The following is a 57671-nucleotide window of genomic DNA, read 5'->3' as shown; positions in this document are numbered from 1 at the left end:
CTGGCGAGGAGCATTTAACAATCGACGAACTATCATTTGGCACAGAGATACATTTTTATCAAGGCTGCGACTACATTCGCTCCATTCGTTTTGAGCAGGAAACCGTCAACATGGATGTTATGTTGCTGGATGCTGTACTTGTCAAAAAATTGAGTTCTTGCTCTGGCCCGATGATTCCTGTAACGCATGCAGTTGGAAGTTTTGTCAGTAAATTCTCGAAATATCCCCAAACGCAAAAATGGCTCTGCATGGCTTTGCGGCGAGGCGAAATTTCACGTACAGCTTTAAATTTGCTCAGGAAAACCATTCAAAATAATCCTGGGAGGGATAATGATGATTGACAATGAAGTTTCCTTCACATCACTGTGCTACATTACTGTAGATTACGAAGGGCGTATATGGCTGAACCGTTTAGCAGATGTGGAAGATGATATTTTACATACACCATTCAAGTCAGAACGGACGGATAACTATTTTGAAAACAGAGATAGACTGTACCGCAACGATGGGCCTACTGCGCTTGGAACGGTCGGTATTTGGGAGTGGACAGCAATTCCTAATAGGGATAACCCAACAATTGACTATGTCCAGTCGCACTATGTCAAAGACTACTCGCCGGTACGTGTAGTAGTTCTTATGGCAAAGTCTTTAGACGAAGTGGTTGAACAACTTCAGAATGGAACTGCTCGTACACAAGCTTACTTTTGCGATACACTTTTTTGCTATGAACCTAAATGGGGGCAGTTCGCAGGCGTACTGTGTCGTGCAAATGAGTTCAACATTTCGGATCGATGTGCAAAACTTTCGGAAACTGTCTATTCCCTGCCAAGCTACACAATTTCCTCCGGGGATATCTATAATTGGGATGATCGTAACCTAAGATTTCTAAAAACACTTCAGGCGGGAGAGCCTTCTGGATACGTTTCAATAGGAAATACAAACGAGGTTATTCGCACGCTCATTCTTGAACGCACCACATGGCCTTTGTTTAAGGAGTGTATTGGTGCCACCAAGGCTGAATGGAAACATTGCAAACTTCTTCTTGAGAAGATTTGCGGTGAATCTTTGTACGACGCGATTGTTCAAAAACTAAATTGTACTCTGGACCAAGCAAAACAGGCAGTTGATGATTTTGTTAATCGAGCAGATGTACTGATTAAGGTCGGCGATATCGATGTTAATGTGTTGGCTGAAATTGCAAAGAATCACGATGAATTAAGAGAATTATGCGAAAAAGCCGTATCCGTGGAATGGCATAATTCTCATGCTGCTGAAATTGCCAAAGCTGAGGCAGAAGTTTCAGAAATGGAAGAAACAATATCCATTGCAAAAAAGCAGCACAGTAAAATACTTGCAGAAATTGCTACAAAACAAGGTGAACTGGATCAGTTACTTGCAGAGATAGCGCAATATGAATCGATTGGAAAAGAAACGCTGGTCGCAGTGCGCCAGAAAATTGCTGACGCGCAAAAAGATATGGCAGGATTCATTGCTGATATTTCTGTTTTTCTGCCTCAGTCAAATGCAACCTTGCCGTATGGGAATCCCCCTGCCTCATGGCAATACAGCGGTACCAGTGGCCAATATTCTGATGAGGATATTGAACTCGCAGAAAGCTGGCGCAATGAATATGATGCAATCTATCAGAATTTGTCATGTGCGTTGGGCATTGAACCAGACTTCTGCTCAATGCTCACTGCTTTTCTGTATGCAACCCATATCAACAATGTGCCAACTTTGATTGCAGGCCCTGGGGGACAGGATATTGCTGAGGTGCTGTCTATTTCGATGTACGCAAACGGAGCAGGACAATTGACTTTAGGAGATGAATGTGACCTTTCTATAGTGGAAAGAATCAGCGAGGCTGACGATTCTATTGTGTCGGTTCAAAATATGTTCGGAAAAGGGTGGACGGATGCATTACCGCAGAAGTTTACAAGACTCAAAAAGCAGATAATCTGGACCCATCCATATGTCGAGGATATGCTTATTGAGCCGAAAGGCCTTTATAATTACATGCTCCCCGTCCTGAGTGAATGTTTTATAGGAAGTTTACCTGCTCTCGAGACATGGCCAAGTAAACGCACTGAGAAGTTCCAACCATATGTTTCTGAGGAAAAACAGTCTCTCCGGATATCTGCATTTAAGCGTTTGGGCCTTAGCAAACTCCTATTGGGCCAGTTAACCCGTGTCCTGTCCGATGCAAAATGCATTTTGGAGAATCCCGCAAAAGATAAGGACTTGGAACTGCTCTTTGGTGTGCTTCCTCTCTGCGTACTTACCGGGAGATTGGATGTCTTAAAGGATGTTATTGAAGGCGAGAGCGGGATCTCCAGTTCGGTAAAAGCTGAAGTTGCAAGATATATTGAGGAAGAGTGAACGATATGATAAACGACCTAATTGTTTCAATTGGAAGACAATTAAATATTCCGCAGTCAGATGACAACGAATGGGTTTGTCGGGTCGTTTATAGTGTTGCTGGGCAAATGGCTCTCGCTTCGCTTTGGGATCACACCGAGGATGGAGGTTCAGTTTCTATTCAGCATTTCAAAAGCAGAATTGACCAGATTTTTGATGCTTATGAGGGCATTTATCCGAAGATTGGATTTCTCCTCCCGCATGACAAGACGGATTTGATTGAGGAAATATACTCTATCTATCTGCGAAATGGGTTCTTTTATCATTCCGCTTATCAAATATCCCCAGCCGCTCTTGCAACTGGAGGAAATGGGGATCTTGTTCTTCACAGAGGTATTTCACCTGACTTGAAGTTATTTATGAGCGGATTGGGTTTCTATTCCGTTCAAACTTCAACTTCCGACAGGACAATATCATCAATGTTTGGTCTACAGGAGCAGTCGTTTGAAAGCTATCTCGAAGAACTGTTGGCGCATTGCGAATGGAAACAAATAGAATGGCCAGATAACTCAGAGTTTCTGCGGCTTGATCCTCCATTTAAATGGGGGTATTGGCAACAGATTCCCGAAAAAAATGACCATATATCCCTTGCAAGATATGGTGAGCCAAATAAAATTTTTGTATTTTATCGATATAGTAATGGGGTATTTCTGAATACACCGATTCCAGAATGGAGAATGCGGGACTATTTTTCGAATGTTCCAAGCAACCACGGCGAATATAGAAGGATTGCAATATCACTTCTAAAAAAACATGGAACACTTCCAGAAATCAAAACGAAGGCAAAGGGAAGTCTGATAGAAATCAAACTTGGCTATCGTCTGCCACCTTCGGAAGAAAACTTCTTCAAACTCTATAGCTGGCCTGTGCGATATGATTTTACATCAAAAACGCCCCAAGTCTTTACAAGAATGATGGCAAGGCAAATCTATCCTATGTTCAAACATGAGTTGGAATCAATGGGTTACTGCTTTGTGGAGGAATGATTATGTCCAATGGTGCAAACGGAGTTCACTTGCAACTGCGTGAAGCTCTGGAAAACTATATAAAGTCGCAATATTTTGGGAAGTCGCCTATCTTGCTGTCCGCTGCACAAAATAAGCTGAATCAAGAAGGTGTTCTTTATCAAAAACCGTATGTTGAATCATCACCTGCTTACAAAAGTACGACAAACGGAATCCAGTCATCTCCCAAGTTACCTGATTGGCTGAAAGACTATTTTAAGGCGCTATCAGATGCCAATCTTGGCGTATACCCATCACCTTTTTGTCACCAAATTTCCGCTTTGGAAGCGGCATTTGAGGGTCAGGATCTGTTTGTGTCAACAGGTACAGGCTCTGGTAAGACGGAATGTTTTATGTGGCCCTTGATGGCAAAACTTGCTTCAGAAGCAAGAAATAGCCCGGATAGCTGGGCTATGCGTGGCGTCCGAACGATTATCATGTATCCTATGAACGCCCTGGTTTCTGACCAGATTAGTCGTTTGCGCCGTTTGATTGGTGATCCAGACCACCGATTTATAAATATATTCCGCACCGCATGTGGAAATAATTCCCGCCGCCCTCAATTCGGCATGTATACCGGAAGAACTCCTTATGCAGGTAAGGAGCCCCGACGTAGTGAGGACCGTTCACTTGCGGCAACATATTCCCGTATGGTCAATCCTGAAAACGATGAAGAAAAAGCTTTTTTAGAGAAACTCATTAAGGACGGAAAACTACCGGCCAAAGAAAATTTTGATGAATTCCTTGAAAAACTCTATAACGGAAAACATATTCCGAACGATGAGGATGCAGAACTGGTAACTCGTTTTGAAATGCAGCAATTCTGCCCCGATATTTTGATTACAAACTACTCCATGCTTGAATATATGCTTCTTCGGCCAAGAGAGCATAAAATATGGTCAGATACTCAGGCATGGCTAAATGCAGATCCGAATAATAAGCTTCTATTTGTCATTGATGAAGCGCATATGTATCGTGGTTCTGCAGGCGGCGAGGTATCATTGCTCATACGGCGTTTATTCCACCGTTTGGGCATTAATCGCAGTAGAGTTCAATTTATATTGACTACCGCAAGTATGCCCAACAATAACGAGAATGACCGGAAGGCCGTCAGGACATTTGCAAATGAATTGACTGCATCTGACGACATGCATCCGTTCTGTTATCTCACTGGTGAACAAGAGGAAATTGGAAGCGGAAGTGCGTTCACTATCCCTTTCAGCAAATTCAACGAATCGCTTCCCGATGAATTTGAGGGTGATAACCCGAAGAGGCTCATGGCACTCAATCGCTTTTGGACAGGCATCGCAAATAGTGCTGCACCATTTAGCTCCTCCGAAGACGCATATCAGTGGCTATATGACCACCTGATTGACTATGTGCCTTTCTGCGAAATGTTCAAACGTTGCCGTGGTACAGCGGCCTCTCTACAAGAACTGGCAGAATCCATTTTCCCAGACAATAATCTGGAAGACGCCCTTCAAGCTGTCAGTGTCATGCTTGCAATTGCACCCTTGGCACGAAGCGAAAGTGGCAGCGTGCTATTTCCGGCGAGAATGCACATGCTCTTCCGAGGAATCAAAGGTGTTTATGCTTGCACAAATCCCAAGTGTTCTCATTCCCGCACAGAAAATGGTTTAACATTGGGGGAAGTCTATTTTGCGGATGGCAATTTGACCTGTAAGGAATGTGGAAGCACAGTTTATGAGCTGTACAATGATCGCCGCTGCGGTAGTATTTTCTTCAGAGGCTTTGTCCTAAAACAGGATTTTGAAGCCAGAAAACGCACTTATCTTTGGCATCAACCTGGTATGATGAATGAAGATGAGGTCAAGGAAATACACCTCTTTATTCCGTCTGCCGACTATCGGCTGCCGGAAAGACAGGGACAGAATAAAATTTTGCCTTGTTATTTGGATGTGTATAGCGGTTTTATTGATTTTTTGGATGATTCCTTGGAAGGAAAGCCGGGCATCAGAAAACTGTATTATAGCAGTTTTACCGCAAAGGCTCGTCCTGATATTCTGACATTTGCCACTTGTCCCCATTGCCGTCATGAGTTGTCCAAAATGCAGCTTACCTCTTTCAGTACAAGAGGCAATCAGTCCTTCTTCAATTTGATCAAGGCACAGTTCCAGGCGCAGCCTGCGGTTCCCGGAAAAACAGGAGATCCGAATCGGCTGCCTAATGAAGGGCGAAAGGTCCTGCTGTTCTCGGATAGTCGGCAGCGGGCAGCGAAGCTGGCAAGAGATATGTCGGATGCTTCTGATATGACAGCCGCCAGACAGCTTGCTGCGCTTGCCATCGATCGAATGGAACAAGAAGTTGTGGAACAGTCCATGAATTATTTTTATGACTACTTTGCCATGGTAGCCGTGGAGCATCATGTTCAGATTTTCCATGACAGTGAAACCGAAAAGCAACGAGCAAGACTGATTGAGCACGGCACGCAAGCATTGAAGAATTACACTCGCGCAAAGAAACGGAACCAGCAATACACCCCTCGCTTCACCATTGATAATGCGCCGGCACAAATGAAAGAGCAACTCTTTCGTTTCTATTGCGGCGGATATAATACGCTGATTGACTCTGCACTCAGCTGGATAGAGCCTACAGATGCGGCAAAATGGGATGCGATTGACGCATTGGAGGAGGCAGGCAATGAAGTTACTGAGGAAGAATTTATGGAACTGTTCAATGCATGGATTCTTTCCACCTGTGATTCCTCTGTGGTCCTTGGCCATACGATCCCTGATGTAATCCGCGAAAAAGTACGCCCGAACTATGTAGGATATGGTATTGATAAGGATAAAAAGTTCTCTACCGATATACGAGGAATAATGGGATGGGGCGATAATGATCCTATCGCAGCAAAATGGAGTCGGATTTTGCGGGAAAAATTCATGGACGAAGGGCAGTCTTCTAATGGAAAGTATTATATCGATCTGTCCCGTGTAAAACCGCGTTTCGATTTAGAGCATACCTGGTTCCGGTGTGAGCGCTGTTCGGAGCTCACTCCGTATTTGCTGAGAGGAAAATGTCCAAGTTGCCAGTGTGAAAAAATCCATCCCATGACAGCGGAAGAAATTGATGCACTGGATTTCTGGCGCGCACCTATTGATGAAGCGCTCCGGGGTGAGACTATCCGTGTAATTGATACGGAAGAACATACCGCACAGCTGTCCCACAAAGATCAGCGGGATGAGCTTTGGTCCAAAACAGAACAGTATGAACTCCGTTTCCAAGATTTCCTACAAGATGGTGAGGCACCAGTTGATATTCTGAGCAGTACTACTACAATGGAAGTGGGTATCGATATTGGCTCACTGGTCGCTGTTGGACTACGAAATATTCCCCCTATGCGAGAGAATTATCAGCAGCGTGCCGGTCGTGCCGGTCGTCGTGGTTCAAGTCTGTCTACAATCGTTACGTTCTGTGAAGATGGACCGCATGATTCTCTATACTTCTCTAATCCTGTGCCAATGTTTAGAGGTGATCCCAGGAGACCTTGGATTGATATCGGCAGCGAGAAGATCGTCCAGCGTCATCTTGGTATGGTCGCACTTCAATCCTATCTGAGAACAAAAGCCAATAGTCTGGATGCAATTTCTGCTATTGAGTTTTTGGACGACCACCTACAGCCTTTTAGCGGTTTTCTGACGACCTTCAAAATCAGTGAAAATGACATTCTTGTTCCTGCAAATTCCCAAGGCGCATTGTACAGCTACAAAGGCGATCTCGAAAAATCTCTGTTTGCTTTGAAACAGAAACGAGACAATCATCCCGAACTGTTCGAAACAGATGATAACAGTGACTCCGGAAAGAAAACGCTACTGGATGCGCTCTATGAAGAAGGCATCATTCCAACCTATTCTTTCCCCAAAAATGTCGTTAGCACCTATATCTCCGATATGGGGGGGAAAGTAAAATACCAAGTTGAACGAGGTTTGGATGTTGCTATCGGTGAATATGCCCCCGGAAGAGCCATTGTTGTTGATAAAACGACCTACCAGATCGGTGGTCTATATTATCCTGGTGGAGAGCGGAGCGAGCGAACAGCTGCATCTCCCGCAAGATCCTTCATTAACGATGCAAGCTATCGAAAAACAATCCGTACATGTGGGCAGTGTGGATGGTTTGGCTTGGAAGAGGATAATCACGAAGCCTGTCCCTTCTGCGGTAATTCGGTTTTGACGAATATGCTGCCAATGTTACGCCCGTGGGGATTTGCGCCGAGAAATGCTACATCGATTGAAACGGCGCAGTTGAACGAAGAATATACGGCAACTCAGCAGCCCTTATACTCCACTTTGCCTGATGCTGACGATGTTATAGATGTTGATGACTGTGCTAATATTCGCATGGCAGTTCGGCCAAATCAGCGAATTATCATGCTCAATAAAGGTGTTGGTGGCAAGGGATTTACTATCTGTTGTGATTGCGGGGCGGCAATGCCTGGCGGTGACCCAGTTGTGCTAAAAGATATTCTTCGCCCCTATCGCTCCAAATTCAATAAAACACGCTGCAGGCATACAGATACCGATAATGTGAATCTTGGCTATGACTTCGTTACTGATATGCTTGTGTTAGAATTCGCCTTGGACAGGCAGTTGATTGATATAAATCCTCAACGGAACTCCTGGCTTAATCGGGCAGGTCAGTCTCTTGCGGAAGCGCTGCGTTTAGCTGCATGTCAAGAACTGGATATCGAATTTACTGAGCTTGTCACTGGCTATCGTGTTAGACACAATCAAAACGGTGACTTCGTCGATGTCTACTTATATGACAGTCTTTCGAGTGGTGCTGGTTATGCCGTCAGCATTGAGTCCTCCATTCAGAAACTGCTTACCAAGACGAGAGAGTTGCTTGCCGGTTGTTCTTGCGATAGTGCATGCCATAAATGCTTGAAGCATTATCGCAATCAGTATATCCATAGTGTTCTTGACCGCAAGGCTGCGCTTGATTTGTTGAACTGGGGTGAAACAGGCATTAGGGCATCTGCACTCCCCGATAAAAATCAACAGTATTTACTTCAATCGTTGGAGCAGATACTACAGATTTCCGGTGTCCATATCGATGTCAAGCATGATCCTGTTAGGGCAGAAGGCCGCTACAGCAAAAAGAAAGTAGTGGTTTACCCTGCCATGTGGACTAAGCCTGTAGAAGAAAACACTATCTTCGTAAGCGACGCGCATTTGAAATATGCGAAACCATATGCGCTAAAAACGATATTGGATAACCTATAAAAACAATAGCCGCAAGACATCATTTTGATGTCTTGCGGCTATTTTGTTTGTTCCGTACCGGTAGTGCCCCCCGGGGGTTCAATTCGTTTCCCTATGAGATGGAACCCTACCCTCCGGGCATTTTTTCAGAAGTCTCTTGATGTTCGCCCCTCCGCCGCAGCCGCAGTCCAGCACCTTGGCGTCCGGCGCAGCATTCAGAAATTGAAGCCCCCACCGGGCCACGGCGCTGTGCCCGACGTTCATCATGGCGACCATGATTTTCCCGCCAAGCCCCACAGGCTTTCTGGTGTTCTCAAAAAATGACATCTTATCACACCTCCGATTTCACACATTCTGCATAGGTCAGCGGGAAGGATGCCTTCAGAACAGCGCTTTTCCGCACCGCCCAGCCGTTTTGCCGTAGGAAGCGCAGGTATTCCTCGCTCGTCCACCTGCTGTGGAGAGGGAAACCTGCCAGCTTCATAAAAAATGCCCTGACCTTGCCGGTAAACGAGTTCCCTGCGTGGGTAAAGGTCGGCGCAATCAACACGCCGTCATCCTTCAGAACCCGCTTGATTTCTTGCAGGGCTTTCTCCGGCTGCGGCACGATATGCAGTGCGTTGGACACGATCACCACATCAAAGGACTCCTCCGCATACGGCAGGCGGAACATATCCTGCACCGAAAAGTGCAGCTTTGCCGAGCGATTATCTCGCTTTGCCTCGGCGATCATCTCTGCGGAGGCGTCCGTCGCCTCGATATGTGCCGCCGCGTTTACGATGTGTTTTGCGATCAATCCCGTGCCGGCAGCGAGCTCCAGCACCGTCTTGTGCCGCACGACTGGCCGGATCAGCTCATACATCTCGTCATACGCCGCCCCATCCTTTCGCATAAAGTGGTCGTACCGACCGGCATTTTTGTCCCAGAAATCCTTGTGTTCCTGCATCGCTATCATTCCTTTCAATGTTAGATTAACCTAACCGACGTGTGCATCCGGGCGGTTAGATGGCGCTAACCGTTGCGCCTTGGAAAAGCCGCATTTCTGCGGCCTTCCGCTTATTTAAATAACTCCCTGCAAGCGCCGTACACCAGCGTTTCCAGCACCTGTGGGTATAGCTCCCCGATCTGCTCCTTGTGAGAAATGGTGAGGATCAGTCCCCGCACCGTCGCAGCAGCCAAAGAGATGCCGCGACTCGGCACAAGGTCATATTTTTCCAGAAGCTGACGGATGTGCGTCTCGTCATCGTGGTAATGCACGTTTTTGACATCCTCCGGCAGTCTCTGCAAAAGCAGCTTCGCATCGTTTTCAATGAAAACCATGTCGCCGGTATCGGACAGCCTCCGGCAGACGGCAAGAACCGCCTCTGCCGCACGCTCCGACGGCGGCAAGCCGTTTGCTTCGCTCAGTGCATGGTCAGCCACCCCGTAAAGCTCGGAGTGGATACTTTCCAGAACCGCGAAGAAGGCCATCTCCTTGGATTCGTAGAATTTATAGAACGAGCCTTTTGCGATGCCGATCGCCTTTGTCAGTTGATCCACTGAGGTTTTCTTCATCCCCAGCGTGACGGCGCAGCGTCTTGTTTCCTTCAGCAGCGCCTTGTGAAGTTGTTCTGTTTCATAGTCGGTAAAAGCCAAGCTCGTTCACCATCCAAATGACCATTTTGGTTCTTCTGGTCATATTATACCGCATTTTTTCTGGTTTGCAAGAGGTGCGGGGAAAACATATGCATTTTAACAAAAAATTATTTTCCCTTAACACATTATTTCATGAAGGCGCTCCTCTTCCTTTGGCAAAGAACTGCACCCCCCCTAAAATCAAAAATGCACCCCCCTCCAAACCGTAATTGCATCCCCTTAACGGGTTTCTATCAAAATTAGAGTCATTTGCCACGAAGTGCGGTAGTCCATGATACAATGGGCTACCGTACCTTTTTTATTTTCCTATTAAAAAAACGCCGTGATACGGGAAAAATCCAGACAAGGGGGTGCAAAAGCCCGGCCGGTCTGGATTTTTCTTTATTCGGAGAACTTCTTTCCTCAAGCCGCCCTTGCACCCCCTAATGAGAAAAATCAAAATGTTCTTTCGGCTTTGACTTGAAAATTCACATCGCAGTTATAGCCCTTCAATTTCCGGCAAGCGGAAAGGACATCAACGGTATTTCTGCCAAGTCGGCTGGAGCTTTTACTACCCCTGTCCGTCTCCGGCAGACGCCCCCGCCTCCATACGCCCTTGGTTAGCCCTCGCTAACCCTTTATATAGCCCATTTCCCGGACATTTCTCATCTTTGTCCTCCTGTCACGCACATTCCTCTTTGCGCAGTAAGTCATTCGGCGAATCGATTCGGTATTCCATTTTTGAAAAAACTGTTAAATTCGGCAAAAATATGCCTGCATAAGAGAAAATTTTCAACGAAAATTTCGCCAGAATATATTTCTCAAGAATTGCAATCTCTTCCAAATCGTGCTATGATTGGTAAAACCATACTTGCTCGGTATGCAGCAGGGCAGCCGCTTCCGGCACACCGTATGGTCAATTCTAACCGGCTGATGCCGGAGAAAGAGAGAGTGCGCTTATGAAACACGCCAAGCCCATGAAGCGGGCATTGTCCGTGCTGCTGGCTCTGGTTCTGAGCCTGAGTCTGGTCACGCCCACCTGGGCCGCCGCCAAGACGCCTTCCAGCGGTACCGGCAACGGCCTCACCTGGGAGAAGATCGACAACCGTTCCACCGATCTGCGTTTGGACAAGAACAACGCTGAGAAGGTGGCGCAAGACACTCCGGAATATGCAGACACCGACGTAGTCCGTGTCTCCATCGTTCTGAAAGATGCCTCCACGCTGGCGAAGGGTTACTCCAGCGAGGATATCGCTACCAATTCTGCGGCCATGAAGTACCGCCAGAAGCTGGAGACCAAGCAGGAGAAGATGGCTAAGACCATCTCCAAAAAGGCTCTGGGCGGTGAGGCTCTGGACGTGGTCTGGAACCTGACTCTGGCGGCCAACATCATCTCCGCCAATGTGGAATACGGCCAGATCGAAAAGATCGAAAAGATCTCCGGCGTCGAGGCCGTGCTCATTGAGACCCGCTACGAGCCCTGCGTGGTGAAGGACAATGAGACCACCGATCCCAACATGGCTACCTCCGGCAGCATGATCGGCTCCCATGTGGCTTGGGCGGACGGTTATACCGGCGCCGGCTCCAAGGTGGCCATCATCGATACCGGTGCTGACACCGACCATCCCTCTCTGGATCCCGATGCCTTCACCTATGCCGTGAAGGACAGCGGCGCCACGCTGATGACCGCTGCTGATCTGACGGATACCGTTCTGGAGCAGCTGAACGCCTCCAAGAAGATGCCCGGCGTCACCGCTGATCAGCTGTACGTCAACGCCAAGATCCCCTACGGCTTCAACTACGTGGATGACGATCTGGATATCACCCACGCCAACGACAAGCAGGGTGACCACGGCTCCCACGTCACCGGCATTGCCGCCGGCAACCGCTATATCAAGAACGAGGACGGCTCCTTCTCCCCCGCTCTGGATACCGCTCTGACGCAGGGCGTGGCTCCGGATGCTCAGGTGTTCGTTATGAAGGTATTCGGCACCAACGGCGGCGCTCGTGACTCCGACTATATGGTCGCCATCGAGGACGCCATCCTGCTGGGCGCTGATTCCGTGAACCTGTCTCTGGGCAGCAGCAACCCCGGTACCTCCCGCAACTCCTATGCCGCTTATCAGGCCATCATGGAGAACATCACCAATAGCGGCACCGTGGTGTCCATCTCCGCCGGTAACTCCGGCAACTGGTTCGAGAACACTGCCTACCAGTATCCCTATGTCGAGAGCAACAGCTGGACCACCACCGGCTCCCCCGGCTCCTACACCAACTCTCTGGGCGTTGCCTCCGTAGATAACGTGGGCGGCACCGGTGATTACGTGGAAGTGGCCGGCAAGAAGCTCTTCTACACCGACAGCACCAGCGCTCCCATCCAGGCTCTGACGACTCTGGCCGGTGAGCAGCAGTTCGTGTATGTGGACACCGCCGGTAATGCCGAGGATTTTGCCGCCGTAAAGGATATCCTCACCGGTAAGATCGCCATCTGCAACCGTGGCTCCATCGCCTTCACCGATAAGGGCAACAACGCCATCTCCAACGGTGCCATTGCCCTGATCGTGGCCAACAACGAGCCCGGCACCATCAGCATGGTTACCGATGGCTATAACTACACGGCCCCCTATGTCTCCATACTGCAGGCCGACGGCGAGTACATCAAGGCCAGCTCCGAGAAGCACACCACCGATTCCGGTCTTGTGTACTACACCGGCACCATGACCGTGGGTGCTTCCGCCGCTGTCAACCACGCCTCCGCCGACTACTACACCATGAGCAGCTTCTCCAGCTGGGGCGTTCCCGGTTCTCTGGAGATGAAGCCCGAGATCACCGCCCCTGGCGGCAACATCTACTCCCTGAAGGACGGCGGTACCTATCAAAATATGTCCGGCACCTCCATGGCCGCTCCTCAGATCACCGGTATGGCCGCTCTGGTGGCTCAGTACATCCGTGAGAATGATCTCACCGAGCAGACCGGCCTCACCGCCCGTCAGCTGGCTCAGTCCCTGCTGATGTCCACCGCCGAGCCCATGGTGGAGGATTACGGTAAGGACGGCGACGGCTACTATCCCGTGCTGCGTCAGGGTGCCGGTCTGGCCAACGTGGCCAATGCCGTTACCTCCGGCACCTACATCCTGATGGATGAGGGCGCCAACGCCGGCGCTGCAGACGGCAAGGTCAAGGTAGAGCTGGGCGACGATCCCGCCCGCACCGGCAAGTACTCCTTCGGCTTCACCATCCACAATCTGGAGGACGAGGCTGCTTACTTCGACCTGAGCGCCGACTTCTTCACGCAGAGTCTGATGTCCTCCGATGGTGTGAACTTCGAGTACACCCGGACCACTCCCGTGGCCTCCAACGTCAAGTGGACCGTGGACGGCGAATACGCTGCTTTCCTGAACGATACACTGAAAGATTGTGACTTTAACGGCGACGGTAAGGTCGATGCCGATGACGGTCAGGCTCTGCTGGACTATGTCACCGGCGTGCGTGCCGACATTGCGCATAAGGACGCCGCTGACTTCGACAACGACAACGGCATCGACACCTACGATGCTTACCTGTTCTTCAAGGAATTGGGTACTGCTCCCGTGGTGATCCCCGCCGGCGGCAGCCTGCACGTCACCGCCGATGTGACTCTGCTGGGTCTGGATGCCTACGATAAGGCCAGCGGCAACACCGGCACCTATGTGGAGGGCTATGTGTTCGCCAACGAGGCCGCCACCGCCGAGGGTGAGCAGGGCGACAGCCACTCCATCCCCGTGTTGGGCTACTATGGCAGCTGGACCGACTCCTCCATGTTCGATATCGGCAGCTATATCGCCTATGCCAATGGTTTGGAGACCCGCGCCCCCTATATGTATGTCTATAACGGTGACGATTCCGTAAACAATCAGGCCCTGACCATCAAGGCCGTGGGCGAAACGAAAGGCTACTACTTCGGCGGCAACCCCTTCGGTCTGGACGAGTTCTATGATGCCGCCCGTGATGCCATCAATCCGGAGATCAACAACTTCTACAAGATGACCTTCACCGCCATCCGCAACGCCGCTGCTTCCCGCCTGACCATCACCGACGGCAACGGCAAGGTTCTCTCCAGCAGCGATCTGGGAGAGGTCTCCTCCGCCTTCTACTCCAGCAGCGACGCCACTTGGATCAGCACCCGGTACACCCTGAACATGGGCGATACCCCCAACGCAGCTGACGGCACCTACCTGAATGTGGACCTGACTCTGGCCCCTGAGTACTACGCCAGCTACGACAAGGACGGCAACGCCACCGTGGATTGGGATGCTCTGTCCGACGGCGCTACCATGCACTATGGCATGGTCGTGGATAAGACGGCTCCCACCGTCTCCAACGTGAATCTGGGTACCGACGCCGAGGGCAACAAGGTCCTGACCTTCACCGCCGGCGACGACCAGTATATGTCCGCCGTGGCCCTGCTGGACTACGACAAGGGCAGCGTCGTCAGCAAAGCGGCCGGTTCTCCCGAGGGCGCTGCCAAGGGTGCCAGCCAGAACTTCACCCTGTCTCTGGGCGATTCTACGGCTACCCATCTGCTGCTGCAGGTGTACGACTACGCCGAGAACTACGTCACCTACAAGCTGAACCTGAACCCCGATGAGTTGGCCGGTGATGTCACCGTGAAGCTCAACACCGAGGCCCTGACCCTCTTCAAGGGCAACGTCGCCAAGCTCACCGCCAGCGTGGAGCCCTTCGGCGTACAGCCCGACACCGTGACCTGGTCCTCCGACAACACCGACGTGGCCACCGTCAGCGACAATGGTCTCGTCACCGCTGTGGGCAAGGGTACTGCCAACATCACTGCCACCTCCGTGAAGGATCCCTCCGTCAGCGCCACCTGCGTGGTCACAGTCAAGGCGGTGGAGGTCACCCTGAACGGCGCTCTGCAGGATGCCAAGGGCAAGGCTGAACTCTTCACCTGGGATCTGGGCAACGATGCCACTTGGACCGCCGGCCCCGAGCTGGAAGCCGGTTCCGTGGGTGCCACCACTCTGGATGCTGACAACAACACCCTGCTGCTGTTGGATGGCGATAGCTACAATATGCACGAGGTAGATCTGGCCACCGGCAAGAACCTGCACACTTGGAATGGTATCGACGGCGGCAACGGCAGCAATCTCCCCCTGTTCGATATCGCTCACAGCTACCTGTACTCCGGGGAACAGAACGGCAGCAACATGGTTTGGATCTACGGCTACTATGTATCCACTCTGCAGCATCCCGATGAACTGGATGCCGGCGCTTACAGCTTCCAGCAGACACTGGCCACGCAGGACGCCAACTTCTTCACCGCCATTGCCAACATGGGCTATTATGATGTGAGAGTCGGCAGCACCCTTTGCCCCGCAGATGTGTTTGTCGCACTGGACGATGCCGGCAACATCTGGACGCTGGGATATGTCTACTACAACAATACGGTCGAGCTGTACACTCTGGACGATGTGGAAAAGACCACTCTGCCTGATCTGAGCTATCCCGGCCTCGACCAGAACGATTCCTCCATGTCCTCTCTGGTCTATGCCGAGGAGGAGAGCGGCGACGTGCTGTATCTGTCCTACTTCAACGGCGAGACCAACGACATCTATCGTCTGGCCTATTCCACCGACGACGACGGCGACACCCATTACTGGGATGCCAGCCTGCTGGGCGACGTGGGCAGCGAGGTGTGGCCTGCCACTCTGTACTCCGCCGTTCCCGCCGCCTCCGGCGAGGCCGGCAACAACGCTGTCACCGTGAAGAGTGCTCTGGGCGATGTGACTCTGGATGCCGCCTCCGCTATGGCGGAGACGCAGGCCAAGGCTCTGACTCCCGCCTCCGTCACCGGCAGCCTGAACACTGCCAACGACGCGGGTACCGGCGCCGTCAAGCCCGCCGATGCCGAGACCACGACCCCCGTTTCCTCCATCACTGTCTCCGAGGATGAAAAGACCGTCACCGTCACCGTGGTTCCCAAGAACGACGATATCACCACCAACGGCCTCTTCACCGTGGACTATGACGCCAGCGTCCTGACTCTGGCCGACGTCACCTTCGCCTCTCAGTACTCCTCTCACAAGGATGCCGACGGCAAGGTCACGCTGGGCTATGTGGATGTGGACGGTCTGAAGGCCGGTACCGCTGCGGCGACCCTGACCTTCACCGTCAGTGATCCCACCGCCGTGGATACCTCCACCGCCGTCACCGTCCACCAGACGGAGATCAACGATCAGACTGTGGACGTCACCGAGGCGCTCACCGCTGACCTCCATCAGGACACCAAGGTCGTGAACGCCAAGCCCGCCACCTGCACCGAGGACGGCTACACCGGTGATACGGTCTGCGCCGCCTGCGGTAAGGTCTTGGCTAAGGGCGAGGTCATCAAGGCTCTGGGCCACGACTACAAGGACGGCACCTGCACTCGCTGCGGCGATAAGCAGCCCGGCGTCAACACCGGCGACAACAGCACCATGACCATGTGGACCATGTCCGCTGTGATGGCTCTGGCCGGCGCCGCCGTACTGGTCCTGCGCAGCCGCAAGGAGAAGTACGAGGGCTGACCTCTAAGTCTCCGCAGTATCATCTGCCATAAGATCAGCCCTCCGGCGAAAGCCGGAGGGCTGTCTTTCATGTATCCGCAGTACCATCGCCGGCAGGCGTGTTTGCCCTGATCCATCGATGGTACTCCACACACAAAGGCAGTGGGCAAAAGCCCGCTGCCTTTTCTCATTTTTTCAGTTCAAAGCTCCCGGCCCATCAAAACACCGCCACGATGCCGCTGACATCGTCGCCGGGCTTCAGCCGGGGATAGCGGTTGCAGCGGCTGTCCGCCGCCTCCCGCTGCCGCAGCTGCCGATACAGCTCCTGCAAGCACGGCTCCTCCGCTCCCAGCAGAGCCTCCCTCTGGCCGGAAAAGCCGTCGGAGAACAGCACCACTCGGGAGAGTTCTTCCCTCCGGTACACCCGATGAGTGCCGTGCCGGGCCGCCTCCGGTGCGAAGCCTGCGATCCAGTATCCTCCCGGCCGGTTCATCATCCGCCGGTGCCGCAGCAGCATCTCTCGCACCTCCGGCAGCTGCCGTGCCTCGATGACGTCGATACCTCGCTCCCGGTGCAGACGGCACATCTCCGCCACCACAGCGCCGTCCAGACGGCTCACCGCCTCCTGGGACACCAACTCCGGCCCACGCCCGTCCCGGAAGCGTACCCCGGCGGCGCAGTCCCCCAGCACGAATACCTCCACCTGCTCCCCCGTCTCCCGGAGGATCGCCAGCGCCGCCGAGACGCCCTCCGTCTCCGGCGGGACGCCGTAGCGCCGCCGCAGGGTCTCGATGCCCGCTGCCACCATGTTGGGCAGATCCTCCCCCTCTGCACCGGCCACGGCGTCCGCCAACAGGCGGACATACTCCCGCACCTCCGGCACACGGGGATCCTTCACCAGCGGTGTGGAGCCGTCCACCACCATGGCGATGTCCTCTCCCAGCCGGATATAGTCCTGATTCTCCGCTGCACCGGCACAGCAGAGCTGCTGTGTGATGTTCATGCCTTCTCCTTCCGTTCCGCCAGCAGCGTCCGGACAATGCGCTCCAGATAGTCGCCGCCCGGCTCCGTGGCGTCCACATACTGCATCCCGCCCAAGCTCAGCTCCATGCCCGGCGTCAGCTCCACATCGTCCAGATTCACCCGCAGGATAGGCTTGCCGCAGTGCAGAGCGTAGTTGATCTCATTGCGGACAAAGCCCGGCTGGATGGACTCATGGGAGGCAAACAGCAGCACCTGCCACGAATCCCGTATCTTCTCTGCGATGAACTCCCGAAAATCGCTGCCGGCCTCGATGCCGTCGTCGTACCACAGTCGGATGCCCCGCTGCATCAGCTGCTCCACTATGGGGTACACCCGGTCGCTGTTGATGTGGGCATAGCTGACGAAGCAGTAAGGCTCTGCACCCTCATAGGCCTTCGGCCCCCGCCCCGGCACAAAGGTCTTGGGCTTAGGCAAAGACGGCACAGATCTGCGCAGCTTCTCCATCTCTCCCTGAAAGTACTCCCGCTGCTCCTGCAGCAGGATCACCGTCTCGCAGTGGCGATAGTCCAGCAGCCGCAGGGCGTAGTCCTTCCGGGCGGAGCTCTCCGTGGCAACGGCCTTGTTGATAAGGCTGTACGCCTCACCGTAACGCCCCCGCTGGGCCACCACACGGGCCTTGGTGCAGTAGAACTTGGCATAGGCCGGGTCCAGCCGGATGGCATCCTCCACCGCCTGCTCCACGTCGTCGTAGTACTCTCTGCGTACCTGTTCCCGCATCTCTCCCCGGCTCTTTTCGCAGGTGTAGACGAACAGATGGGCGAACAGATGCAGATACCCTGCATTGTCCCGGTGCTGCCGTGCGTCCTCACGGGCCAGCTCCAGCAGCTCCAGCGCATCGAAGAAGGTCTCCGCCTCCAGCTGGAACAAAATCAGCAGATGGTGATAGGAGGGGTGTCCCGCAAAGCGTGGATTCTCCTCGAACAGCGCCTGTAGCTGCTGATAGTCCTTCCGATTGCGGTAGATGATGGTCAGGGCATAGAAGGCCCGGTAGGCCAGATCCTCCTCCCCCTCCGCCACCAGCTGCCGCAGCTGCTGCACCAGCTGGGCGTCCATATGCCGGGTGCAGAAGGCGGACAGATCTGCCTCAAACTCCCGTGAGCATTCCTCCTCATGGGCCGTCAGTGCGCTTATCAGCTCCTGCATGGCGCTCCCCCTCTCGCAGCGATTCTTCTCCCCGGATTCTACCACATCCGTCTCCGATTGGCAACCACGCAAAAGCACCGACGGCCCCACAGACCGCCGGTGCTCTCTGTCATTTTACCCCGTCAAACAGGTCCCACGGATACGCCTTCGGCGGCGGACACGTCACATCCACCGGCTTCCCGGTGACGGGATGCCGGAAGCCCAGATGATACGACCACAGCGCCGCCGTGCAGCCGGGAGCCTTGCTGCCGTAGCGGATATCCCCCAGCAGCGGCAGCCCACGAGAGGCAAACTGCACCCGGATCTGATGGGTGCGCCCCGTATAGAGCTGCACCCGCACCAGCGACAGTTCCTCCGTGCGCCCCACCTCCTCATAGGAGAGCCGGGCCTCCCGGACGCCCTTACGCATCCGCTTCACCACATAGCTCTTATTGTGGGAGGCGTCCCGGAACAGCAGATCCGTCAGCGTGGCGGCCGGCTCCCGGGGATGCCCCCGCAGCACCGCCAGATACTCCTTGGTGATCTCATGAGCGGCTATGGCCGCCGTCAGCCTGCCCGTGACCTCCCGTCGCCGGGACAATACCATCACCCCGCCCACGATCTTGTCCAGCCGATGCACCGTGGCGATATAGTCGGGCTTTCCCGCCTGCCGGTAGTGCTCCGCCAGCATCCGTGGCAGGGATCGCCCGCTCTCGCTGTCTTCCGACAGCACCCCCACCGGCTTCACGCACACCACCAGATAGGGATCCTCATAGAGGATCCGCAGCTCCTCCGCCATACCATACACCTCCGCCCATAAAAAGCGGGCCTGCCCTTAGGGCAGACCCGCCCGTCTATCGTTTTTCAGCGTCCTCTTCTGCCGCCCCGGTAGGAGCTGCTCCGATACCGTCTGCCGCTGCGGCTGCCGTAGCGCCGGTTGCGGCGGAACACCTTCGCCCAAAGCACCAGCAGGATCACCAGCAGCACCAGTACCACCAGCGCCACCTTCACAATGGTGCGGGAGAGGAACTCCTCCACCGCCGCCTTGGCCACCAAAAACCGGGAGGCGCTGACGTCCGCCTGCGCCAGCAGCGGCACCGTGACGCACACCTGCCCGTTGTAGGAGATGGTCAGGGTCCCCATCTCCTGCCCCCGGGTGATGGGAGCATCCGCCACCTCATTTTTCAGCGTCACCGTCTGCTCCAGCTGATCCTTCGTCACGTCGGAGGGCAGGAACGCCTCGGCGTTCTCCGCCGGATAGAGCATCACGCAGTCCGTCTCCTTGGACAGGGCCACCGGCTGGCGGAACACGCCCTCCGTGGAGACCACCAGCTGCTTGCTGAAGTTGTCATAGCCGTAGTCATAGAGCCGTGCGCTCTCGGAAAAGCTCTCGATATGAGTCCCCTCGCCCTCGGCGCCCAGCACCACCGCCACCAGCCGCTTGCCGTCCCGCAGGCAGCTGGACACCAGACAGTACCCCGCCTCCGGCGTGGAGCCGGTCTTGCCGCAGTCCACCCCGTCATAGAGATAATCCAGAATACGCCAGTTGGAGAGCAGCGAGTTGGTGGTGTGCAGCTCCCGTGCCTCGGACTTGTTGGTGGCCGGCACCTCATAGGCCACGGAGCCGGTGATGGTCATGAAGGTCTCATGCTTCATGGCCTCCCGGAAGAACAGATAGATATCGTAGGCGGTGGTATAGTGGTTCACATCGTGCAGGCCGTTGGTGTTGGCAAAGTGGGTGCCGGTGCAGCCCAGCTCCTGCGCCCGCTGGTTCATCAGCTCCACAAAGGCCTCACGGGAGCCGGATACCGTCTCCGCCAGAATGTCCGCCGCCTCGTTGGCGGACACCAGCAGCAGGCAGTACAGCAGCTGTTCCACCGTCAGCACCTCGCCCTCCTCGATGCCGGCGGAGCTGCCCTCCGGGTCCTGATCGTTCACCACCGCCGATGCGGTGATGGGCTGGTCCAGAGACAGTTTCCCGGCGTCCACGGCCTCCAGCGTCAGCAGGGCCGTCATCACCTTGGTGATGCTGGCGGGGTATTCCCTCTCCTGCTCATTCTGCCCAAAGATGATCCGCCCCTCATCGGCGTCCACCAGTACGGCCGCCTTGGCCTTGATCTCCAGCGCAGGCAGGGCGTAGGCCTGCGGGGTCAGCATCAGACTGACCATCAGCACGGTCAGCAAAAAAACAGATAGAATACGGCGAATTTTCATAGTAATTTTTCTCCATCTATGCTATAATGAACCTATCTACCATCCGTAAGCAGGAGCCGGCCCTCATGCTCTCCGCCGGTATCAGCGGCCGTCAGCGGGGCAGCCCCCCTCCCGGCCGCAGGGTCGCTTTCCTCTTATTATAACAAAAATCGACCGGGAGTCAACTGCGGAAAAATGGGAAAGATCACAAAAACAGAAAAATATCTGCTGCTTCTGACGGCCATCTTCCTTCTGTGTCTGGCGCTGCTGTATTTCACCGACCACCGCAGCGCCGGCGGCGGGGACTACACCGTCACGCCCCAGTATACAGCGCAGGAGCCGGAGGCTCCCGATCCTCCCGCCGTCCCCGGCAAGGTGAACATCAACACCGCCGACGCCGCCCAACTGGAAGCACTGGACGGCATCGGGCCCACACTGGCCCAGCGCATCGTGGCCTATCGGGAGGAGCACGGCCCCTTTGCCGATATCGAGTCCATCATGGATGTCAACGGCATCGGCGAGGGCATTTTTGAAACCATCCGGCAGCAGATCACCGTGGAGGACGATACATGAAAATACTGGTAGTAGACGACGAAAAGCTCTTGGTCAAGGGCATCAAATTCAATCTGGAGAACGAGGGCTATCAGGTCCTCACCGCCTACGACGGCGCAACCGCCGTGGAGCTGGCCCGTCAGGAGACGCTGGACCTCATCATTCTGGACCTGATGATGCCCGGCCTCTCCGGCAGCGAGGCCTGCATGAAGATACGGGAATTTTCCGACGTTCCCATCATCATGCTCACCGCCCGCAGCGAGGACGCCGACAAGATCATGGGCTTTGCCTGCGGAGCCGACGACTATGTCACCAAGCCCTTCAACATTCTGGAGCTGAAGGCCCGCATCCGGGCGCTGCTGCGGCGCTCCTCCGGCCAGAGCCGTCCGGCAGCCCAGCCGGATCCGGAGCTGCTGACAGTGGGTGACCTGACGCTGGACACCCGCCAGCGGGTAGCCATCCGGGACGGCAAGGCCATCGACCTCACCGCCAAGGAGTACGATCTGGTGGAACTGCTGATGAAAAATCCCCGGCGGGTATACAGCCGAGAGAGCCTGATGGATCTGGTGTGGGGCTACTCCTACGCCGGGGACTATCGCACGGTGGATGTCCACATCCGCCGCCTGCGGGAGAAGCTGGAGCGTGTTCCGGCGGAGCCCGCCTATATCATCACCAAGTGGGGAGTGGGTTACTATTTTGCCGGGGAAGATCAGCCTACAATTTAAGTTCGGCCTGAGCTATATTCTGGTAATTCTGGCGGTGCTGCTGCTGCTGAATACCTACCCCCTTCTGGTGTCCCAGAATCTGGTATTCCGCACCAAGCAAACCGCCATGGTCGGCAGCGTCAAGATCGCCGAGGCGGCCCTGTCAGGTCTGGCCGACCTGACGGAGGACAATGTGGCCCAGGCTATGTCCGCCGTGGAGGAGACCGGCGTCTCCCGTGTGCTGGTCACGGATACCGCCGGGCGCATCCTCTATGACACCCGTGAGGGGGACAACGCCCGTGGACTCTACGCCTTTTATACGGAGATCGCACAGGCCCTGCGGGGCAACGACACCTTTTACTGCCGCTACGACGGCGAGGCATTCCTGAGCCGGGGTGCCTCCCCGGTGGTGTACCACAACCAGATCGTGGGAGCGGTCTACGCCTACGAGTACGACACCGTACAGGCGGAGCTGCTGCGGAGCTTCCAGACCAATATCATGCGCATCTCCCTTCTGGTGGCCCTGTTTGTGCTGTTCCTCAGCGCTCTGCTCTCCCGGATGTTCACCCGACGTATCAGCGATTTGCTGCAGGCCATCCGTCAGGTGCGGGAGGGTGCTTACAGTCACCGGGCCAAGGTGACTGGCTCCGACGAGATCGCCCAGCTGGCAGCGGAGTTCAACAGCCTCACCGACCGTCTCCAGCGCACGGAGAGCGCCCGCCGCCAGTTTGTCTCCGATGCCAGCCACGAGCTGAAAACGCCGCTGGCGGGTATCCGCCTGCTGACGGACTCCATTCTTCAGACCGACGACATGAACGCTGAGACCACACGGGAATTTGTGGCGGACATCGGCGAGGAGGCTCAGCGTCTGACCCGTATCACCGAGGATCTGCTGCGCCTGACCCGGCTGGACAGCGGAGCCGCCGCCGAGCCTGCGCCGGTGGCGGTGGCCCCGGTGCTGCGCCGGGTGGTACGGATGCTGGCGGTGGTGGCACGGGAGCAGGAAACCACTCTCTCCTACGAGGCGGACGAGTCCGCCGTGGTGCTGGCCACCGAGGACGATCTGCACCAAATTCTATATAACCTTATGGAAAACGGCATCAAATATTCCGGCCACATGGGCTTCGTCCACACCGCTCTGACGGTGGAGGGCGGAGACGTGGTGATCCAGGTGGAGGACAACGGCGTCGGGATCTCCGACGAGGATATGCCCCACATTTTCGAGCGCTTTTACCGGGTGGACAAGGCCCGCTCCCGTGAGGTGGGCGGCACCGGTCTGGGCCTGAGCATCGTCAGCGATACGGTGTGCCGCCGGGGCGGCACGGTGTCCGTGGCCCACCGCCCCGCGGGACAGGGTACCCTCTTCACCGTCCGTCTGCCCCAGGTCACAGAGGAAGGAGGGAGCACATGAAGCGGCTTCTTGCAGCCCTGCTGACATTTTTTGCGCTGCTGGCCCTTACCGGCTGCGGCGGCTCCTCCTCTGACGGTCCTCACCTACTGCTGTATTATCCCGCCCCCTCCGGCGGCTCCCCCGGCGGCGATGCCATCGTCAGCCGCAGTGTCGATTGGGCCGCCAACAGCACTCTCCCCGCCGAGCAGCAGGTGCGCCGGGTGGTATCCCTTCTGCTGGAGGACAGCGCCGACAGCAGTCTGGAAAGTCCCATCCCTGCCAGCACCCGGCTACTGGCTTGTCAGGTCTCCGCCGGCGCTGCGTGGGTGGATTTCTCCAGCGCCTACGGCCAGCTGTCCGGCATGGAACTCACCATTGCCGACTACTGCGTAACTCTGTCTCTGTCCCAGATCGTGGGCATCTACTCCGTCCGCATCACCGTCAACGGCACGGAGCTTGTCTACCGGGACAGCAACATCTTTCTGGCCGGGGACGTGCTGATGACCAGTCAGGATGACGTGGTGCAGAACCTCTCCCTGCGGCTCTACTTCCCGGATCGGGAGACTGGAGAGCTGATGGCGGAGGAGCGCCTGCTGACGGTCTACGAGGGCGAAAGTCAGGCGGAGGTGATCCTGTCGGCCCTGAAGGCCGGGCCGGAGAGTGAGAGCCTGTCTCCCCTGCTGCCCACCGGCTTTGCGGTGCTGACGGTACGCACCGAGGGCGGCATCTGCTACCTGAACCTCCCCAAGGGGGATCAGTACCTGATGCCGGAGGACGAGACGGAGCAGCAGCGCATGGTGCAGGGCTTGGTGAATTCCCTGTGCTCTGCCCGTGGTGTCCGGCAGATACAGCTTCTGCTGGACGGCGAGGTAGCCTCCTCCTTGGGCAGCGTGGAGATCAGCCAGCCCTTCTCCCCCATCCGATAGATCCTTCACCCGGAATCTCACATTTTCAACCGTAAGGAGAACATCATGTCTGCTGCTAACGGCACACAGCGGGATATTGGCCTGGATCTGACCAGAATCCTGGCCTTTCTGGCCGTCCCGTCTGTCCATTTCTTTCTGAATTCCACCTACTATGACACGGCCATCGTCGGCCCCCGCATGGCGCTGATGACCGTCATGCGTACCGCCTTTATGGTCTGCGTCCCCCTGTATATGCTGCTCTCCGGCTACCTCTCTGCGGGAAAGCACATCCCGCTGACCCGCTCCGGTCTGCTGGGGTATTACAAAAAGCTTCTCCCCATTTTCCTCACCTACGCCCTCTCCACCGGGGTCATCCTGCTGTATCGGGTGCTATGGCTGGGAGAGGAGCAGACCATCCGCAGCGCCGTGAAGAATCTGCTGAGCTTCCAGCAGTATTCGTGGTACATGAATATGTACTTCGGGCTGCTGCTTCTGACGCCGTTTCTCAACGCCCTGTGGCAGAGTCTCGCCACCCCCGCCGCCCGGCGGGCCCTGCTGGCGGTGCTGCTGGTACTGACCGTGCTGCCCGGTATGGTCAATATCTACAATCTGCATAGTGCCGAGACCCTGCTGCATCCGTGGCTCAGCACCTCCTATGACCAGCTGGTGCCGGACTGGTGGCAGCGGCTCTATCCCATCACCTATTACTTTTTAGGGGGCTATCTCCGGGCCCATGTGGACATCAAGCGCCTGCGGACCGGGCGGCTGGCGGCCCTTCTGCTGCTGGCAGTGCTGTGCTTCGGCGGCTACAACGTCTGGCGCAATCAGGGCATCCCCTTCGTCTGGGGCAGCTGGTGCGACTGGGGGAGCCTGCAAAACGTGGTGGACACGGTGCTGGTATTTCTTCTGCTGAACTCCATCCGATATTCCACCCCCCCTACTTCCATTGCACGTTTTACCGGCTATCTCTCCAAGCTGACCCTCGGTGCGTATCTGGTGTCGTGGATACCGGACAACTACCTGTACACCATGCTGAAATCTGCCGTCCCCTCGGTGACGGATCAGCTGAACTACTTCCCCCTGACGGTGGGCGGCACCATCCTCGTCTCCCTGCTGCTGGCCGCCGTGGTGGAGTGCTGCGTCTCGCTGCTGATGCGTCTGCTCCGCCGCTCCGCCAAGGTGGGAACCGCCGGCACAGCTCAGGCATAGGATGATGCGGGGGCAGCGCCGGTCAGGGATTTTCCCCGGCGGCGTATAAATCCGGCGGCTGCGTGGGAGAATGAAGTTGACCCGCTGCGGCGGGTACTTCTTCCGGCGGAGTGTGGACTTTGTGGATACCAATGTCAGACGTGGAGAGATCTACTATGCCGATCTCAGCCCTGTGGTGGGCAGTGAGCAGGGCGGCGTGCGTCCGGTGCTCATCGTGCAGAACGACACCGGCAACCGCCACAGCCCCACCGTCATCGCAGCGGCCATCACCTCCCAGACGGGGAAGGCCAAGCTGCCCACCCATATCGAGGTGGCGGCCCAGTGCTGCGGCCTGCCCAAGGATTCGGTGATCCTGTTGGAGCAGATCCGTACGCTGGATAAGCGGCGGCTGCGGGAGCGGATGGGTAAGGTGGACGGAACGGTGATGCAGCGGGTAGACGCCGCCATTGCCGTGAGCTTCGGACTGTCCAACAGCCGTCTGGTATGACGCTACATACCGGACGGAGCATAAAAGGGAGGGCCAGTGCATAGAATGCGCTGGCCCTCCCTTTTTATTTGTTGTGGGGGAGATCAGCTTTCGCCCGCCGGAAAATACCTCTCATCCTGTCATTCCGAAACCAGTCCGCAAACTGGTCGTGGGAATCCGCATTTCTTAGCGGTAGACGCACAGGTCCCGTCATCAGAGTGGGAGCGGCAGCGGGTCTGTTGCTGAGTCAATTCCCCTTACGTCCCCTATCGAATGAAACTCTTGAAGGCAAAGGAAGTCCAGAAACCATCGGTGTCTGGCGGCTCTTTTGCCTACTTTTCCAGCTGCTGGGAAAAGTGGGCCGCCGGAGGCACGTTCCTTATGCAAAATGCTCCACTGAAAGGAGGTCACCATGGAAAATCGAACCACCCTGCGCTGGGGCGCACAGGAGGTGGGCCGCCTGACGGCGGCGCCGGAGGGAGCAGACACCTGCTTCCGGGCAGAATACCGGCTGACGGAGGGCCTGTGGCGGCTCTACGCTGTGGGCCGTCAGAACCGGCTGCTGCTGGGCTGCGCCGAGGGCGGGCAGGGTATCCTCCAGCGGCGATTCTCCCGGCAGCTGACGGAGGGGCTGGGAGCGCTGCTGGGCGGAGCAGCGGAGCCGGTATCCACCCCGGAGGATTGGCGTCCCGTATGGGCCGGAGAGTTTCCCGGACTGGCACTGCCGGAGGGCGCTCTGTGCCGCCGGGTCGGGCGGCGGCGGTATCTGGCCCTGCCCTTCCGGGAGGACGGCCCCTTCCCGCTGACGGGGCTGTTCTGTCTGGCCAGTGTCCGAACCCTCCGGGGCCGGGAGTGGGCCATTTTTGCACTGGAGGACCGGGAGACATAAAAAAATTTACATTTATGCTACCATATCTTGTAGGAATGTGGTATACTACTCCCAAACTGGCGGACTATCCGCCGAAAAACGGGAGGCGGAAGCATATGAGATGTCCCTATTGCGGATTCCGGGAGAGTAAGGTCGTGGATTCACGGCCCGCCGACGAGGGCAGCAGCATTCGCCGCAGGCGGGAGTGCCTGTCCTGCGAGAAGCGTTTCACCACCTACGAGACGGTGGAGAGCCTGCCCATGGTGGTCATCAAGAAGGACGGCAGCCGCCAGAGCTTTGACCGCAGCAAGATCCTTCGGGGCATCCAGCGCTCCTGCGAGAAGCGGCCGGTGCCGGTGGCGGACATGGAACGCATGGCCAGCGAGATCGAGCAGGAGGTGCAGAACTCTCTGGAGCGGGAGGTCAGCACCGAGATCATCGGCGAGAAGGTCATGGAGAAACTGAAAAAGGCCGACGAGGTGGCCTATGTGCGCTTTGCCTCGGTGTATCGTCAGTTCAAGGACATCAACACCTTCATGAGTGAGCTGAACAAGCTCCTCAGCGAAAAATGATCACAGGATATTCCGAATGCTGATGCGCTCCAGCGCATCCAGCGCATCCAGCTGACATTGCAGCTCTGCCAGCTCCGGCAGCAGGGCCTGTGAGTCCCCGGTATCGCACAGGGTACTGCAGCGGGTCAGCAGCGTCTGCACCTCGCCTAAGGTGCTGTGGTGTACCACGATATGCAGATAGATCTGGGCTTCGTCCCAGTCTGCCGCCAGAGCGTCCAGTTCCCGGCGGGCCTCCGGCCAGCGCTCCGACCGGGCGTATCGGGCGGTCTCGGCAGCCATGCCGGACCACCGGTCCGTGTGCTGCCGCAACAAAAGCCCGTTGGCGATGCACAGTCCCAGCAGCAGAAGGATCGTCACCGTCGGCAGGATCAGCGCACGTCTCATGCCTTCCCCTCCTTGGGCAGGCATACCACGCTGCCCGCCTCATCCACCGACAGCAGGAACACCTCACGGGGTGACCGGACCCCGGCGTCCCGAAGCCGGGCCTGAAGCCACCCATCGTCCAGCCCCAGCCGCTCCATGCTGCGGCGCAGCAGGCGGCCGTCGCTGATGACCACGGTGGGCAGGGTCTGTGGGTCCTCCGGCTGGAGAGACAGCTGCCGTGGCGTCACCGGCTGGCAGTCCGCCCGTGGCAGGACGGACAGCTGACCGCTGGTCTCCAGCACAGCGTACTTCACCTCCTGCAGATCGGAGATGCCCTGCCCCCGCAGAGCCTCCAGCAGTTCATCCACCGTCAGGCGGTTGCGGCGCATGGCATCCTGCAGGATGTGGCCGCTGCGGATGATCAGGGTCGGCTCCCCGCACAGAAGCGTGCGGAAGCGGACGCTGCGGAGACTTCCATAGCTGAGGAGCATGGACAGCGACAGCAGCGTGACGATGGGGACGATGCCGTTAACCAGAGGGATGCCGAAATCCTGCATGGGGACGGAAGCCAGATCGCTGAGAAGCATGGTCAGCACCAGCTCGATGGGCTCCAGTTCTCCGATCTGACGCTTGCCGGTGATGCGAAGTCCTGCAATCAGCAGGAGATAAAGAATGACGGTGCGGAAAAATGCCGTTGCCATGAATAAGCGCCCTCCTTTTCCGGCAGTATTTGCCGCAGGAGGGAAAATTATCCACGATAGAAGCAGCCAGGGCTGTTTTTATAAAGACGCAGCAGAGAAAGGAGGCCATGGGGATATCCCATCACAAGCGCCAGTGCCTGCCCTCCGGCAGGACAACGAGGAGGAGAGAGGATCGAGCGTTTCGGCGGAAGCTCTCCCGTGCCGCTTCGGGTGCGTGACGCAGCCGGTAAATATGCGGGTGACCGCAAAACAGAGAGGCTGTGACCGGAGTGGCTCATGCGGATGGACTGCGTATCCGTATGGGCCGATGAATCAAGCGATTTCAGGAGGAATTTTAAGATATGTGCGGAATTGTAGGATACGTGGGCCAGCAGGAAGCGGCTCCCATCCTGTTGGACGGTCTGCGCCGTCTGGAGTACCGGGGCTACGACTCGGCGGGCATCGCCGTGTGCGGCGATGGGCAGCTGCGGGTCAAGAAATCCCGTGGGCGCTTGCAGGTGCTCAGCGATCTGACCCACGACGGGGCGGATCTGCCGGGCCATCTGGGCATCGGTCACACCCGCTGGGCCACCCACGGGGAGCCCAACGACATCAACGCCCACCCCCATGTGAGCCAGAGTGGCCGCATCGCCGTGGTACACAACGGCATTATCGAAAACTACGCCGAGCTGAAGGAGCAGCTGCTCCACAAGGGGTACGGCTTCCGATCCGAGACGGATACGGAGGTGGTGGCCCAGCTGCTGGACTACTACTATGCCGACTGCGGCGACATCTTTGAGGCCATGATCCGGATGCTCCACGCCGTGGACGGGGCCTATGCTCTGGGCATCATCTGCGCCGACTACCCGGACCGTCTGCTGTGCGCCCGGAAGGATGCGCCGCTGCTGCTGGGCTTCGGTGAGGGGGAGAACATGATCGCCTCCGACGTGACGGCTATCATCCGCCACACACGGGACATCGCCTATCTGGACGATGGCGAGCTGGCCATTCTCAGTGCTAAGGGCATCCGGGTATACGACAGCCAGATGCGGCCCATCGAGAAGGAACATCGCCATGTGGACTGGGACGTGGCCGCCGCCGAGAAGGGCGGGTACGAGCACTTCATGCTCAAGGAGATCCACGAGCAGCCCCGTGCCATCCGGGAGGCCACTGCCGCCCGCATCCAAGGTGGTCAGGTGGTGCTGCGGGACCTGAACATGACGGATCAGCAGATCCGGGACATCAACAAGATCTTCATTGTGGCCTGCGGATCGTCGTACCACGTGGGGATGGTGGGCAAGTACAATCTGGAGCGGATGCTGCGGCGCAGCGTGGAGGTGTGTCTGGCCTCCGAGTTCCGGTACAGCGATCCCATCGTGGGCAAGGGCGATCTGGTCATCGTCATCAGCCAGTCCGGCGAGACGCTGGACACCATGGCGGCCCTGCGGGAGGCCAAGCGCCGGGGCGCCCACATCCTGAGCATCGTTAACGTGGTAGGCTCCTCTATCGCACGGGAGTCCCATACGGTACTCTATACGTGGGCCGGGCCGGAGATCGCCGTGGCCACTACCAAGGCATACAGCACCCAGATGGCGGTGCTGAATCTGCTGGGACTGTATTTCAGTCAGGTCATGGGGACGCTGGATCACGAGGTGTACAGCGCCATGGTTCGAGGCATCGAAAAGCTGCCGGAGCAGATGGAGCGTATTCTGGAGCAGGCGGAGCACATCCACGACATCGCCAAGCGCTGCGCCGGCCGGGAGGATGTGTTCTTCATCGGTCGGAATCTGGACTACGCCCTGTCGCTGGAGGGGAGCCTGAAGCTCAAGGAGATCAGCTATATCCACTCCGAGGCCTACGCCTCCGGCGAGCTGAAGCATGGCACCATCTCTCTCATTGAGGATGGCACGCTGGTCATTGCGCTGGGGACATATACCCCGCTGTTTGACAAGGCCATGAGCAACGTGGTGGAGGTGCAGGCCCGTGGCGCACAGGTACTGGCCCTGACCACCGAGAGCCATGCCGGGGAGATGGGCAAGCGTGTCCCCATGCTGATGACCATTCCCGACACCGAGGAGATGCTGCTGCCCCAGCTGGGCGTGGTGCCGCTGCAGCTGCTGAGCTACTACATTGCGCTGGAGCGTGGCTGCGACATCGACAAGCCCCGGAATCTGGCCAAGAGCGTCACGGTGGAGTAAGCTCTCTGTCCCGTTTTCCCTGCGGAAAACCGAAAAAATCAACAAAAACCTGCGGTACACGGTACCGCAGGTTTTTTATTTCTCTCCCTCACACGTTTTCGCCGTGGGGCAGGTCCGGATAGGGAATAATGGGCGGTTGCTGGGGCCGGTGGGGCGCAAGGAGCTTCTCCATCCAGACCATGTCGTACCAGCGGCCGAACTTATAGCCGCAGCGGCGGAAGGTCCCGGCCAGCGTGAAGCCCAGATGCTCATGGAACTGGGCGCTGTTGCGGGTGAGATACTCGTCCTCCGCCTCCGGCCAGCCGATGCAGGCGTAGAGGTTCAGCACCCCCATCTGCGCCAACCGCTGTTCCAGCGCCGTATACAGCTGCCGCCCCAACCCCATTTTCCGGGCGTCGCGGGCCAGATAGATGGTCAGCTCACAGCTCCAGTCATAAGCGGCCCGACCCACAAAAGCCCCGGCGTAGGCGTAGCCCTGCACCGTGCCGTCCACCTCCGCCACCAGATAGGGGTAGCGGCTCATGATGTGCCGCATCCGCCGGCAAAACTCCTCCTGCGTGGGGGTGGTATATTCGAAGCTGATGGCGGTATGCTGAACGTAGTAGTCGTAAATTTCCAGCAGACGGGGCGCATCGGAGATACAGGCGTCCCGGATAATGACAGACATGGCGTGTTCCTCCCGGACAATGGAATCGATTGCATTTAAGTATAATAACAGGACAAAAAATGTCAAGAAAAATCGCTTCTTGACAGGGCCCGCTTTTGATACTACACTTTTGAACCATAGGGAGGGATGTTCATGGAGAGCGGACAGCTGCGAAAGCTGAACCTGTGCTACGCCGGGATCCAGAGCCTTTACTGGGCAGGCTTTGCCGCCATCTGGGCCTTTTTGTCGGTGCTGCTTCTATACCGCGGCTTCAGCAACAGCCAGATCGGTACGGTGTCTGCGCTGGCGCTGCTGATGCCCTTGGCGGTGCAGCCGGTGCTGGCGTCGCTGGCGGACCGGGACCGACGCTTCACCAGCCGCCGTCTGGCCATGGCCCTGACGGGACTTCTGCTGCTGTGCGCCGTGGGACTGTGGTGCTCCGCCGGGAGCATGGCGGTGACGGCGGTCCTGTATGTGCTGGTGGGCATCTCTCTGACGGCCACGGCCCCCTTCCACAGTGCCATGGCCATGGAGCTGCAGCAGCATGGCGTGGCCCTGAACTACGGTCTGAGCCGGGGTCTCGGCTCCGCCTGCTACGCCGCATCGGTGCTGGTGCTGGGCGTGGTGGTGGAGCGGTACGCCCCCACGGCGGTGCTGCCGGTATTTGCCGGGGAAATGCTGCTGCTCCTGCTGCTGACATGGCGCTTCCGGGCCTCCCGCACGATGGAGGCCACCGCAGGAAGCGGCCCGGTGCTGTCCGTGGGACAGGTGCTGCGGCGTTACCCCGCCTACACATGGCTGCTGGTGGGCTGTGCGCTGCTGATGGCCTGCCACAGCGCCACCTGTACCTACATGATCCATATCGTGGGCAAGGTGGGCGGCAGTGAGAGCATGATGGGCTCGGCGCTGGCGGTAGCGGCGTTTCTGGAGCTGCCCGCCATGGGTCTGTTCAGCCGGATGCGGCGTAAGGTACCGCTGGTGTGGCTGCTGATCTTCTGCGCCGTCTTCTTCGTCATCCGGGCCGGGCTGTTCTGGGCAGCCCGGTCGGTGCCGGTGCTGTATCTGGCGGCGGCGCTGGACTTCTTCGAGTACGGCATTTTCATCCCCGCCACGGTATACTATGTGGCCGAACACATCGACCCGGCCAATCAGGTGAAGGGCCAGTCCCTCATGGGCATGGCCACTACCGGCGTTGGCTCCGCCTTCGGCAACTTCGTCAGCGGCCAGCTGCTGGATCGAACCGGCGTAAATGGGATGCTGCTGTTCTGCACCATCTGCGCCACAGTGGGTCTACTGGTGGTCATCTATGCCGTGCGGAAGAAATAAATGTAAGAAACAGGCCGGAAGTCAAGTACTTCCGGCCTGTCAGCGTGTCGAAACAGTCTTTTCGACACGCTGAGGCATTTTTCAGAACTTCAAAAAGTTCTGAAAAATGGGGATCATCATCGTGCAGGACACCCTTCCGGGTTTCCCGCACACACCCTTCCGCCCCGTTGACGAAAGGCTCTCACTTTTTTGATAGGCTCACAGGACGGTCAGGGCTTGCCTTTATTCTCCACCGTCGCTTTTGGTCTGCTGAAACGCCGTGAAGCGCACCGACAGCAACAGCTTCCCTTCCCTTGAAAGCTCTGCATACACCGGATCCTCCTCTGCCAGCCACACGGTACACACCACCTTCTCGCCGTCGGCATCTGTGGTGTCCAGCGCCAGCCGCAGGCAGGGGATATCCTCCAGCGTCTCCTCCCCCACCTCCAGCACATACCCCTCCGCCAGCGCCCGCAGCAGATAGGGGATGCAGTTGGCCGGGGACACGGTGTCCCCCACTCCTGCCGCCAGCGCCGGACCGTCATACTGGATCAGCAGCTTCTCCCCGGTGACGGTGGCGGACAGCCCCGCCAGCTCCTCCGGGGCCATCACCGTGGTGGTGGCCGTGTCTTTTGTCCGGTCACAGGTGCAGCGCACCGTAAAGCTGCGAGTCTCCCCCCTCCGGATGGCTCACGATCTCCGCCTCCGCCACAGCCCCCGTCAGAGCCGCATACCGCTGCTGCACCGCCTGCGCCTCAGCCGCATCCTTCTTCCCGCAGCCGCACAGCAGCAGGCACAGCGCCGCCGCCAGATACATTCCTCGTTTCAACGTCTCCTCCCTTCCGGAAGGCTCTCCGTTTCCCGCCGTCTCTCTATTCCGTCACTTCCCGCAGGGCCTGCGGCAGACGCTCCAGAAGATCCGTGGGTGTCATGCCCCACTGTCCCTTCTCCTGCGCCGCCAGATCCCCGGCCCGGCCGTGGAGCCATACGGCGCAGCAGCAGGCATCGAAGGCGTCCATGCCCAGTCCCAGCAGAGCCAGCACCACCCCGGACAGCACATCACCGCTGCCGCCCTTGGCCATGCCGCAGTTGCCGGTGGTGTTCACCCGGCACCGGCCGTCCGGCCCGGCCACCACGGTCCCCGGCCCCTTCAGCACCACCACGGCCCCGGACCGGCGGGCAAAGTCCTCCGCCGCCGCAGTCCGTCCTTGGGACAGGTCGCCGCCCACCCGGAGGAACTCTCCCTCATGGGGCGTCAGCACCGTCACCCGGCCACGCCGTCGCTCCCATTCATCCATATGCCCCGCCAGCGCATTTATGCCGTCGGCATCCAGCACCAGCGGCTGGGGCAGATCCATCAGCCGCCGCACCAGCGCATCCGTCTGCCGGCCCCGGCCCAGACCGCAGCCCAGCAGCACGGCGTCGCAGCCCGCCGCACGCCGCCGGATAGTCTCCTCCGCCAGCAGGGACAGCCTTCCCTCCGCCTCCGGCAGGGGAAAGGGCATGGCCTCGTCGCTTTTCACCGCCGCCACCGGCCAGATACTCTCCGGCACCCCCAGAAACACCAGTCCCGCCCCGGAACGCACCGCCCCACGGCTGGCAAATACCGGCGCTCCGGTATAGCCCACGCTGCCGCACAGACACAGCACCTTACCGAAGGTACCCTTGTGGCCCTCCGGGTCCCGGCGAGGCAGCAGCCGCCTCACAAGCTCCCGGCCGATGGGCTCGACTTTTCTCTCCTGCTCCATGATCCGCCCTCCCGCATTGTAAATTCTGGGGAGAGTATACCACATTTTCCCCGAAAAACACACCCCCTCCCCATTTTGGCCGGGGCCGTATTGACATCCGCCGCCGTATCCCCTATACTTGGATAAACGAAATCTTCAGGAGGTACGACCTATGCTTTCTTCCACCAGACAGTTCACCGACGCTATGGACAACAAGGGCATCAAATATGAGTACAAGGGTACCACCGACTCCGGCAAGGACGTTGTCGTGCTGCGCTACACCTGCGAGAACATCTCCACCCTGACGCTGCAATTTTTCTTCGACGAGGACTGCAAGTCGGTGGCCATCCGGATGTTCGATCTGGTGAAATTCCCGGAGAGCAAGCTGCCCACCATGCTGGCTGCCATCAATCAGCAGAACGCCAGGTTCCGCTTCGTGAAGTTCGTCATTGATACCAATGACCACACCGTGCAGGCGGAGGCGGACGTGGCCTTCCGCAGCCACGATGTGGGGGATATCTGTCTGGAGTATGTCTCCCGGTGCATCAACATCTGTGACGATGCCTACCCGGAGCTGATGAAGGCCCTCTGGGGCTGAGCGCCATAACGACCCCGTCGGAGGAGGGACAGCCGTTCCTCCTCCGGTTTTTCGCCGTTTTCTCCCGGCGGCGGACAAATTCCCCCTTGCAAGTTTCTCCCGGCTGTGGTATAAGTATGGTAGGTAAATGCGTTGAATGGGAAGTTCCGCAGGAAACGCCTTTCCAAGAGAGGACCGGCCATCGGCTGGAAGCCGGTTCGTCAGGCGCTGTGGTGTTCGCCCGGGAGCAGCCGTGAGGAAATGCACGGACGGGTCATCCTCCGTTATGGGGAAACGAGTGCGCAGCTGCTGCTGCGAAGCTGGGTGGTACCACGGAAGTTCTATGCCTTTCGTCCCTTAGTTTTGGGATGAAAGGCATTTATTTTTCCCCCGAACGAATCCCACTTTTAATAGTTAACAAGGAGGAATCTCATGGACAAAAACTTGTTAAAGGAATTCATCATTGAAGAATATGAGAAAGATTTTGTGGTATATGCTACCGACGAAGCCTATCGGCTATTGGGTGTAGAAGTCCCGCAGCCTGTTAGTCCAGTAACGGAGTATACCGTTGACAGAACGCATTATGTGGTGATACGGAACGTGTCGGGAGATACCATTGATGTAGAGTATTACCGAGAGGCAGTATTGACTTACTTGGCAAGCAGATATCGCATTGACGGCCTTCTCAGAGAATCAGACGGAAATAGCCATGATGCCAATTGGCAGTACGAAGTATATATTTTTAATACTGGTTACTGCCCGGAGGAGCTGTCATCCTGCATCATAAAAACAGGCGGACTATATCTCAGCGCAACCAGGGTACTGAAAAAAGAAAAAATTACGGAAGAGATCATCGAGACTTGGTCGGAAGAATATGATCTCGACGGCAACGGGGAAGGCCAAAGAACTGTTTATTGCTCTACGCCGGATGGCTCGGCGCATTTTGCCTTTGGCCTGTCCCTAAGTTGGGATCTCGGCAGGGAATTGCCGGAGAATCGGTATCCACTTGCTCTGAGAACGAGCAGAGCAGATCAGATATGTCGGACAGGCTACAAGAGGCGCTTACCCGCAGCCACACCGGCTGGCAGCGCATCCGGTGGAGAAAGCCAGCCGTGTCAGGCAGACAGCGAGCCGCACGCAATCAAGGCCGCACCGGACGGCGGCGCATCCGAATGCTCCCATCCCTCCCTATGGCAGCGCATTTGCAGATTTATGCGGAAGCTTTTCTAGGCAGACCACTCCGCATTACAACCTTGTGCTATTACCGATACAAATCCGCAAAGGGCTGTGGCCGGAGCTTTTCGAGAAGCGGCCCGCAGCATCCCCTGCAGCACAGTTTTTGCAGGGAAACTCTAAAAACTTCCACCCCATAATACAAGGAGGAATCATTACCGATGAAAGAAAAACTGACACAACTGCTGCAGGAGGGCAAGGACCGCATCGATGCCGTCCGCAGTGAAGCGGAGCTGCAGGAGGTCAAGGCCCTGCTGCTGGGCAAGCAGGGCAGCCTGACGGGACTGCTGAAGGAGCTTCCCAAGCTGGACGCCGCCCTGCGGCCGGAGATGGGCAAGGCGGTGAATCAGGCCAAGGCCCAGCTGACGGCGCTGCTGGATCAGCGGCGGGAGGAGCTGAAGCTGAAGGCCTCCGAGGTATCGCCGGACTTCGATATCTCCGTCCCCGGCATCCTGCCCCCGTCCGGCGGTCTGCACCCCATCACCCAGATGTGCTACGACCTCAACGACGCCTTCCGCTCTATGGGCTTCGAGATCTTTGAGGAGTCCGACATTACCAGTGAGCTGTACGGCTTCGACAACCTGAACTTCCCCCCCAACCACCCCGCCCGTGAGAGCATGGACACCTACTGGCTGGAGGGCCACGACAAGGGCGAGTGCTGGGATAAGCTCTGCCTGCGTCCCCACCTCACCGGCGGCTCCGTGCGGTATATGCAGACCCACAAGCCCCCCTACCGCTTCGTGTACCCCGGCCGGGTGTACCGCAACGAGACCACCGATGCCCGCCACGAGCGTGCCTTCTTCCAGTATGAGGCCCTCATCGTGGACAAGGACTTCACCTTCGCCTCCGGCAAGGTGATGATCAAGAGCATCCTCTCCAAGGTGTTCGGCCGGGATGTCCCGGTGCGGATGCGTGCGGGCTTCTTCCCCTTCGTGGAGCCCGGCTTCGAGATCGACATGGGCTGTCTGGTCTGCGGCGGCAAGGGCTGCAGCGTGTGCAAGCACGTGGGCTGGATCGAGATCATGCCCGGCGGCACGCCCCACCCCAATGTCCTGCGTGCGGCAGGGCTGGATCCGGATGAATACACCGGCTTCTATGTCAACATCGGTCTGGACCGGCTGGTGATGATGCGCTACGGCGTGGACGACGTCCGCCTGTTCCACAGCGCCGATCTCCGGTTCCTGCGTCAGTTCCATTAAGGGAGGATACGACACATGAAAGTTTCACTGAATTGGATCAAGGATTATGTAAAGCTCCCGGAGGATATGGACCTGACCCGTCTGGCCTATGACCTGACCATGTCCACCGTGGAGGTGGAGGGGGCCGAGGACCTGGCCAAGCGCTTCGAGCATATGCTGGTGGGCGTAGTGACGGAGGTTTGCCCCCATCCCAACGCCGACAAGCTGCGGATCTGCCGGACGGATATCGGTGGCGGCGATATCCGGGAGATCGTCTGCGGCGGCACCAACCTCACCGCCGGGATGCGGGTGGCCGTGGCCTGCCCCGGCGCCCTGTGCCGCTGGCACGGCGAGGGTGAGCCGGTGGAAATTAAGGAGTCCAAGCTGCGGGGCGTCAAGAGCTACGGTATGATCTGCGCCGCCTCCGAGATCGGGCTGGGGGATCTGTTCCCCACCGATGAGGAGGCCCACATTCTGGACCTCAGCGCCTTTGACATAGCCGCCGGCACCTCCATTGCCGATGCGCTGGACCTTCACGACATCATTCTGGAGATCGACAACAAGTCTATGACCAACCGCCCCGACCTGTGGGGCCACTACGGTCTGGCCCGTGAGATCGCCGCCCTGTACGGGCTGCCCCTGTCCCGGTTCCGGCCCTTCCCCCGTGATCTGCCTGCCGGCGACCTGACGGTGACGGTGGAGGACCCGGAGCGCTGCCCCCGGTACATCGGGGCTGAGCTGACCGGCGTGTGCGTCAAGCCCTCCCCCTTCTGGATGCAGAGCCGCCTGTGGCGTGCGGGGATGCGGCCCATCAATGCGCTGGTGGATATCACCAACTATGTGATGCTGGCCACCGGCCAGCCCACCCACGCCTTCGACTCTGATAACATTCAGGGCCATATCATCGTCCGCCGGGCCAAGGAGGGCGAAAAGCTGCTGCTGCTCAACGGCAAGGATCTCTCCCTTTCCACCGACGATCTGGTCATTGCCGACGATGCCGGTGTGGTGGCGCTGGCGGGTGTCATGGGCGGTGCCAAGGACTCCGTCCTGCCCACCACCCACAAGGTCATTCTGGAGGTAGCCAACTTCAACGCCGCCGGCGTTCGCCGGACGGCCCTGCGTTACGACAACCGCACCGAGGCCTCCTCCCGCTATGAAAAGGCCATCGACCCTCAGCGCTGCGATCAGGCACTGGAGCTGGCAGCGGAGCTGTTCCGCCAGCTGTATCCGGAGGTGGAGTTCACGGGCCTTGTGGACCACTACCCCGCCCCCATGGCCTGCAAGGAGCTGGACGTGGCTCTCAGCTGGCTGGAACGCCGTCTGGGCAAGCCCCTGACGCAGGAGGATGTATCCCATAAGCTGGGCCTGCTGGGCTTTACCACCTCCTTCAGCGGCGACACCATGCACGTCACCGTTCCCTCCTGGCGCTCCACCGGCGACGTGTCTATTCAGGCGGACATTATGGAGGAGGTAGCCCGGATGTACGGCTACGAGAACTTCGAGGCCGCCCCCATCACCACCTCCTTCGACGGGGCCATCAACCAGCTGGATAAGGATCTGGAGCGGCGCATCAAGGAGTATCTGGCCATCCGCTGCGGGCTGCAGGAAATTTTCACCTACCCGTGGATGGACGAGCAGTATGTAAACGCCATCCTGCAGGATACCACCGGCATCCTGTCCCTGTCCACGCCTCCCTCCCCCACGGAGAAGATGATCCGCTCCTCCCTGCTGCCCAATCTCTGCAAGGCAGTGGTGAAGAACGAGCGCTACTTCACCGACTTCTCCCTCTTTGAAACGGCGCAGGTATTCCGGGACGAGAACTACACCGCTCCCTACGATGAACGGGAGAAGCTGCCCTCCCAGCGCAAGCATCTGGGCGCCGCCTTCGTGGGCAGCGACAAGGACATCACCACCCTGTTCCGCCGGGCCAAGGGCGTGGTGGAGGCCATGCCCCGCTACACCCATATGGAGGCCTATACCCTCCGTCAGGTGGAAAAGCCCGTGTGGGCCGACACCGTGGTGTGGCTGAACCTGTATCTGGGCGAGGAGCACATCGGTGATCTGGCCCTGCTGAGCAAAAAGGTATCCATGGAGTGCGGCATCAAGAATCTGGCGGTGATGCTGCTGGAGCTGGATATGGACGCATTGATCCCCTTCCGCTCCCGCACCAACACCTTCACCCACCTGCCGGAGTACCCCATGACGGACTACGACGTGTCGGTGCTGGTGGACGGCGAGACCCGGTGGGATGCTATGCGGGACGCTATTCTGGAAAAGCGCCACGAGCTGCTCCACGGCGTATCCTTTGTGGACGAGTACCGGGGCAAGCAGGTGCCGGAGGGCAAGAAGTCCGTGACCCTGCGTCTGACCATCGGTTCTGCGGAAAAGACCCTGACCTCTCAGGAGATCGAGGCCTGCGCCGCCTCCGCCGTGAAGCGGCTGGCAAAGCACGTGGGGGCCGAGCTGCGGGGAAAATAAAAGAACCGTCATTTGCCGCTTTCCCTCTTTACAGAACGGGAAAAAAGCCGTATAATGAGTAACAGAGTACGGAAGGAGGTATGTCCCTATGGAAGATTTCACCCGCAAATTCAACGCCGCACAGGACAAATCCGTGCAAATTCATCACGTTTTGACCACCGTTTACGAGGCGCTGAAGGAGAAGGGCTACGACCCCATCAACCAGATCGTGGGCTACATCCTGTCCGAGGACCCCACCTACATCACCAACCACAACTCCGCCCGCACCCTCATCTGCAAGGTGGATCGGGACGAGCTGCTGCAGGCTCTGGTGAAGAATTATCTGGACATCGACTGATGCCCCTCCGCAAGTAAAAAAGGGACGCCCGGAGGATATCCTCCGGGCGTCCCTTTTTCCCACTTCCGCCACCACATATTGACATTTTCCGCCATGTCAGTTATAGTATCCATCATCCCTATCCAACTCTACGGACTATGAGGATCATTATTATGCTGAACATTCAACATCTGACCAAGGTCTATGGTGAAAAGAAAGCCGTGGACGACCTGTCCCTGCACATTGCCCCCGGCGAGATCTACGGCTTCATCGGCCACAACGGTGCCGGTAAGACCACCACCCTCCGCTCCGTGGTGGGCATCCTGCAATTTGACGCCGGGGAGATCACCATCGGCGGCAAGTCCATCCGCACCGACCCCATCGCCTGCAAGCGGGAGCTGGCTTATATCCCCGATAATCCCGACCTGTACGACTACATGACCGGCATCCGGTATCTCAACTTCATCGCTGACATCTTCGGCGTCAGCTCGGAGGTGCGCGGGCAGCGCATCCACGACTACGCCGCCCGCTTCGAGCTGACGGACGATCTGGCCCAACCCATCGCCGCCTACTCCCACGGCATGAAGCAGAAGCTGGCCATCATCTCCGCATGGCTCCACCAGCCCCGTCTCATCATCATGGATGAGCCCTTTGTGGGTCTGGACCCCAAGGCCTCCCATCTGCTCAAGGGCATGATGCGGGAGTTCTGCGACGCAGGCGGCGCCATCTTCTTCTCCACCCATGTGCTGGAGGTAGCGGAAAAGCTCTGCGACAAGGTAGCCATCATCCGTGGCGGCAAGCTGATCCGCTCCGGCACCATGGAGGAGGTCAAGGGCGACGACTCTCTGGAGGAGGTCTTTCTGGAGCTGGAGGGCGAGTCATGCTGAAGCTCCTTGTCAAAAAGCAGCTGACGGAGATCTTCCGTGCCTACCTCTACGATGCCAAGAAGAACCGGGCCCGCTCCAAGGCGGCCACCGTGGGCTACATCATCTTCTTCGTTTTCATCATGGTGGGTATCATCGGCGGGATGTTCACCCTTCTGTCCCTCGCCATGTGTCAGGATATGGCGAAGGCCGGCATGAGCTGGTTCTATTTCGCCATCATGGGCCTTATGGCCATCCTGCTGGGTGCCTTCGGCAGCGTGTTCACCACCTATTCCAGCCTCTACCTGCCCAAGGACAATGACCAGCTGCTCTCCCTTCCCATTCCGGTGAATACCCTCATCGCCGCCCGGCTGCTGGGGGTGTACCTCATGGGCCTCATGTACTCCGGCGTGGTGGTGTTGCCGGCCATCATCGTCTATTGGGCGACGGTATCCGCCGCCCCGCTGCACCTGCTGGCGGGCGTTCTGTTCCTGCTGCTGATCTCCCTGTTCGTCATGGCCATCTCCTGTCTGCTGGGCTGGGTGGTGGCCAAGGTCAGCCTGAAGCTGAAGAATAAAAGCTTCGTCACCGTGGTGCTGTCTCTGGTATTCTTCGGCCTGTACTACTACTTCTTCTCCTTCAAAGCCAACTCCCTGCTAACGGAGCTGCTGCAGAACATCGCCCTCTACGGCGATAAGGTCCGCTCCTCCGCCTACCCCGTGTACCTCTTCGGTCAGGCGGGAGCCGGCGATCCCCTGTCCATGCTGCTTCTGACGGCAGCCATCGCCGTGCTGTTCGGCCTGACGTGGCTGCTGCTCTCCCGCAGCTTCCTCTCCATCGCCACGGCCTCCGGCCATGTGGGCCGCAAGGTCTACCGGGCCAAGGCCGTCCGGTGCCGGAGCATTTCCTCCGCCCTGCTGGACCGGGAGCTGCGCCGCTTCACCTCCAGCGCCAACTATATGCTCAACTGCGGCTTCGGCACACTGTTTCTGGTGCTGGCCTCCGGCTTCCTCCTGTGGCAGGGCCGGGAGCTGCTGGAGCTGGTGTCGCAGTCCTTCCCTGAAAGATCCGGTGCCATGCCGGTGCTGCTGGCCTTCGTCCTGTGCCTGCTCAGTGCCATGAACGACACCACCGCCCCCTCCGTCTCGCTGGAGGGCAAGCAGCTCTGGCTGGCCCAGTCTCTGCCGGTATCCCCGTGGCAGGTGCTGCGGGCCAAGCTGCGGCTCCAGCTGCTGATTACTATACCGCCTATGCTGCTGTGCCTTGTGTGCTTGCTGGCGGTGTACCCCGGTTCCCCTCTGGAGCTGCTGTTCATCGCCGTCACCGCCCTGTCCTATGCCCTGCTGATGGCTCTGCTGGGCCTGTTCCTGGGCTTGAAAATGCCCAACCTCAGCTGGACCAACGAGGTGGTTCCCATCAAGCAGAGTGCCTGCGTGGCCCTCTCCCTCTTCAGCGGTTGGGCCGTGGCCATGATCCCCGGCGCCCTCTATCTGCTGACAGGCATCGGCAGCTTGGACCCGCTGCTCTATCTCTCCGTCGTCACGGCGCTGGTGCTGATCCTCTCCGCCGTGCTGTCCCTTTGGGTGAAAAAGACCGGCAGCCGCATCTTCGCCGCCCTGTGATCCCCCATACATGAAGAAGAGACGCCGTATGCCAGTGGCATACGGCATCTCTTTTTCATGTGAGCTTCTTTCCCATCTCCAGCCGCACCTCGTGGGCCTCCGGGTCGTGGTTGGAGTAGGCGTACAGGTCGAAGCCGATGACCTGAAACCCGCACTTCCGATAAAAGGCAATGGCCCGCTCGTTGCAGGTCTGTGTCTCCAGCACCGCCATCCGCATGGGGGCCGCCTCCTCCAGCATCTTCTCCATCAGAGCGGTGGCCACGCCGCAGCGCCGGTGCTTCTCCTGAAAAATGCACAGATTGCTGATGCGCCATCGGTGGTTCCACGACTCCGGAGAGCCCTCCGCAATGCCCAGCAGCTCCCCATCCTGAAAAGCGCCGTACACCACCGGAGCCTCCAGCCACTCCCCGAACAGGGTGTCTTTGAAGGACCGCTCCTCCACCTTTCCGAAGGAATGGTACTCTATCCGAAAGCCCTCCTCCACCGGGACGATATCCCAGCAGCCTCTGGTCTGATACCATGCCGTGAAGCCATACCCCCCGCCACTGGGCGGGATCCAGCTTCTTGATCTCCATATCGCTCCTCCTTACAGGGCCGTCCCCTTCTTGGGGACATACAGGCGGCTCATGTCCACACCCTCCAGCCTCAGCAGCTGCACCTTGCGCTCCAGTCCCCCGGCATAGCCGGTGAGACTGCCGTCGCTGCCCACCACCCGATGACAGGGGACGATGATGGAGATGGGGTTGTGTCCCACAGCGCCACCCACCGCTTGGGCCGACATCCGCCGCAGCCCCCGCTTCCGGGCCACGGCCTCCGCCAGCGCCCTATAGGTGGTGGTCTCGCCGTAGGGGATCTGTCGCAGCAGCGCCCACACCTCCTGCCGGAAGGGGGAGCCTGCCAGATGAAGCGGCGGCAGGAAGTCCGGCTCCCTGCCCGCAAAATAGATATCCAGCCACCGCTTGGTCTCCTCCAGCACCGGCGTCTCCTGCGGAGCGTCCTCCGGTACGCCCGGGAAATACTTCTCCCCCGCCAACCACAGGCCCGTCAGGCCCTCCTCGTCCGCCGCCAGCAGCAGTTCCCCCACCGGGGAAGCATAGCTCTGCCACGCTGTCATATCACTTCGCCCCTTTCTTTCCCTGCGGCGCATAGTCCCGCAGCTCCGGCACAGCACCTCCGGCCACCGCCCACAAATAGAGACTGGCCACGCTGCCATAGGGGCTGTACCGCCGCCGATACTTCTCAAACAGCTCCCGGCCCACCTGCCGGTGGTGATACACCATCCGCAGTCCCCGCTGGATGGCCAGATCGTCATAGCTGAAAATATCCGGTCTTTGCAGGCAGAACAGCAGGATCATCTCCGCCGTCCACACCCCCACGCCCTTCAGGGTACACAGCTGCCGGATGGCCTCCGCATCGCTGCTCTCCCGTACCGTCTCCGGGTCGAAGGCTCCGCTCTGAACCCGGAGGGCAAAGTCCGTGATGTAGGCCGCCTTGCGCCCGCTGATGCCCAGCGCCTGCAAGCCCTCCGGTCCCGCCGCCAGTACGCTCCCGGCGTCCACGGTCCCCAGCGCCTCCTGCATCCGCCGCCAGACGGTGGCCTGCGCCTTGGTGGAGATCTGCTGCCCCACGATGTGGTGTACCACGGCGGCGAATAGATCCGGGTCCACCTCCCGCCGGATCATCCCCACCCGGTCGATGACCTCCCCTATCCGCTTGTCTCTGCTCCGCAGATACTGAAGCTCCGTCTCACCATAGCCGAAATACATCTCTCCGCCCCCTGCCTGCATCCGTCCCTTTCGTCCAGAACATTTGTTTCGAATGTACCACACCCTCTCGCCGCTGTCAACCCCCTCCGCCAAACGCCCCGTATCCCGACCTCCTTCACCCCAAAGGAGATTTTATTTGCGAATCCCGTCGCTCTATGGTGTGCGCTGGCGGCCAACATCGCCATGATGTCCGCCATCTCCGCCCTGCTGAGCGCCCTGCTGGCCGGGGCGGCGGAGGGCCGGACATTTGCCGTGGCCGCCGGGGAAGGCGGCCCTTGCGCTGGTGGTGCGGTACTTCTGCGCCACGGGAGCCGCCGCCATGAGTTTCCGCTCCTCCCATCGGCAGCAAAATACCCCGCCTGACTGGCGGGGTATTTTATTTACCGATCCTTTTTATCGATCCCTTACTTCTTTCTCTCCTCCAGCGAGTGAGCCAGCGTCAGTAGGAAGTCGTGATCCGGCCACGGGAAGATGGCCTCCTCGGCCCGGCGGGTACACTCCTCCACGGCCGTGCGGCAGCCCTCCAGCCCCAGCACGTCCACGAAGGTGACCTTCCCCTCCTCTCGATCGGAGCCGATGGGCTTGCCGAACACGGCCTCGTCGCCCACCACATCCAGCATATCGTCCCGGATCTGGAAGGCCAAGCCCAGCTTGTCGGCAAAGGCGATGGCCTGCTGCCGCATGGTCGCCGGCATCCCCGACGCCACGCAGCCCAATTCCGCCGCCGCCGAGATCATGACCCCGGTTTTCAGCCGGTACATCCCCGTCAGCTCCTGTTGGGTGGATACACCGCACAGGGTATCGATCACCTGACCGGCCACCATACCGTCGGCGCCGGCGGCGTGGGACAGCACCCGGATGGCCTCCACTCGGCTCTCTGCCGACATACAGGGGGCCTCGGCAATAAGCCGAAAGGCCTCCGGCTGGAGGGCATCCCCCGCCAGCACCGCCAGCGTCTCGCCGTAGGCCTTATGGCAGGTAGGCTTTCCCCGCCGCAGGTCGTCGTCATCCATACAGGGCAGGTCGTCGTGAATGAGGGAGTAGGTGTGGACCAGCTCCAGCGCACAGGCATAGGGCAGAGCCAGATGCCAGTCTATCCCACCCAAACGGGCCAGCTCCAGCGTCAGCACCGGGCGGATGCGCTTGCCGCCGCCCAGAAGGCTGTACCGCATGGCCTCCTGCAATCTTCCATAGGGCTTATCCGTGGAGAAAAGTCCCTCCAGATACTGTTCAATGGCCGCCTGATAGGCGGCATATCGGGTGTAAAAATCCATGGTCATTCCTCGCTTGCAAATTCCGTTTCCACCGGAGCGCCGTCGGGGCCCTTCATCAGCCGCACCACCTGCTGCTCCGCCTGATCCAGCTCCGTGCGGCAGGCTGCCGCCAGCCGGGTCCCCTCCTCGAACAGGGACAGGGACTGGCTCAGAGGCACGTCCCCCTTTTCCAGCCGGGTGACGATCTCCTCCAGCCGGGTCATATTCTCTTCAAAGGTCTTGTCTGCCATCACGCTTCCTCCTTTTCCGTTACCGTGCAGCGCAGGCCGCCCTGCGCCAGCCGCAAATGAATGGTATCCCCGGACTGCACCTGCGCCGCCGTCCGCAGCACTGCGCCGTCCTCCGTCCGGGCCATGGCGTAGCCCCGGCCCAGCACCTTCAGGGGACTCAGGGCATCCAGCTTGGCCGCCAGTGCCGCAAAGCGCCGCTGCTCCTCCTGCCACTGGGCATTGGCCGCCGTCAGCAGCTTCTGCTGCACATAGTCCAGCTGGAGCCGCTTATCCTGCACAAAGGCCAGCGGGTCCGTCAGCACCCGCTTCTCCGCCAGTGCCATCAGCCGCCGCTCCTGCCGCTCCAGCCCGTTCAGCGTCCCCTGCGCCATACGGCTGCGGAAGCTGTCCAGCCGCTGCAGCAGCTCCGCCATGTCCGGCACGGCGATCTCGGCGGCATTACTGGGGGTGGAGGCACGGCGGTCCGCCACGAAGTCGGCAATGGTCACATCCGGCTCATGTCCTACGGCGGAGATCACCGGGATCTCTGATGCGTAGATGGCCCGTGCCACCCGCTCGTCGTTGAAGGCCCACAGGTCCTCCATGGAGCCGCCGCCCCGGCCGGTGATGAGCACGTCCGCCAGCTTCCAGCGGTTGGCGTAGCGGATGGCCCCTACGATCTCCGGCGGAGCCTCCACGCCCTGTACCCGCACCGGCAGCAGCAGCACCCTGGCAATGGGGTAGCGCCGCCGCAGGATGCGGATCATGTCGTGGATCGCCGCCCCGGCGGAGCTGGTGACGATGGCGATGCGCTGGGGATATCGGGGCAGAGGCTTCTTGTGTCCCTCGTCGAACAGTCCCTCCCGGTACAGCTTGTCCTTCAGCTGTTCAAAGGCCACATACAGATCCCCCACGCCGTCCGGCGACAGCTGGGAGCAGTAGAGCTGATAGGCCCCGTCCCGTGGGAACACGCTGATGCGCCCATAGGCGATGACCTGCATCCCGTTCTCCGGCCGGAACCGCAGCTTCATGGCGCTGCCCTTGAACATGACACACCGCAGAGCGCCCTCCCCGTCCTTCAGGGTGAAGTAGTGATGCCCGGAGGGGTATATCTTATAGTTGGACAGCTCCCCCCGGATGTAGATGCCGGAGAGCTGGGGGATACCGTCAATGACGTTTTTGATGAAGCCGTTGACCTCCGATACGGTATAGATCTGGCCTTCCATCGCTTCCTCCTTCCTGAAAATGCAGTGCAGGCAGAGCAAGCGCACCTGCTCTGCCTGTGATGTGTCAGTCCTTGACCTCTTCCCGCAGGAAGCTGGCCAGAATGCCGTTGATGAATTTCACCACCTCGGCGGACTCATACTTACCGGCGATCTGCACCGCCTGACTGATGGCCACACCGTGGGGAATATCCGGCATATACAGGATCTCATACATGGCCACCCGCATGACGGCAGAGGCCATCAGAGGGATGCGTTCGAAGCGCCAGCCCTGTGCGTAACGGGCGATGTAGTCGTCCAGCTCCGCCGCATGGTCCGCCACGCCCGCCACCAGACGGCGGATATACTGTGCCTGCTTGGCGTTGGGGGCATCGGCGTACAGCCCGCACTCCGGCGCCAGCTCCGCAAAGCACTCCGGCGCCAGCCGCCGGTCCAGAAACTCCCCCACCGGGAGGTCCGTAAAATTCCATTCATACGCCAGATGGGCGGCGATCTCCCGTGCCGTGTTGCGTGTCATACCCGTTTCGTCCTTTTCTCTCGTATCCTATGTCTGCTCAGTCGAAGCTGATGCCGCCCACATGGACGTTGACCGCCTTCACCGGGAAGCCGGTCATGCCCTCCAGCGCCGAATAGACGGCGTTCTGGACCTTCTGAGCCACCTCAGCGATGGCAAAACCGTAGCGGATCATGAGAAACAGGTTCACCACCACGCCGTCCTCGGCCATCTCCACCCGGACGCCCTTGGCGGTCATCTTCTTGCCGCCCACCAGATCCGCCATATTGGCGTTGAGCAGGCCGCCCACGCCCTCCGTCTCCAGCGCCACAGAGCTGGAGATGGACGCCACCACATCCTCGGAGATCTGGATGGTACCCATGCTCTCCTGACGGGTGATATACTCTTTATTTTCAGCCATAGCAATCTTACTCCCGTTCTTTTGGTATATTCGAATCATTGGTATTATACCATCGGCAGCGGGAAAATACAACCACTAATTTGCCTCCATGATCTTGATCTGCTCCGGGGTGTAGTCCGTCTCGTTGACCACAATGTCCTTGATGCGAGCCACGTCCGCCGTGTTCAGTCCCGTCTCCGGAGCCGCCACCACCACGCTGACGCTGTCCTCCCCTATGAACACCACGCAGTCGGCGTAGCCCTTGGCCGTCACCAGACTCTCGATCTGGGACTCGGCCACCGTGTACGACGCCAGCACCTGCAAGGTCTGGGATGCCTCGTTGAGAACACTCTCCTCGGCGTTTTCGTCGCTCTCCGCCTCCTGCAGCATATGGATGGCGTTGTCCCGTGCCTGCTTGCGGCTGAGCCGTGCCGTGGCGAAATAATCGTCCTCCGCCGGGGCCGGATCCCCTGCCGTCTCCTCATTGGCGTTGACCAACTCCGACTGGCCCAGCACCTTGTTGTCCTTGACGCTGTCGCTGTACCGCCAGTTCATGTACACCGCACCGCACACCAGCAGCAGCACCGCCGCCGCCACACCTCGCCGTTTCCACACCGTTTTCATGTCCGTCCCTCCTGTTATTGTTCCCATTGCACCACTGTGATCTTCTCCGTGGACAGCGCCGTCAGCGCCGCCACGGCCTCCGTCACCGCCAGACGCACGGCACTGCTGCCGGCCCCCTGACACACCACCACCGCTCCCTGATACACCGGGTAGTCCTGCCGGGTCACCAGCGCCTCCTGCCAGCCGCTGCCCCGGTTCACCGTCACCGGCTGGCTCCGCTGCCGCAGGCTGCCCTCCTCCTGCTCCAGATCCATGTCCTGGGCCAGCTGGAGGGTGGGGCCGGTCTTTAAGGTCAGCATCACCTGCACCCGGCCCACGCCGCTCATTTTACCCAGCAGCTGGGCCATGCGCTGCTCCGTCTCCTCCAGCGAGTAGAGCTGGGTATCGTCGCTCGTCTGCCGCTCCTGTCCGCTGCTCTTGCCCGTGGGCAGAAGCAGCAGCAAAAGACCCGCCAGCAGCACCAGCCCCACGGCCCGGTATTTCCGGAAGATATCCCTCAGCTTTTCCCTGTCCATCCCTCACTCCTCCGGCTGCCAGCTCTGGCGGGAGACCGGGATACCCAGCTCCTGCGCCATGTAGTCCGACAGCACCTGATCCCTTTCCACGTCCAGCGACGCCCCATAGGGCAGGGGCAGGCCGTCCTCCGTGCGAACCTCCACCTGCACCCGGCAGTCGATGCCCAGCGACGCCGCTTTTTCCGATATATATGCGGCGGTGCGGTCGGCTATGTCCCCGGACAGACTGTCGGCGTAGGCCGCCTGATACGCCTCCGTCTGCCGGTCCATCTCCCGCTGATACGTCTCGTACCGCCACGTCAACTCCTCCCACCGCACCCGCAGCAGCGGCTGCACCACCGCCAGCAGCAGGATCAGTCCTCCCGCCAGCCCGGCGATGCGGCGGATGGTCTCCCCCTTGGGCAGCATCGCCGTCAGCAGCGACACCGCCAGCGCCGCAGCGGTCAGGCCCAGCAGCCACCCTCGCAGCGTTTCCATCATGGCGTCACCACCAGAATGGCCGAGGAGATGGAGATGAGCAGCAGCAGGGCGCAGCTGCCGGTCATACCCAGCATCAGGCCGAACACGCCACCCAGCGCATCGATGAGCTTCGCCAGCTCCGGAGCGGCGGTCATCCCCGCCAGAAACGCCGTCAGCTTGTACAAAAGATACTGCACCCCCAAGCGTACAAAGGGTCCCAGACACGCCGCCAGCACCCCCAGCAGACCAAATACGCCGATGGCGTTTTTCACCACGCCCGCCCCGGCCAGCACACTGCCCGCCGCATCGGAGAGGATGCGTCCCACCACCGGCATGGCCCCTACGGCGGAGCGGGTCACCTGCACCGTCAGTGCGTCCGCCGAGGTACTGACGGCCCCGGACAGGGTCAGGTAGCCGGTAAACAGCACCAGTGAGCCCGTCAAAAGCCACGTCACCACCCGGCTGGCCGCCTTGGCGACGGTCCCCAGCCCGTGCCGGGGCAGCATGGCATCCGCCGTGGCCGCCGCCGCCAAAAAGTACGTCATAGGCAGCAGTAGTCCCCGGATGAGGGTAATGAGGGCATCGGCAAAGCACACGGCGATGACCTGTCCCGTTCCGGCGGTAACGGCGCCCCCTCCGGCGGCCACAGCGGCGGCCAGCGTCGGCAGCAGCGCCTTGGAGAACACGTCCAATTCCTCGATGGTCTGGGTCCCCAGCCCCAGCAGGCTCTTCATGCTGCCCAGCGACAGCACCGCAATGGCCGCCGCCCCGGCCATGGGCAAAAAACGGCGCATGGGGCTCTCCGGGGTGCGAAGCACGGCATCCGCCGCCCCGCACAGCAGCACCACCCCTAAGATCAGCACCGCTCCCCGCAGGTTCTCCCGCAGAGCCTCCCCCAGAAGAGTCGTCCCCTGCTCCAGCAGAGCGGCGATGCCGCCGGAGAAGTCCTTTCCCTCCAGCTCCTCCGCCGCCGGGGGAGCGGCGTCCGTCACTTCCTGCGGCAGGTCCGCCGCCCACGCAGGCACCATCGCCAGAAGCAGCAGGCACGCCAGCCACACCGCCCTTACAGCAGCGACCGCAGCACCTCCCACGCTGCCTGCATCAGGGGCAGCACCGCCAGCAGCGCCCCCATGGCCCCGGCCATCTCCACCGCCGAGGCCACAGCGCTCTCCCCGGCATCCCGGCACAGATCTGCGCCGATGCGGGTCACCACGGCGATGCCCGCCGTTTTCAGCAGGGGGAGAAACAGCGTGGAGGAGATCTCCACCGCCGCCAGCAGGTCCTCCAGAAAGGCCCATACCTCCCGCACACCACGGACGGCTGCCAGCGCCGCCGCCCCGCATACCGCCACGGCCAGCAGCAGCGCCAGCTCCGGCGTATGCTTTTTCAGCAAAGCGGCCAGCACGGCGCCCAGCAGTCCCAACGCCACGATCTGCCATACAGCCTCCATCTCTTATAACCCAAACAGCGTCTTGACCAGCTGGAACAGGTCGCTGATCTGCTGCACCAGCATCATCAGTACCACCACCAGACCGGCCAGCGTGGTCATCATAGCCTGCTCCTCCCGGCCGCTACGTACCAACAGCAGGTTCAGCACCGCCACCAGGATCCCCACCGCTGCGATCTTGAAAATCAGGTCCACATCCATTGCTCGTCCTCAAATCAGCAGGATCAGCAGCAGGCCCGCCCCGGAAAACAGCCCCGCAAACCAGAGCTTTTCCCGCTGGCGGCTCTCCTGCTCCAGTCCTCTCCGCAGTTCCGTCAGCTCCCCGGCGGCCCATGTCAGCTCACCCAATATCCTCTGCTCGTCCCCCTCCGGCTCCAGCCGCCGCAGGATACGACCACCCTCCCCGGAGAGAGCCGCAAAGCCCTGCCGCCATGCCGCCGGAAGAGAGATGCCCTCCTCCAGCGCCGCCAGCACCGCTCCATAGTACGGTCCCGCCAATGGGCGCTGCCGCTGAGCCGCCAGCAGCCGCAGCAGCGTCTCCCGCCGGAAGCGAATGGCGGAGGCCATCTGCTCCAGCGACGCCGCCAGCTCCTCCAGCAGCCGCAGCTGCCGCCGCTGGGCCTGTACCAGTCCCAGCCACAGCCACAGGGCGCCTCCCAGCAGCAGAAGGCTCCCCAGCACGTCCCTTACCACAGCTCCTCCACCAGATACCGCCGCTGCCCCTCCTCCCGCCGGATGGTCACCAGCTTTTCAAAGACCTTCTCCTTCAGCAGATGGGAAAACAGCGGTCTTCGCCCCAGCTCCCGCCGGTCAGCAGCATGGATGGTGGCCAGAAACCGCACCCCGCAGTTGGCGGCAGCGGACATGGCCATCAGATCCTCCCGAACAGTGATCTCGTCCACGGCTATGACCTGCGGGTTGGCCGACCGCAGCAGAATGGGGATGCCCAGCGCCTTGGGACAGGCGTCCAGCACATCGGTGTGGCTGCCCAGCGCCATCTGGGGGATGCCCTGAAACATGACGGCGATTTCCCCCCGCTCGTCCACCACCGCCACCCGATGAGGTGGGACGCCCTCTGCACCGTCGGACAGTCCCCGGATCAGATCCCGCAGCAGGGTGGTCTTGCCCAGTCCCGGTGGGGCCAGCAGGAGGGTGCTGCAAAAGCTGCCCTCCCGGAACAGCTGGGGCAGCACCTCCGTCGAAAGCCCCGGCTGCTCCCGTGCGATACGGATGGTGACGGAGGAGATATCCCGCAGATTGGTGTTGACCCCGTCCCGCAGCACCGCCGTACCGCACACGCCGATGCGGAAGCCGCCCCGTGCCGTGAGATACCCCCGGCTCAGGGTATCCGCCGCCGCATACCGGGAGTAGTCCGTCACCCCGTCGCACAGCTGCTCCAGCTCCGTTTGAGTCACCACCGGGTAGGGCCGCTCCCGTGCCGCCGGCACCTCCCCTCCCCGCAGCAGCAGCGTCAACGTCTGCCCGGCTCGCAGCCGCAGCTCCTCCGCCTCCGCCTGCTGCTCCTCCGGCACCTGACGGCACAGCCGCTGCCATCGCAGCGGCAGCAGAGCCGCCGCCTGCTGATACCGCCGGATGGCGTATGCCTCGTCCACACGCTCCACGCCCTTTCCTCTGTGATGCTCCACTATATGCTCGTCCCGACCCAAGTATGCCGCCCGTCTTATTTGTGCATTCCATCAATTTGTATACCTCTTTTTAGGTTAAAATGACGAAGTTTGTGAAGTTTGCAGTCCCTTCTCCACTTGACTTCCGCCGCCCAACAGGCTATAATTTGCCGTCGTAGAAAAAGCGAGAGAAAAGAGCGTAAACTATGGAAAAATCTCAGAATAGAAAACCTTTTCAGGCCCTTCGCGACCTGTTCCACCCGGTGGACCTGACCCACGGCACCTGCTGGCGCACCATTTTGCAGTTCTCCCTGCCGGTGATCCTGTCGTACCTGCTGCAGCAGGTGTATACCATCAGCGACGCCGCCATCGTGGGCCAGACCCTGACGGCGCAGGAGGTGGCCGGCGTCAACGACACCACCTCGCTGGTGTTCATCTTCCTGCAATTCGCCTTCGGCGTCAGCGCCGGGTTCTGCGTCATCACCTCCTGCTGCGTGGGCTGCCGGGATCAGGCCGGTGTGCGCCGCTCCATGGCCGCCCAGCTGGTGCTGTCGGCGGGGCTGACGGTGCTGCTGACGGCTCTGGCGCTGGTGCTGCTGAACCCCATGCTGGCCTGGATCAACGTGACGCCGGAGAACCCGGAGGTATACCGGGCCGCCTACACCTACTGCGGCATCATCTTTGCCGGCATCGGCGCCCAGCTGTTTTATAACTTCATCTGTTCCTTCCTGCGGAGCATGGGCGACTCCGTAACGCCGCTGCTGTTCCTGCTGGGCTCCACGGTGCTGAATGTGGCGCTGGATCTGCTGTTCATTCTGGTACTGCGCTGGGGCGTGGCCGGAGCCGCCGGAGCCACCGTCACCGCCCAGCTCATCAGCACCGTGGCCTGCTTCGCCTATGCCTTTTCCAAGTATCCGGACCTGCGGCTCCACAAGGAGGACTGGCACATCACCGGACTGGACCTGAAGCGTCATATTGTTCAGGGCGTGCCGCTGGGCCTCCAGTTCTCCGTGCTGGCCATCGGCATCATCGTCATGCAGAGCGTGGTGGTGAAGTTCGATATGATCGACGGCCAGATGGTGTCCCACGCCGCCCAGAACGGCTTCGGCGCCGCCAACAAGCTCAATAGCCTCATCATGACCCCGGTGAACGGCCTTGGCGCCGCCATGACCAGCTTCACCGCCCAGAATCTTGGTGCCGGGTACACCCACCGCATCCGCAAGGGCATCCTGCAGGGTCTGGTCATGGCCGCCATCATCGGCGTCTGCTCCGTAGGGCTGGGTCTGCTCCTGACCATCGACGGCGCATATCTCCACATCTTCCTCAGCGCCGACAAGGTCACCGCCGACACCATCCGCTTCGGCAACCACTTCCTGTATGTGGACTTCTCCATGTACCTGCTGCTGTGCTTCCTGTTCGTGGTCCGCAACTGCGTGCAGGGTATCCAGCGAGCCCCCTTCGTGCTGTGGGCCGGAGCATCCGAGCTGATCGCCCGTGTGGCCATCTGCCTGACCCTCCCGGCCCTGCTGTCCGGCGGCGTGGTCAGCGCCCAGTCCCCTGAACTGGCCTTCTACGCCCTGTGCGCCGCCGATCCTCTGGCGTGGCTGGCGGCGGATCTGGTGCTGCTGGTGCCGTTCTTCAAGAATATGATGCACAGGAATTACCAATATCTCTATGGCGGCGTGGAGCAGCATTTGTTGGGAAAATGATCCTCATTCCGCCAAAAAAGGGACAGGCGCTGCACAGCAGCGCCTGTCCCTTTTTACTTTCTTCAGGCTTCCTCGTCCGGCCGGTACTCCAACAGATCGCCGGGCTGACAGTCCAAAGCGTGGCAGAGCTTGTTCAGCGTCTCCACCCGCACCGCCTTGGCCTTGCCGGTTTTCAGAATGGAGAGATTGGCCATGGTGATGCCCACCCGCTCCGACAGCTCCGTCAGACTCATTTTCCGCCGGGCCAGCATCACATCAATGTTGAATACGATCATGCTCCGCCCTCCTTAAATGGTCATGTCGTTCTCCTCACGGAGAGCGGCGGCGTCCCCGATGAGACGGCTGAGCACATAGCACACGACCCCCACCGCCGCACAGCAGAACACCACCATGGGCGTAATCACAATGGTCAGCGGGGCGCTGCCCGCCCCCATAATGCCTATGGTAAGCATCCCCGCCGGAAAGACCAGCGCATCAGCAAAAGCCAGCACAGAGATCCTCTGCATATCACGGGAATTCTTCCGGGTAAAAGCTCCGCCGGGGGCGCTGATGCTGCCGAAGATGCGCCATCCGGGAATCATCGCCCCGAAGATGGGCAGCGCAAACAGCCACGCCCACACCAGGCACGGCCAGTAGGCCCACGCAAACTCCGGATCCGCCTGCACGATCTCCTGCCCATAAGAAGGCAGACACAAGAAGAAAAATACACCGCACAGCGCCGCTGCCGCTATCAGCACCAGTCGCAGCAGGTTCGTCATGGTTTTGGTCTTCATGAGGCTCACTCCTTTCGTTGTTGTACCTATCATAGCAGCATCATTTCTGTTTGTCAACTATTTTTTATTGATTTACGATAAATATTTTCTGTTTGTCTAATTTGCAAATCAGGGGGTTGCTTTTTGCCGCAGGATGTCGTATACTATCCTTCGGAAACAACCGAATAGCTGTCTTCGAGGCGGGGTGTGATTCCCCACCGGCGGTATAGTCCGCAAGCGGTGCAAGCTGCATGAACCGGTGCGATCCCGGTACCGACAGTATAGTCTGGATGAGAGAAGGCGTGTATGGCATTTTCGTGATGCTCTTTTTTGATGCGTACACCTTGGAAGGCAAGCCTTTCCGGGGGTTTACTACATCAAAAGGGAGTATTTTTTTATGACTCAAAAGCAAAAGACCCATCACATCGCCGTGGCCGCCATGCTGTGCGCCGTGGCCTTTGTCCTCCAGTTCATCGAGTTCTCCATCCCCCTGATCCCCTCCTTCGTGAAGCTGGACCTATCGGATCTGCCTGCCCTGCTGGGTACCTTCTCGCTGGGACCTGTGTACGGCGTGGTGATCCAGTTGGTGAAGAATCTGCTGCACCTGCCCTTCGGCTCCAGCGCCGGCGTAGGCGAGCTCAGCAACTTCCTGCTGGGCAGCGTGTTCGTGCTGGTGGCGGGCCTTGTGTACCGGCGGCATAAGAGCCGCAAATCGGCCCTGTGGGGCTCCCTGCTGGGCGCCGTGCTGATGGCGCTGGTGAGCCTGCCCTCCAACTATTTTGTGGTCTACCCGGCCTACGAGGTCCTCTACGGTCTGCCCATGGCGGGCATCGTCGGGATGTATGAGGCCATCATGGGCTCCATCGCCCACGTCCCTACCGGCAATGCGCTGCTGAACTGCCTGGTGGTGTTCAACGTTCCCTTTACCCTGTGCAAGGGGCTGCTGAATGTGGGCATCTGCCTCCTCATCTACAAGCCCCTGTCCCCCCTGCTGCACAAATAACATCCGTAAGCCCGAAACGCAGTCCTCCGTTCTCTCAGGGGACTGCGTTTTTCTCTTGTGTGACGGTGCAAGCCATGATATAATAGAACAAACGATTGAGTCTAAGGAGGTGTGCCGCATGGGCGACCGGGTGATCTTGCACTGTGATCTGAACTGCTTTTTTGCCTCGGTGGAGCTGCTGAGCCACCCCGATCTGCGGGACATTCCCACCGCTGTCTGCGGCGACCCCGCCTCCCGCCATGGCATCATTCTGGCCAAGAACGAGCCTGCCAAGCGGCTGGGCATCCAGACGGCGGAGACCATCTGGCAGGCCAAGAAGAAGTGTCCCGGTCTGGTGCTGCTGCCGCCCCACCACGGCCTGTACCGGGAGTACTCCCGGCGGGTCAACGCCATCTATGAGCAGTATACCGATCTGGTGGAGCCCTTCGGCATCGACGAGAGCTGGCTGGACATCACCGGCAGTATGCACCTCTTCGGCGGCGACCCCAAGACCATTGCCGACGCCCTGCGCCGGCGGCTGCGGCAGGAGCTGGGGCTGACCATCTCCGTGGGCGTGTCCTTCAACAAGGTGTTCGCCAAGCTGGGCAGTGACTATAAAAAGCCCGATGCCACCACCGTCATCAGCCGGGAAAACTGGCAGGATATCGTCTGGCCCCTGCCGGTGGGGGACCTGCTGTTCGTGGGCCGAGCCGCCGGACGGGTGCTGCACCAGTACGGCGTGGAGACCATCGGCCAGCTGGCGGCCTGCTCCCCCCAGATGCTGGAGACGCTGCTGGGAAAGCTGGGTCTTCAGCTCCATGAGTACGCCAACGGACTGGACGGCAGCCCCGTCCGCCCGGCGGGCCAGCAGGAGCCGGTGAAATCCGTGGGAAACGGCACCACCTTCCCCAAAAATCTCACCCGCTGGGAGGAAGTACAGCGTGGTCTGGCGGTGCTGTCCGACAGTGTGGCCATGCGGCTGCGGCAGCAGGGGCTGTACTGCGGCGGCGTGTCCGTGTCCCTGCGAAACGCCCAGTTCCGCACCGTGTCCCGGCAGATGCGGCTTCCGGCCCCCACCCACCTGATGAAGGACATCTGGCAGTCGGCCATGGAACTGACCCAGCGGCTGTGGAAGGCCCCGGAGCCGGTACGGATGCTCACCGTCACCGCCCTGTATAT

56 protein-coding genes, 1 pseudogene and 1 riboswitch (2 of these 58 running past the window's edge) are annotated in these 57671 nt (G+C 59.1%); of the genes and pseudogenes, 25 read left to right on the top strand and 32 right to left on the bottom strand.

The features are described 5' to 3' along the window. The 4 genes in view from KJS28_RS01975 to KJS28_RS01960 are tightly spaced (at most 5 nt apart) and all read left to right on the top strand, a layout consistent with a single transcriptional unit that may run on beyond the window. Positions 1-341, top strand: the end of a protein-coding gene (locus KJS28_RS01975) for a hypothetical protein (RefSeq protein WP_213541536.1). The gene continues 1219 nt to the left of window position 1, outside the view; only the last 341 of its 1560 coding nucleotides appear in the window; the start codon falls outside the window, past its left edge; the stop codon is at positions 339-341. Continuing rightward, positions 334-2379 carry a coiled-coil domain-containing protein gene (locus KJS28_RS01970; RefSeq protein ID WP_213541535.1) on the top strand — a complete coding sequence of 682 codons (2046 nt, stop codon included), beginning with the start codon at positions 334-336 and terminating at the stop codon, positions 2377-2379. Before KJS28_RS01975 ends, KJS28_RS01970 begins: the two co-directional genes overlap by 8 nt. A 5-nt stretch (positions 2380-2384) precedes the next feature. Then, positions 2385-3404 (top strand): hypothetical protein, encoded by a 1020-nt coding sequence (locus KJS28_RS01965; RefSeq protein ID WP_213541534.1) that lies wholly within the window; start codon positions 2385-2387, stop codon positions 3402-3404. 2 nt (positions 3405-3406) lie between these two features. Continuing rightward, the gene (locus KJS28_RS01960; RefSeq protein WP_213541533.1) at positions 3407-8668 is read left to right on the top strand and encodes a DEAD/DEAH box helicase family protein; all 5262 of its coding nucleotides are present in this window, start codon (positions 3407-3409) and stop codon (positions 8666-8668) included. Between the two features lie 102 nt (positions 8669-8770). On the opposite strand, the pseudogene KJS28_RS01955 reads toward KJS28_RS01960, so the two are convergent. From KJS28_RS01955 to KJS28_RS01945, 3 genes and pseudogenes are all read right to left on the bottom strand, one after another. Then, a pseudogene (locus KJS28_RS01955) lies at positions 8771-8974 on the bottom strand (SAM-dependent methyltransferase); the annotation flags it as partial. Between the two features lie 4 nt (positions 8975-8978). Then, entirely contained in the window at positions 8979-9509 is a 531-nt protein-coding gene (locus KJS28_RS01950) for a class I SAM-dependent methyltransferase (protein ID WP_228298416.1), read from the bottom strand. A 194-nt stretch (positions 9510-9703) separates the two neighbouring features. Then, positions 9704-10282 (bottom strand): TetR/AcrR family transcriptional regulator, encoded by a 579-nt coding sequence (locus KJS28_RS01945; RefSeq protein WP_213541531.1) that lies wholly within the window; start codon positions 10280-10282, stop codon positions 9704-9706. 938 nt (positions 10283-11220) lie between these two features. Here KJS28_RS01945 and KJS28_RS01940 point away from each other — a divergent pair. After that, complete coding sequence (locus tag KJS28_RS01940; RefSeq protein WP_213541530.1) at positions 11221-16824, top strand: S8 family serine peptidase; 5604 nt, start codon at positions 11221-11223, stop codon at positions 16822-16824. A gap of 196 nt (positions 16825-17020) precedes the next feature. Here the strand turns inward: KJS28_RS01940 and KJS28_RS01935 are convergent, their stop codons facing one another. From KJS28_RS01935 to KJS28_RS01920, 4 genes are all read right to left on the bottom strand, one after another. Then, positions 17021-17806, bottom strand: coding sequence for a protein phosphatase 2C domain-containing protein (locus KJS28_RS01935; protein ID WP_213541529.1), 786 nt, complete (start codon positions 17804-17806; stop codon positions 17021-17023). Beyond that, complete coding sequence (locus tag KJS28_RS01930; protein WP_213541528.1) at positions 17803-18990, bottom strand: toll/interleukin-1 receptor domain-containing protein; 1188 nt, start codon at positions 18988-18990, stop codon at positions 17803-17805. The genes KJS28_RS01935 and KJS28_RS01930 overlap by 4 nt, the downstream gene beginning before the upstream one ends. A gap of 109 nt (positions 18991-19099) precedes the next feature. Beyond that, the gene (locus KJS28_RS01925; RefSeq protein WP_213541527.1) at positions 19100-19768 is read right to left on the bottom strand and encodes an RluA family pseudouridine synthase; all 669 of its coding nucleotides are present in this window, start codon (positions 19766-19768) and stop codon (positions 19100-19102) included. Between the two features lie 65 nt (positions 19769-19833). Beyond that, positions 19834-21183 (bottom strand): D-alanyl-D-alanine carboxypeptidase family protein, encoded by a 1350-nt coding sequence (locus tag KJS28_RS01920; RefSeq protein WP_213541526.1) that lies wholly within the window; start codon positions 21181-21183, stop codon positions 19834-19836. Between the two features lie 174 nt (positions 21184-21357). Between KJS28_RS01920 and KJS28_RS01915 the strand changes: the two genes are divergently transcribed. The 8 genes from KJS28_RS01915 to nrdR all read left to right on the top strand — a co-directional run bounded on the left by KJS28_RS01915 (position 21358) and on the right by nrdR (position 27828). Next, positions 21358-21735, top strand: a complete 378-nt coding sequence (locus KJS28_RS01915) for a ComEA family DNA-binding protein (RefSeq protein ID WP_213541525.1) — start codon at positions 21358-21360, stop codon at positions 21733-21735. After that, entirely contained in the window at positions 21732-22439 is a 708-nt protein-coding gene (locus tag KJS28_RS01910) for a response regulator transcription factor (RefSeq protein WP_021858531.1), read from the top strand. Before KJS28_RS01915 ends, KJS28_RS01910 begins: the two co-directional genes overlap by 4 nt. Further along, a complete protein-coding gene (locus KJS28_RS01905) occupies positions 22411-23829 on the top strand; it encodes a sensor histidine kinase (RefSeq protein WP_228298415.1) in 1419 nt (472 codons plus the stop codon). Before KJS28_RS01910 ends, KJS28_RS01905 begins: the two co-directional genes overlap by 29 nt. Continuing rightward, positions 23826-24734, top strand: coding sequence for a GerMN domain-containing protein (locus KJS28_RS01900; RefSeq protein ID WP_213541523.1), 909 nt, complete (start codon positions 23826-23828; stop codon positions 24732-24734). The genes KJS28_RS01905 and KJS28_RS01900 overlap by 4 nt, the downstream gene beginning before the upstream one ends. A 45-nt stretch (positions 24735-24779) precedes the next feature. Next, the gene (locus KJS28_RS01895; RefSeq protein ID WP_213541522.1) at positions 24780-25922 is read left to right on the top strand and encodes an acyltransferase family protein; all 1143 of its coding nucleotides are present in this window, start codon (positions 24780-24782) and stop codon (positions 25920-25922) included. 70 nt (positions 25923-25992) lie between these two features. Beyond that, positions 25993-26409 (top strand): type II toxin-antitoxin system PemK/MazF family toxin, encoded by a 417-nt coding sequence (locus KJS28_RS01890; RefSeq protein WP_213541521.1) that lies wholly within the window; start codon positions 25993-25995, stop codon positions 26407-26409. Positions 26410-26800: 391 nt separating this feature from the next. Then, a complete protein-coding gene (locus KJS28_RS01885) occupies positions 26801-27277 on the top strand; it encodes a hypothetical protein (protein ID WP_213541520.1) in 477 nt (158 codons plus the stop codon). A 95-nt stretch (positions 27278-27372) separates the two neighbouring features. After that, a complete protein-coding gene (gene nrdR / locus KJS28_RS01880; protein ID WP_021858415.1) occupies positions 27373-27828 on the top strand; it encodes a transcriptional regulator NrdR in 456 nt (151 codons plus the stop codon). Here nrdR and KJS28_RS01875 read toward each other — a convergent pair whose 3' ends face one another. Together KJS28_RS01875 and KJS28_RS01870 are read right to left on the bottom strand one after the other, a co-directional pair. Further along, the gene (locus tag KJS28_RS01875; RefSeq protein WP_213541519.1) at positions 27829-28212 is read right to left on the bottom strand and encodes a DUF4363 family protein; all 384 of its coding nucleotides are present in this window, start codon (positions 28210-28212) and stop codon (positions 27829-27831) included. Further along, complete coding sequence (locus KJS28_RS01870) at positions 28209-28892, bottom strand: DUF421 domain-containing protein (protein ID WP_213541518.1); 684 nt, start codon at positions 28890-28892, stop codon at positions 28209-28211. Before KJS28_RS01870 ends, KJS28_RS01875 begins: the two co-directional genes overlap by 4 nt. Before the next feature lie 341 nt (positions 28893-29233). Here KJS28_RS01870 and glmS point away from each other — a divergent pair, with 341 nt between their 5' ends. After that, positions 29234-31069, top strand: coding sequence for a glutamine--fructose-6-phosphate transaminase (isomerizing) (gene glmS / locus KJS28_RS01865; RefSeq protein ID WP_213541517.1), 1836 nt, complete (start codon positions 29234-29236; stop codon positions 31067-31069). A gap of 88 nt (positions 31070-31157) precedes the next feature. Here the strand turns inward: glmS and KJS28_RS01860 are convergent, their stop codons facing one another. Further along, positions 31158-31736, bottom strand: coding sequence for a GNAT family N-acetyltransferase (locus KJS28_RS01860; protein ID WP_213541516.1), 579 nt, complete (start codon positions 31734-31736; stop codon positions 31158-31160). A gap of 132 nt (positions 31737-31868) precedes the next feature. Between KJS28_RS01860 and KJS28_RS01855 the strand changes: the two genes are divergently transcribed. Further along, positions 31869-33041: an MFS transporter gene (locus KJS28_RS01855; protein ID WP_213541515.1), complete on the top strand. Its 1173-nt coding sequence runs from the start codon at positions 31869-31871 to the stop codon at positions 33039-33041. 222 nt (positions 33042-33263) lie between these two features. Here the strand turns inward: KJS28_RS01855 and KJS28_RS01850 are convergent, their stop codons facing one another. From KJS28_RS01850 to KJS28_RS01840, 3 genes are read right to left on the bottom strand one after another with little or no spacing between them, the layout of a single operon-like run. After that, complete coding sequence (locus KJS28_RS01850; RefSeq protein WP_213541514.1) at positions 33264-33677, bottom strand: hypothetical protein; 414 nt, start codon at positions 33675-33677, stop codon at positions 33264-33266. After that, a complete protein-coding gene (locus KJS28_RS01845) occupies positions 33661-33849 on the bottom strand; it encodes a hypothetical protein (protein WP_213541513.1) in 189 nt (62 codons plus the stop codon). The genes KJS28_RS01850 and KJS28_RS01845 overlap by 17 nt, the downstream gene beginning before the upstream one ends. Positions 33850-33892: 43 nt before the next feature. After that, on the bottom strand, positions 33893-34768 hold the full coding sequence (locus KJS28_RS01840) for an NAD(P)H-hydrate dehydratase (RefSeq protein ID WP_213541512.1): 876 nt from the start codon (positions 34766-34768) through the stop codon (positions 33893-33895). Positions 34769-34919: 151 nt separating this feature from the next. Here KJS28_RS01840 and KJS28_RS01835 point away from each other — a divergent pair, with 151 nt between their 5' ends. From KJS28_RS01835 to KJS28_RS01805, 7 genes are all read left to right on the top strand, one after another. Then, positions 34920-35345 carry a YbjN domain-containing protein gene (locus KJS28_RS01835; RefSeq protein WP_213541511.1) on the top strand — a complete coding sequence of 142 codons (426 nt, stop codon included), beginning with the start codon at positions 34920-34922 and terminating at the stop codon, positions 35343-35345. Positions 35346-35756: 411 nt separating this feature from the next. Further along, positions 35757-36554 carry a hypothetical protein gene (locus tag KJS28_RS01830; RefSeq protein ID WP_213541510.1) on the top strand — a complete coding sequence of 266 codons (798 nt, stop codon included), beginning with the start codon at positions 35757-35759 and terminating at the stop codon, positions 36552-36554. Between the two features lie 164 nt (positions 36555-36718). Then, complete coding sequence (locus KJS28_RS01825) at positions 36719-37756, top strand: phenylalanine--tRNA ligase subunit alpha (RefSeq protein ID WP_213541509.1); 1038 nt, start codon at positions 36719-36721, stop codon at positions 37754-37756. Between the two features lie 15 nt (positions 37757-37771). Beyond that, positions 37772-40213: a phenylalanine--tRNA ligase subunit beta gene (gene pheT, locus KJS28_RS01820; protein WP_213541508.1), complete on the top strand. Its 2442-nt coding sequence runs from the start codon at positions 37772-37774 to the stop codon at positions 40211-40213. Positions 40214-40301: 88 nt separating this feature from the next. Continuing rightward, entirely contained in the window at positions 40302-40550 is a 249-nt protein-coding gene (locus KJS28_RS01815) for an IreB family regulatory phosphoprotein (RefSeq protein ID WP_021858427.1), read from the top strand. A 152-nt stretch (positions 40551-40702) separates the two neighbouring features. Next, a complete protein-coding gene (locus tag KJS28_RS01810) occupies positions 40703-41416 on the top strand; it encodes an ABC transporter ATP-binding protein (RefSeq protein WP_213541507.1) in 714 nt (237 codons plus the stop codon). Next, positions 41410-43014, top strand: coding sequence for a hypothetical protein (locus KJS28_RS01805; protein WP_213541506.1), 1605 nt, complete (start codon positions 41410-41412; stop codon positions 43012-43014). Before KJS28_RS01810 ends, KJS28_RS01805 begins: the two co-directional genes overlap by 7 nt. Positions 43015-43069: 55 nt before the next feature. Here the strand turns inward: KJS28_RS01805 and KJS28_RS01800 are convergent, their stop codons facing one another. The 17 genes from KJS28_RS01800 to KJS28_RS01720 all read right to left on the bottom strand — a co-directional run bounded on the left by KJS28_RS01800 (position 43070) and on the right by KJS28_RS01720 (position 53070). Beyond that, positions 43070-43498 carry a GNAT family N-acetyltransferase gene (locus KJS28_RS01800; protein WP_213541505.1) on the bottom strand — a complete coding sequence of 143 codons (429 nt, stop codon included), beginning with the start codon at positions 43496-43498 and terminating at the stop codon, positions 43070-43072. A gap of 102 nt (positions 43499-43600) precedes the next feature. Beyond that, positions 43601-44128 (bottom strand): methylated-DNA--[protein]-cysteine S-methyltransferase, encoded by a 528-nt coding sequence (locus tag KJS28_RS01795; protein ID WP_213541504.1) that lies wholly within the window; start codon positions 44126-44128, stop codon positions 43601-43603. 1 nt (position 44129) lies between these two features. Then, positions 44130-44780 carry a DNA-3-methyladenine glycosylase family protein gene (locus KJS28_RS01790; protein WP_213541503.1) on the bottom strand — a complete coding sequence of 217 codons (651 nt, stop codon included), beginning with the start codon at positions 44778-44780 and terminating at the stop codon, positions 44130-44132. Between the two features lie 153 nt (positions 44781-44933). Continuing rightward, entirely contained in the window at positions 44934-45101 is a 168-nt protein-coding gene (locus tag KJS28_RS01785; RefSeq protein WP_213541502.1) for a hypothetical protein, read from the bottom strand. An 83-nt stretch (positions 45102-45184) separates the two neighbouring features. Further along, positions 45185-46054: a polyprenyl synthetase family protein gene (locus tag KJS28_RS01780; protein WP_213541501.1), complete on the bottom strand. Its 870-nt coding sequence runs from the start codon at positions 46052-46054 to the stop codon at positions 45185-45187. Positions 46055-46056: 2 nt separating this feature from the next. Continuing rightward, positions 46057-46284: an exodeoxyribonuclease VII small subunit gene (gene xseB, locus KJS28_RS01775; protein ID WP_021858434.1), complete on the bottom strand. Its 228-nt coding sequence runs from the start codon at positions 46282-46284 to the stop codon at positions 46057-46059. Then, positions 46284-47489, bottom strand: a complete 1206-nt coding sequence (gene xseA, locus KJS28_RS01770; RefSeq protein ID WP_213541500.1) for an exodeoxyribonuclease VII large subunit — start codon at positions 47487-47489, stop codon at positions 46284-46286. Before xseA ends, xseB begins: the two co-directional genes overlap by 1 nt. Before the next feature lie 64 nt (positions 47490-47553). After that, a complete protein-coding gene (gene nusB / locus KJS28_RS01765) occupies positions 47554-48003 on the bottom strand; it encodes a transcription antitermination factor NusB (RefSeq protein ID WP_213541499.1) in 450 nt (149 codons plus the stop codon). A 37-nt stretch (positions 48004-48040) separates the two neighbouring features. Next, a complete protein-coding gene (locus KJS28_RS01760) occupies positions 48041-48400 on the bottom strand; it encodes an Asp23/Gls24 family envelope stress response protein (protein ID WP_021858437.1) in 360 nt (119 codons plus the stop codon). A 75-nt stretch (positions 48401-48475) separates the two neighbouring features. Further along, on the bottom strand, positions 48476-49003 hold the full coding sequence (locus KJS28_RS01755) for a SpoIIIAH-like family protein (RefSeq protein WP_213541498.1): 528 nt from the start codon (positions 49001-49003) through the stop codon (positions 48476-48478). A 14-nt stretch (positions 49004-49017) separates the two neighbouring features. Beyond that, positions 49018-49518 (bottom strand): SpoIIIAG-related protein, encoded by a 501-nt coding sequence (locus KJS28_RS01750; protein WP_213541497.1) that lies wholly within the window; start codon positions 49516-49518, stop codon positions 49018-49020. 3 nt (positions 49519-49521) lie between these two features. Continuing rightward, positions 49522-49998, bottom strand: coding sequence for a stage III sporulation protein AF (locus KJS28_RS01745; protein ID WP_213541496.1), 477 nt, complete (start codon positions 49996-49998; stop codon positions 49522-49524). Beyond that, on the bottom strand, positions 49995-51068 hold the full coding sequence (locus tag KJS28_RS01740; RefSeq protein ID WP_228298414.1) for a stage III sporulation protein AE: 1074 nt from the start codon (positions 51066-51068) through the stop codon (positions 49995-49997). The genes KJS28_RS01745 and KJS28_RS01740 overlap by 4 nt, the downstream gene beginning before the upstream one ends. Next, the gene (locus KJS28_RS01735) at positions 51041-51427 is read right to left on the bottom strand and encodes a stage III sporulation AC/AD family protein (protein ID WP_021858442.1); all 387 of its coding nucleotides are present in this window, start codon (positions 51425-51427) and stop codon (positions 51041-51043) included. Before KJS28_RS01735 ends, KJS28_RS01740 begins: the two co-directional genes overlap by 28 nt. Positions 51428-51430: 3 nt before the next feature. Further along, positions 51431-51625: a stage III sporulation protein AC gene (gene spoIIIAC / locus KJS28_RS01730; RefSeq protein ID WP_021858443.1), complete on the bottom strand. Its 195-nt coding sequence runs from the start codon at positions 51623-51625 to the stop codon at positions 51431-51433. A 9-nt stretch (positions 51626-51634) separates the two neighbouring features. Then, positions 51635-52117: a stage III sporulation protein SpoIIIAB gene (locus tag KJS28_RS01725; protein WP_213541495.1), complete on the bottom strand. Its 483-nt coding sequence runs from the start codon at positions 52115-52117 to the stop codon at positions 51635-51637. Next, on the bottom strand, positions 52111-53070 hold the full coding sequence (locus KJS28_RS01720) for an AAA ATPase domain-containing protein (RefSeq protein WP_228298413.1): 960 nt from the start codon (positions 53068-53070) through the stop codon (positions 52111-52113). The genes KJS28_RS01725 and KJS28_RS01720 overlap by 7 nt, the downstream gene beginning before the upstream one ends. Positions 53071-53255: 185 nt before the next feature. Between KJS28_RS01720 and KJS28_RS01715 the strand changes: the two genes are divergently transcribed. Next, positions 53256-54758, top strand: a complete 1503-nt coding sequence (locus tag KJS28_RS01715) for an MATE family efflux transporter (protein ID WP_213541494.1) — start codon at positions 53256-53258, stop codon at positions 54756-54758. Positions 54759-54820: 62 nt separating this feature from the next. On the opposite strand, the gene KJS28_RS01710 is transcribed toward KJS28_RS01715, so the two are convergent. Continuing rightward, on the bottom strand, positions 54821-55033 hold the full coding sequence (locus KJS28_RS01710) for a helix-turn-helix domain-containing protein (protein ID WP_021858447.1): 213 nt from the start codon (positions 55031-55033) through the stop codon (positions 54821-54823). Between the two features lie 12 nt (positions 55034-55045). Further along, the gene (locus KJS28_RS01705; protein WP_213541493.1) at positions 55046-55531 is read right to left on the bottom strand and encodes a DUF2975 domain-containing protein; all 486 of its coding nucleotides are present in this window, start codon (positions 55529-55531) and stop codon (positions 55046-55048) included. Positions 55532-55697: 166 nt separating this feature from the next. Continuing rightward, positions 55698-55816, top strand: a riboswitch (FMN riboswitch). Between the two features lie 91 nt (positions 55817-55907). Between KJS28_RS01705 and KJS28_RS01700 the strand changes: the two genes are divergently transcribed. Continuing rightward, positions 55908-56513 (top strand): ECF transporter S component, encoded by a 606-nt coding sequence (locus tag KJS28_RS01700; protein WP_228298412.1) that lies wholly within the window; start codon positions 55908-55910, stop codon positions 56511-56513. Positions 56514-56631: 118 nt separating this feature from the next. Then, positions 56632-57671, top strand: partial view of a DNA polymerase IV gene (gene dinB / locus KJS28_RS01695; protein ID WP_213541492.1) — the 5' portion only. 178 nt of this gene lie beyond the right edge of the window; the window shows 1040 of its 1218 coding nt (coding positions 1-1040); the start codon lies at positions 56632-56634; the stop codon falls past the right edge of the window.

Source organism: Vescimonas coprocola (assembly GCF_018408575.1).
GTDB classification, from domain to species: Bacteria; Bacillota; Clostridia; order Oscillospirales; family Oscillospiraceae; genus Vescimonas; species Vescimonas coprocola.
Note: the sequence above shows the minus strand (reverse complement) of the source record. Positions and strands in the feature narration are given on the sequence as shown.

Coding starts and splice junctions, on each gene's coding strand:
- KJS28_RS01825 (WP_213541509.1), top strand. CDS start 36,719: ATGAAAGAAAAACTGACACAACTGCTGCAGGAGGGCAAGGACCGCATC.
- KJS28_RS01935 (WP_213541529.1), bottom strand. CDS start 17,806: ATGAACATCACACAGCAGCTCTGCTGTGCCGGTGCAGCGGAGAATCAG.
- KJS28_RS01780 (WP_213541501.1), bottom strand. CDS start 46,054: ATGGATTTTTACACCCGATATGCCGCCTATCAGGCGGCCATTGAACAG.
- KJS28_RS01710 (WP_021858447.1), bottom strand. CDS start 55,033: ATGATCGTATTCAACATTGATGTGATGCTGGCCCGGCGGAAAATGAGT.
- KJS28_RS01940 (WP_213541530.1), top strand. CDS start 11,221: ATGAAACACGCCAAGCCCATGAAGCGGGCATTGTCCGTGCTGCTGGCT.
- spoIIIAC (WP_021858443.1), bottom strand. CDS start 51,625: ATGGATGTGGACCTGATTTTCAAGATCGCAGCGGTGGGGATCCTGGTG.
- KJS28_RS01960 (WP_213541533.1), top strand. CDS start 3,407: ATGTCCAATGGTGCAAACGGAGTTCACTTGCAACTGCGTGAAGCTCTG.
- KJS28_RS01705 (WP_213541493.1), bottom strand. CDS start 55,531: ATGAAGACCAAAACCATGACGAACCTGCTGCGACTGGTGCTGATAGCG.
- KJS28_RS01785 (WP_213541502.1), bottom strand. CDS start 45,101: ATGGCGGCGGCTCCCGTGGCGCAGAAGTACCGCACCACCAGCGCAAGG.
- KJS28_RS01715 (WP_213541494.1), top strand. CDS start 53,256: ATGGAAAAATCTCAGAATAGAAAACCTTTTCAGGCCCTTCGCGACCTG.
- KJS28_RS01915 (WP_213541525.1), top strand. CDS start 21,358: ATGGGAAAGATCACAAAAACAGAAAAATATCTGCTGCTTCTGACGGCC.
- KJS28_RS01745 (WP_213541496.1), bottom strand. CDS start 49,998: ATGATGGAAACGCTGCGAGGGTGGCTGCTGGGCCTGACCGCTGCGGCG.
- KJS28_RS01700 (WP_228298412.1), top strand. CDS start 55,908: ATGACTCAAAAGCAAAAGACCCATCACATCGCCGTGGCCGCCATGCTG.
- KJS28_RS01910 (WP_021858531.1), top strand. CDS start 21,732: ATGAAAATACTGGTAGTAGACGACGAAAAGCTCTTGGTCAAGGGCATC.
- glmS (WP_213541517.1), top strand. CDS start 29,234: ATGTGCGGAATTGTAGGATACGTGGGCCAGCAGGAAGCGGCTCCCATC.
- KJS28_RS01970 (WP_213541535.1), top strand. CDS start 334: ATGATTGACAATGAAGTTTCCTTCACATCACTGTGCTACATTACTGTA.
- KJS28_RS01830 (WP_213541510.1), top strand. CDS start 35,757: ATGGACAAAAACTTGTTAAAGGAATTCATCATTGAAGAATATGAGAAA.
- KJS28_RS01965 (WP_213541534.1), top strand. CDS start 2,385: ATGATAAACGACCTAATTGTTTCAATTGGAAGACAATTAAATATTCCG.
- KJS28_RS01790 (WP_213541503.1), bottom strand. CDS start 44,780: ATGTATTTCGGCTATGGTGAGACGGAGCTTCAGTATCTGCGGAGCAGA.
- KJS28_RS01895 (WP_213541522.1), top strand. CDS start 24,780: ATGTCTGCTGCTAACGGCACACAGCGGGATATTGGCCTGGATCTGACC.
- KJS28_RS01750 (WP_213541497.1), bottom strand. CDS start 49,518: ATGGACAGGGAAAAGCTGAGGGATATCTTCCGGAAATACCGGGCCGTG.
- pheT (WP_213541508.1), top strand. CDS start 37,772: ATGAAAGTTTCACTGAATTGGATCAAGGATTATGTAAAGCTCCCGGAG.
- KJS28_RS01930 (WP_213541528.1), bottom strand. CDS start 18,990: ATGCAGGAGCTGATAAGCGCACTGACGGCCCATGAGGAGGAATGCTCA.
- KJS28_RS01735 (WP_021858442.1), bottom strand. CDS start 51,427: ATGGAGGCTGTATGGCAGATCGTGGCGTTGGGACTGCTGGGCGCCGTG.
- KJS28_RS01925 (WP_213541527.1), bottom strand. CDS start 19,768: ATGGCGGAGGAGCTGCGGATCCTCTATGAGGATCCCTATCTGGTGGTG.
- KJS28_RS01815 (WP_021858427.1), top strand. CDS start 40,302: ATGGAAGATTTCACCCGCAAATTCAACGCCGCACAGGACAAATCCGTG.
- KJS28_RS01755 (WP_213541498.1), bottom strand. CDS start 49,003: ATGAAAACGGTGTGGAAACGGCGAGGTGTGGCGGCGGCGGTGCTGCTG.
- KJS28_RS01855 (WP_213541515.1), top strand. CDS start 31,869: ATGGAGAGCGGACAGCTGCGAAAGCTGAACCTGTGCTACGCCGGGATC.
- KJS28_RS01760 (WP_021858437.1), bottom strand. CDS start 48,400: ATGGCTGAAAATAAAGAGTATATCACCCGTCAGGAGAGCATGGGTACC.
- KJS28_RS01950 (WP_228298416.1), bottom strand. CDS start 9,509: ATGTATGAGCTGATCCGGCCAGTCGTGCGGCACAAGACGGTGCTGGAG.
- xseB (WP_021858434.1), bottom strand. CDS start 46,284: ATGGCAGACAAGACCTTTGAAGAGAATATGACCCGGCTGGAGGAGATC.
- KJS28_RS01900 (WP_213541523.1), top strand. CDS start 23,826: ATGAAGCGGCTTCTTGCAGCCCTGCTGACATTTTTTGCGCTGCTGGCC.
- xseA (WP_213541500.1), bottom strand. CDS start 47,489: ATGGAAGGCCAGATCTATACCGTATCGGAGGTCAACGGCTTCATCAAA.
- KJS28_RS01885 (WP_213541520.1), top strand. CDS start 26,801: ATGGAAAATCGAACCACCCTGCGCTGGGGCGCACAGGAGGTGGGCCGC.
- KJS28_RS01835 (WP_213541511.1), top strand. CDS start 34,920: ATGCTTTCTTCCACCAGACAGTTCACCGACGCTATGGACAACAAGGGC.
- KJS28_RS01795 (WP_213541504.1), bottom strand. CDS start 44,128: ATGACAGCGTGGCAGAGCTATGCTTCCCCGGTGGGGGAACTGCTGCTG.
- KJS28_RS01875 (WP_213541519.1), bottom strand. CDS start 28,212: ATGAGACGTGCGCTGATCCTGCCGACGGTGACGATCCTTCTGCTGCTG.
- KJS28_RS01805 (WP_213541506.1), top strand. CDS start 41,410: ATGCTGAAGCTCCTTGTCAAAAAGCAGCTGACGGAGATCTTCCGTGCC.
- KJS28_RS01810 (WP_213541507.1), top strand. CDS start 40,703: ATGCTGAACATTCAACATCTGACCAAGGTCTATGGTGAAAAGAAAGCC.
- nrdR (WP_021858415.1), top strand. CDS start 27,373: ATGAGATGTCCCTATTGCGGATTCCGGGAGAGTAAGGTCGTGGATTCA.
- KJS28_RS01840 (WP_213541512.1), bottom strand. CDS start 34,768: ATGGAGCAGGAGAGAAAAGTCGAGCCCATCGGCCGGGAGCTTGTGAGG.
- nusB (WP_213541499.1), bottom strand. CDS start 48,003: ATGACACGCAACACGGCACGGGAGATCGCCGCCCATCTGGCGTATGAA.
- KJS28_RS01860 (WP_213541516.1), bottom strand. CDS start 31,736: ATGTCTGTCATTATCCGGGACGCCTGTATCTCCGATGCGCCCCGTCTG.
- KJS28_RS01870 (WP_213541518.1), bottom strand. CDS start 28,892: ATGGCAACGGCATTTTTCCGCACCGTCATTCTTTATCTCCTGCTGATT.
- KJS28_RS01890 (WP_213541521.1), top strand. CDS start 25,993: ATGAAGTTGACCCGCTGCGGCGGGTACTTCTTCCGGCGGAGTGTGGAC.
- KJS28_RS01920 (WP_213541526.1), bottom strand. CDS start 21,183: ATGAAAATTCGCCGTATTCTATCTGTTTTTTTGCTGACCGTGCTGATG.